The 50,594-nt window shown below is 37.2% G+C and carries 50 protein-coding genes; 30 read left to right on the top strand and 20 right to left on the bottom strand.

What is annotated here, in order from left to right; all coding sequences use genetic code 11:
* The 7 genes from F598_RS0113980 to F598_RS0113950 all read right to left on the bottom strand — a co-directional run.
* Nucleotides 1-294, bottom strand: a 294-nt coding sequence (locus F598_RS0113980) for a hypothetical protein (protein ID WP_019039697.1), incomplete at its 3' end; no start/stop codon positions are given.
* A 12-nt stretch (nucleotides 295-306) separates the two neighbouring features.
* The gene (locus F598_RS0113975) at nucleotides 307-645 is read right to left on the bottom strand and encodes a hypothetical protein (protein ID WP_019039696.1); all 339 of its coding nucleotides are present in this window, start codon (nucleotides 643-645) and stop codon (nucleotides 307-309) included.
* Between the two features lie 2 nt (nucleotides 646-647).
* Complete coding sequence (locus F598_RS14995; protein WP_019039695.1) at nucleotides 648-1,616, bottom strand: DUF6973 domain-containing protein; 969 nt, start codon at nucleotides 1,614-1,616, stop codon at nucleotides 648-650.
* Between the two features lie 131 nt (nucleotides 1,617-1,747).
* Entirely contained in the window at nucleotides 1,748-1,963 is a 216-nt protein-coding gene (locus F598_RS0113965) for a hypothetical protein (RefSeq protein WP_157595028.1), read from the bottom strand.
* 251 nt (nucleotides 1,964-2,214) lie between these two features.
* Entirely contained in the window at nucleotides 2,215-2,598 is a 384-nt protein-coding gene (locus tag F598_RS0113960; protein ID WP_019039693.1) for a hypothetical protein, read from the bottom strand.
* A gap of 12 nt (nucleotides 2,599-2,610) precedes the next feature.
* Nucleotides 2,611-3,948 (bottom strand): hypothetical protein, encoded by a 1,338-nt coding sequence (locus F598_RS0113955; protein WP_019039692.1) that lies wholly within the window; start codon nucleotides 3,946-3,948, stop codon nucleotides 2,611-2,613.
* A gap of 89 nt (nucleotides 3,949-4,037) precedes the next feature.
* Nucleotides 4,038-4,325, bottom strand: a complete 288-nt coding sequence (locus F598_RS0113950) for a hypothetical protein (RefSeq protein WP_019039691.1) — start codon at nucleotides 4,323-4,325, stop codon at nucleotides 4,038-4,040.
* Nucleotides 4,326-4,720: 395 nt separating this feature from the next.
* On the opposite strand from F598_RS0113950, the gene lipB reads away from it, so the two are divergent.
* The gene (gene lipB / locus F598_RS0113945; protein ID WP_019039690.1) at nucleotides 4,721-5,425 is read left to right on the top strand and encodes a lipoyl(octanoyl) transferase LipB; all 705 of its coding nucleotides are present in this window, start codon (nucleotides 4,721-4,723) and stop codon (nucleotides 5,423-5,425) included.
* On the opposite strand, the gene F598_RS0113940 is transcribed toward lipB, so the two are convergent.
* Nucleotides 5,422-7,875 (bottom strand): hypothetical protein, encoded by a 2,454-nt coding sequence (locus F598_RS0113940; protein WP_019039689.1) that lies wholly within the window; start codon nucleotides 7,873-7,875, stop codon nucleotides 5,422-5,424. The two genes, lipB and F598_RS0113940, sit on opposite strands and share 4 nt — an antisense overlap.
* 67 nt (nucleotides 7,876-7,942) lie before the next feature.
* Entirely contained in the window at nucleotides 7,943-8,542 is a 600-nt protein-coding gene (locus F598_RS0113935; protein WP_019039688.1) for a ribonuclease HII, read from the bottom strand.
* A 116-nt stretch (nucleotides 8,543-8,658) separates the two neighbouring features.
* Between F598_RS0113935 and F598_RS0113930 the strand changes: the two genes are divergently transcribed.
* The 3 genes from F598_RS0113930 (at nucleotide 8,659) to F598_RS0113920 (ending at nucleotide 12,433) form a co-directional block, all read left to right on the top strand.
* A complete protein-coding gene (locus F598_RS0113930) occupies nucleotides 8,659-10,587 on the top strand; it encodes a putative porin (RefSeq protein WP_019039687.1) in 1,929 nt (642 codons plus the stop codon).
* A 102-nt stretch (nucleotides 10,588-10,689) separates the two neighbouring features.
* Nucleotides 10,690-11,937, top strand: coding sequence for a glycosyltransferase (locus F598_RS0113925; RefSeq protein ID WP_026302741.1), 1,248 nt, complete (start codon nucleotides 10,690-10,692; stop codon nucleotides 11,935-11,937).
* 22 nt (nucleotides 11,938-11,959) lie between these two features.
* Nucleotides 11,960-12,433: a hypothetical protein gene (locus F598_RS0113920; protein WP_019039685.1), complete on the top strand. Its 474-nt coding sequence runs from the start codon at nucleotides 11,960-11,962 to the stop codon at nucleotides 12,431-12,433.
* Here F598_RS0113920 and F598_RS0113915 read toward each other — a convergent pair whose 3' ends face one another.
* Together F598_RS0113915 and F598_RS0113910 are read right to left on the bottom strand one after the other, a co-directional pair.
* The gene (locus F598_RS0113915; protein ID WP_033408726.1) at nucleotides 12,434-13,588 is read right to left on the bottom strand and encodes a glycosyltransferase; all 1,155 of its coding nucleotides are present in this window, start codon (nucleotides 13,586-13,588) and stop codon (nucleotides 12,434-12,436) included.
* Between the two features lie 5 nt (nucleotides 13,589-13,593).
* Entirely contained in the window at nucleotides 13,594-14,535 is a 942-nt protein-coding gene (locus tag F598_RS0113910; protein WP_157595026.1) for a lysylphosphatidylglycerol synthase domain-containing protein, read from the bottom strand.
* 28 nt (nucleotides 14,536-14,563) lie between these two features.
* Here F598_RS0113910 and ruvC point away from each other — a divergent pair, with 28 nt between their 5' ends.
* Nucleotides 14,564-15,118, top strand: coding sequence for a crossover junction endodeoxyribonuclease RuvC (ruvC, locus tag F598_RS0113905; RefSeq protein WP_026302740.1), 555 nt, complete (start codon nucleotides 14,564-14,566; stop codon nucleotides 15,116-15,118).
* Between the two features lie 354 nt (nucleotides 15,119-15,472).
* Here the strand turns inward: ruvC and F598_RS0113900 are convergent, their stop codons facing one another.
* From F598_RS0113900 to hemW, 4 genes are all read right to left on the bottom strand, one after another.
* Entirely contained in the window at nucleotides 15,473-17,245 is a 1,773-nt protein-coding gene (locus tag F598_RS0113900) for a MutS-related protein (RefSeq protein WP_019039681.1), read from the bottom strand.
* 65 nt (nucleotides 17,246-17,310) lie between these two features.
* Complete coding sequence (locus F598_RS0113895) at nucleotides 17,311-17,679, bottom strand: MmcQ/YjbR family DNA-binding protein (RefSeq protein ID WP_019039680.1); 369 nt, start codon at nucleotides 17,677-17,679, stop codon at nucleotides 17,311-17,313.
* Nucleotides 17,680-17,690: 11 nt separating this feature from the next.
* Complete coding sequence (locus F598_RS0113890) at nucleotides 17,691-18,560, bottom strand: pirin family protein (protein WP_019039679.1); 870 nt, start codon at nucleotides 18,558-18,560, stop codon at nucleotides 17,691-17,693.
* A 3-nt stretch (nucleotides 18,561-18,563) separates the two neighbouring features.
* Nucleotides 18,564-19,694, bottom strand: coding sequence for a radical SAM family heme chaperone HemW (gene hemW, locus F598_RS0113885; protein ID WP_019039678.1), 1,131 nt, complete (start codon nucleotides 19,692-19,694; stop codon nucleotides 18,564-18,566).
* Nucleotides 19,695-19,772: 78 nt separating this feature from the next.
* On the opposite strand from hemW, the gene F598_RS0113880 reads away from it, so the two are divergent.
* The 6 genes from F598_RS0113880 to F598_RS0113855 all read left to right on the top strand — a co-directional run bounded on the left by F598_RS0113880 (nucleotide 19,773) and on the right by F598_RS0113855 (nucleotide 24,105).
* Complete coding sequence (locus tag F598_RS0113880; RefSeq protein ID WP_019039677.1) at nucleotides 19,773-20,273, top strand: DUF456 domain-containing protein; 501 nt, start codon at nucleotides 19,773-19,775, stop codon at nucleotides 20,271-20,273.
* A gap of 43 nt (nucleotides 20,274-20,316) precedes the next feature.
* Nucleotides 20,317-20,991: a TIGR04283 family arsenosugar biosynthesis glycosyltransferase gene (locus F598_RS0113875; protein WP_019039676.1), complete on the top strand. Its 675-nt coding sequence runs from the start codon at nucleotides 20,317-20,319 to the stop codon at nucleotides 20,989-20,991.
* Between the two features lie 121 nt (nucleotides 20,992-21,112).
* Nucleotides 21,113-21,940: an OmpA/MotB family protein gene (locus F598_RS0113870; RefSeq protein WP_019039675.1), complete on the top strand. Its 828-nt coding sequence runs from the start codon at nucleotides 21,113-21,115 to the stop codon at nucleotides 21,938-21,940.
* 135 nt (nucleotides 21,941-22,075) lie between these two features.
* Nucleotides 22,076-22,864, top strand: a complete 789-nt coding sequence (locus tag F598_RS0113865) for an SDR family NAD(P)-dependent oxidoreductase (protein ID WP_019039674.1) — start codon at nucleotides 22,076-22,078, stop codon at nucleotides 22,862-22,864.
* A 9-nt stretch (nucleotides 22,865-22,873) separates the two neighbouring features.
* A complete protein-coding gene (locus F598_RS0113860; protein ID WP_019039673.1) occupies nucleotides 22,874-23,548 on the top strand; it encodes a haloacid dehalogenase type II in 675 nt (224 codons plus the stop codon).
* A gap of 137 nt (nucleotides 23,549-23,685) precedes the next feature.
* Nucleotides 23,686-24,105 carry a DUF2141 domain-containing protein gene (locus F598_RS0113855; protein WP_019039672.1) on the top strand — a complete coding sequence of 140 codons (420 nt, stop codon included), beginning with the start codon at nucleotides 23,686-23,688 and terminating at the stop codon, nucleotides 24,103-24,105.
* Nucleotides 24,106-24,129: 24 nt separating this feature from the next.
* Here the strand turns inward: F598_RS0113855 and F598_RS0113850 are convergent, their stop codons facing one another.
* Entirely contained in the window at nucleotides 24,130-24,918 is a 789-nt protein-coding gene (locus F598_RS0113850) for an Fpg/Nei family DNA glycosylase (protein WP_019039671.1), read from the bottom strand.
* Nucleotides 24,919-25,054: 136 nt separating this feature from the next.
* On the opposite strand from F598_RS0113850, the gene F598_RS15390 reads away from it, so the two are divergent.
* Both F598_RS15390 and F598_RS0113840 read left to right on the top strand, forming a co-directional pair.
* The gene (locus tag F598_RS15390; RefSeq protein ID WP_019039670.1) at nucleotides 25,055-25,231 is read left to right on the top strand and encodes a hypothetical protein; all 177 of its coding nucleotides are present in this window, start codon (nucleotides 25,055-25,057) and stop codon (nucleotides 25,229-25,231) included.
* Between the two features lie 87 nt (nucleotides 25,232-25,318).
* The gene (locus F598_RS0113840; protein WP_019039669.1) at nucleotides 25,319-26,023 is read left to right on the top strand and encodes a S41 family peptidase; all 705 of its coding nucleotides are present in this window, start codon (nucleotides 25,319-25,321) and stop codon (nucleotides 26,021-26,023) included.
* A gap of 136 nt (nucleotides 26,024-26,159) precedes the next feature.
* Here the strand turns inward: F598_RS0113840 and F598_RS0113835 are convergent, their stop codons facing one another.
* On the bottom strand, nucleotides 26,160-27,689 hold the full coding sequence (locus F598_RS0113835) for a DUF4458 domain-containing protein (protein WP_019039668.1): 1,530 nt from the start codon (nucleotides 27,687-27,689) through the stop codon (nucleotides 26,160-26,162).
* Between the two features lie 584 nt (nucleotides 27,690-28,273).
* Between F598_RS0113835 and F598_RS0113830 the strand changes: the two genes are divergently transcribed.
* The 12 genes from F598_RS0113830 to F598_RS0113775 all read left to right on the top strand — a co-directional run bounded on the left by F598_RS0113830 (nucleotide 28,274) and on the right by F598_RS0113775 (nucleotide 44,107).
* Nucleotides 28,274-28,486: a hypothetical protein gene (locus F598_RS0113830; RefSeq protein ID WP_019039667.1), complete on the top strand. Its 213-nt coding sequence runs from the start codon at nucleotides 28,274-28,276 to the stop codon at nucleotides 28,484-28,486.
* 3 nt (nucleotides 28,487-28,489) lie between these two features.
* Nucleotides 28,490-28,957: a hypothetical protein gene (locus tag F598_RS0113825; RefSeq protein ID WP_019039666.1), complete on the top strand. Its 468-nt coding sequence runs from the start codon at nucleotides 28,490-28,492 to the stop codon at nucleotides 28,955-28,957.
* A gap of 317 nt (nucleotides 28,958-29,274) precedes the next feature.
* Nucleotides 29,275-30,915 (top strand): TldD/PmbA family protein, encoded by a 1,641-nt coding sequence (locus tag F598_RS0113820; RefSeq protein WP_019039665.1) that lies wholly within the window; start codon nucleotides 29,275-29,277, stop codon nucleotides 30,913-30,915.
* Between the two features lie 28 nt (nucleotides 30,916-30,943).
* Nucleotides 30,944-32,257 (top strand): TldD/PmbA family protein, encoded by a 1,314-nt coding sequence (locus F598_RS0113815; protein WP_019039664.1) that lies wholly within the window; start codon nucleotides 30,944-30,946, stop codon nucleotides 32,255-32,257.
* A gap of 184 nt (nucleotides 32,258-32,441) precedes the next feature.
* Nucleotides 32,442-33,074 (top strand): DUF4159 domain-containing protein, encoded by a 633-nt coding sequence (locus tag F598_RS0113810; RefSeq protein WP_019039663.1) that lies wholly within the window; start codon nucleotides 32,442-32,444, stop codon nucleotides 33,072-33,074.
* Between the two features lie 10 nt (nucleotides 33,075-33,084).
* Nucleotides 33,085-34,089, top strand: a complete 1,005-nt coding sequence (locus F598_RS0113805) for an AAA family ATPase (protein ID WP_019039662.1) — start codon at nucleotides 33,085-33,087, stop codon at nucleotides 34,087-34,089.
* A 4-nt stretch (nucleotides 34,090-34,093) separates the two neighbouring features.
* Nucleotides 34,094-34,990 (top strand): DUF58 domain-containing protein, encoded by an 897-nt coding sequence (locus tag F598_RS0113800; protein WP_019039661.1) that lies wholly within the window; start codon nucleotides 34,094-34,096, stop codon nucleotides 34,988-34,990.
* Nucleotide 34,991: 1 nt separating this feature from the next.
* A complete protein-coding gene (locus F598_RS0113795; RefSeq protein ID WP_019039660.1) occupies nucleotides 34,992-36,239 on the top strand; it encodes a BatA domain-containing protein in 1,248 nt (415 codons plus the stop codon).
* Nucleotides 36,236-38,461: a hypothetical protein gene (locus F598_RS0113790; RefSeq protein ID WP_019039659.1), complete on the top strand. Its 2,226-nt coding sequence runs from the start codon at nucleotides 36,236-36,238 to the stop codon at nucleotides 38,459-38,461. The genes F598_RS0113795 and F598_RS0113790 overlap by 4 nt, the downstream gene beginning before the upstream one ends.
* Nucleotides 38,458-40,200, top strand: a complete 1,743-nt coding sequence (locus F598_RS0113785) for a hypothetical protein (protein WP_019039658.1) — start codon at nucleotides 38,458-38,460, stop codon at nucleotides 40,198-40,200. The genes F598_RS0113790 and F598_RS0113785 overlap by 4 nt, the downstream gene beginning before the upstream one ends.
* A 132-nt stretch (nucleotides 40,201-40,332) precedes the next feature.
* Nucleotides 40,333-42,744, top strand: coding sequence for a zinc-dependent metalloprotease (locus F598_RS0113780; RefSeq protein ID WP_019039657.1), 2,412 nt, complete (start codon nucleotides 40,333-40,335; stop codon nucleotides 42,742-42,744).
* A gap of 28 nt (nucleotides 42,745-42,772) precedes the next feature.
* Complete coding sequence (locus F598_RS0113775; protein ID WP_019039656.1) at nucleotides 42,773-44,107, top strand: M24 family metallopeptidase; 1,335 nt, start codon at nucleotides 42,773-42,775, stop codon at nucleotides 44,105-44,107.
* Between the two features lie 39 nt (nucleotides 44,108-44,146).
* Here F598_RS0113775 and F598_RS14675 read toward each other — a convergent pair whose 3' ends face one another.
* Nucleotides 44,147-44,917, bottom strand: coding sequence for a pentapeptide repeat-containing protein (locus tag F598_RS14675; protein ID WP_033408715.1), 771 nt, complete (start codon nucleotides 44,915-44,917; stop codon nucleotides 44,147-44,149).
* A gap of 294 nt (nucleotides 44,918-45,211) precedes the next feature.
* Here F598_RS14675 and F598_RS0113765 point away from each other — a divergent pair, with 294 nt between their 5' ends.
* Both F598_RS0113765 and F598_RS0113760 read left to right on the top strand, forming a co-directional pair.
* The gene (locus F598_RS0113765) at nucleotides 45,212-45,811 is read left to right on the top strand and encodes a hypothetical protein (RefSeq protein ID WP_157595024.1); all 600 of its coding nucleotides are present in this window, start codon (nucleotides 45,212-45,214) and stop codon (nucleotides 45,809-45,811) included.
* Nucleotides 45,812-45,872: 61 nt separating this feature from the next.
* Nucleotides 45,873-46,298 carry a nucleoside deaminase gene (locus F598_RS0113760; RefSeq protein WP_019039653.1) on the top strand — a complete coding sequence of 142 codons (426 nt, stop codon included), beginning with the start codon at nucleotides 45,873-45,875 and terminating at the stop codon, nucleotides 46,296-46,298.
* Here F598_RS0113760 and F598_RS0113755 read toward each other — a convergent pair.
* Nucleotides 46,295-46,561, bottom strand: coding sequence for a hypothetical protein (locus F598_RS0113755; RefSeq protein ID WP_019039652.1), 267 nt, complete (start codon nucleotides 46,559-46,561; stop codon nucleotides 46,295-46,297). The two genes, F598_RS0113760 and F598_RS0113755, sit on opposite strands and share 4 nt — an antisense overlap.
* Before the next feature lie 83 nt (nucleotides 46,562-46,644).
* The gene (locus tag F598_RS0113750; protein WP_019039651.1) at nucleotides 46,645-47,208 is read right to left on the bottom strand and encodes a DUF6642 family protein; all 564 of its coding nucleotides are present in this window, start codon (nucleotides 47,206-47,208) and stop codon (nucleotides 46,645-46,647) included.
* A gap of 230 nt (nucleotides 47,209-47,438) precedes the next feature.
* On the opposite strand from F598_RS0113750, the gene F598_RS0113745 reads away from it, so the two are divergent.
* The 3 genes from F598_RS0113745 to F598_RS14990 all read left to right on the top strand — a co-directional run bounded on the left by F598_RS0113745 (nucleotide 47,439) and on the right by F598_RS14990 (nucleotide 50,482).
* A complete protein-coding gene (locus F598_RS0113745) occupies nucleotides 47,439-47,975 on the top strand; it encodes a 1-acyl-sn-glycerol-3-phosphate acyltransferase (protein WP_019039650.1) in 537 nt (178 codons plus the stop codon).
* A 189-nt stretch (nucleotides 47,976-48,164) separates the two neighbouring features.
* Nucleotides 48,165-49,955 (top strand): tyrosine-type recombinase/integrase, encoded by a 1,791-nt coding sequence (locus tag F598_RS15750; protein ID WP_019039648.1) that lies wholly within the window; start codon nucleotides 48,165-48,167, stop codon nucleotides 49,953-49,955.
* An 86-nt stretch (nucleotides 49,956-50,041) separates the two neighbouring features.
* On the top strand, nucleotides 50,042-50,482 hold the full coding sequence (locus F598_RS14990; protein ID WP_019039647.1) for a hypothetical protein: 441 nt from the start codon (nucleotides 50,042-50,044) through the stop codon (nucleotides 50,480-50,482).
* Nucleotides 50,483-50,594 lie beyond the last annotated feature (112 nt).

The following is a 50,594-nucleotide window of genomic DNA, read 5'->3' as shown; positions in this document are numbered from 1 at the left end:
ATTAGAAATCCACTCATCGCTCATTTGTCTTATTCCATTTGGCAATGTTGTTAATCCACCTGTACCATGAAATTTGCTTTCTACTATCACGTATTTTCCAGTGACAGGGTTTTTAAATATATGGTCTATACCTGTGTTGTCGCCTATCGGGTCTATGGTCGTGTGTCTATTTACATGTACTACTTCGTAGCCTTTCTCAACAAAATCAATATCGGTGCAAATTTCGCCAAAATTTCCTTTTCTAGCATTAGTAGCGTTTGCAATTACGTTTTTCCACTGGTTTTTTAAGTTCAATTGTGTTTTTATTTAATAATAATTGATGGTGATTGTAATATTCAATTCTCCTTCTGCTCTTGAAGGGCTCAAAAAGAAATTGAATTCACCGCCATAAAAATCGGATGAAATCTTTTTCGGTAAGGATTTATTTGTAATTATCATCGTAGAATCATTTTCAACCTTACTTAGATATATCGTATCTGAGATATAACCCTCTAAAAAAATACTAGCATTTGACACAGTACTGTTATCAGGACACTTTAATGAAAACTTGTGAGCCTTGCTAAAATCATTCACTTTCCAAGATTTTTCAATTTTACCACCACAAGATGATAAAATCATTATAAAAAATATGAACTTAAATTTCATTATTACAAATTTGTTGGTATTAGTTGAGAATTTGATGTTGCTTCAGGATTCGTATGTGATAAATATCTTAATTCACCTCTATCCGATGCAAATTTTATTTTCATCATTAACATAAAAATAGATTGATTTCCTATATTCCTACCAACCTGGTTATTAAATAAATCCATTTCCTTTTCTTTATAATGATAAGGGTATTCAAACGGTTTTTCTTCATGAGCACTAGCAAGTTGCTCCATTAAACTCTCACCAAGTTTAGCTGCACCTAAAGCATTCCATAGCGCATGACGATAAGCATCGCCCTTACCGTTGTACTGTACCATAGGTGTATCCTCAAAATAAATTTCAGCATAAAAAAATGCTAAATACGCACTATGCAAATAATCCAATTGCTGAAATCGGGAGAGATCATTAAAGATTGAAAGTTCAGTTTGGCTCATGTCGTTCCTATAATCTTGTTCAAAAACTAAAATTTCAGCAGACTCTTCTCTAAAATCATAATCACTCAAGTGATCCTCAAAATCCACTTCAACTACGCCTTCGCTACCCACTTCTTCTATAGTTTCTACAACAGCATGAATAAAGTTTTGAGCTTCTATAGTTGAATTTTCATTTAAAAAATCGATCATTTGCTGAAACAGTTCATCTCCATAAGGTCCCATCGCCTGCACTTGAGTAGGTAGTAAGTTTTGATCTAGCAAAGAGTTTAACTGAGACACCAACATTATATTAATTGGAAAAACATTGATTGGCACCTCATCATTCTCCTCTACACAGCCATCGTTCCCATCACACTCACACGGATCCTGAACATCATTGAAGCATTCTTCTCGCGCTGCGACACAGCCGTTCTTGAGAAGTTTTGAACCTTTTTCTATTATAATCCTAAGATTTAAGCTATGGGATTTTAAGAAATGTTCTGGTCTGTTTTTTATTCTGACCCGCCTGACTGCATCAGGCAGGTAGGTTTTCATTTAAGTTGACTTAATGTTTGAGATACTTAGCTTTATGTTTACAACTGACCTGATTTTATGTCTTTGGTGAGAAGATTTGGCTGTGGGGTTTAAAGAAAAAACCACCTTGATGAAGGTGGTTTTATGTAATTCTAATGCAGTTTTCGCTTTTTCAAGTCCACATCAATGACTTCCTTATTTTCATGATAAATAAGCAATCTATTTTCATAAAAATCTAATTTACCTACTTCGATTATTTTATATTCAAAAATACTATCATTGTTTATCGTTGGCTCACCTAGCTTATCTCTTACTTCGTCAGTGGTATAAGAAGTAAGCAACTTACTTTCCACTAAATCTTCAAGCATCAAGTATCTTTTTGAAGGCTGATCTATCCATACTTGCTGATTAAAATCTAATTGAGGTGTATAACCGTAATAGATAAATACTGAGCTTAAAAAAAGAATCAAATAAATTAAAATTGAAGTTTATGTTGTAAATAGAATACGTTTAGCCTTTGTTTTAAATTTGAATCGATTTTTAGTAAAGAACTTAACAAGTAGATAAATAAATACTATAAATATTGGTCCTGAAATAATGAATAATAGTTTCATAGAATTCACTTGGGTTGCCTTATTTGAATTAAGTAACTATTATTCAGAACAAGTGAATCATATTTAAAGACTCCATACTCTGCTTTGTAAATCGTATTTTCAGAAAAAAGTTGAATTTCCACTTCAAGACAATTATCTTTAATTTTAATAGAATTAAATTTTAAAGCATTTACTTTTTTATCTGACACAAGCTTGATACTAAACATTTTTTTAAAATTAAATGAAAACTTACAATCTGAACTATCTATTAAATGAATAACTCTCCTGTTTTCAAAAAACACTTTTAATTTATCATCATTAAATAAATCTTTAAGTATTTGTTCTTTAATTGAACACGTTTCGTTAAAACACAAAAAAACCAATATCAATGTAATTATAAGTTTTGTCATAACTCTATATTGTTAGTTTTTTAAGATAATTAGCGCATTATCTCTCCAAACTGTTTGTCCATAAACATCAGTTTCAAAAAGCAGTCCAGATTCTTCGCTGTTCCATTCTCCATCTCGATATTCGCTGTAATGAACAAATTCATTTAAAATCGTTACACCAACTAAAAAGGAAAAAGAATCAGCTAATAACGAACCAGCATTTGTATTCTCTAAGTCATTAACTAAGTCCTGGTCAATCAATAGCGTATTAGGGTTATTTCCTTGAAATAGACCATATGTATTCTCAGAACAACTACTACAAAAATTATCTAATTGAACTATTTCTATGATAGGACCCTTACCCCACTCTAATTGATTTTTAATTTCTTCTGAAGATAGGTCTCCATGCTCTTCAATTTTATTGATTATAAATTGATTGTCGCTAATTAATGGTAGTTGGTTTTTCAAATATTCTGTAAGCTTTGGGTAGGTTGCTTCATAATTGCTCCCTTCTGGATATTTTACGAAAGGGAAGGCTGATATTAAAATATTATTTATAAAGGCCTCAAAAATTGCCTCAAAATCCACTTCTACAGTGCCCTCGCTACCCACTTCTTCTATGGTTTCTGCGACAGCATGAATAAAGTTTTGAGCTTCTATAGTTGAATTTTCATTTAAAAAATCGATCATTTGCTGAAACAGTTCATCTCCATAAGGTCCCATCGTCTGGAGTTGAGTAGGTAGTAAGTTTTGATCTAGCAAAGAGTTTAACTGAGACACCAACATTATATTAATTGGAAAAACATTGATTGGCACCTCATCATTCTCCTCTACACAGCCACCGTTCCCATCACACTCACATGGATCCTGAACATCATTGAAGCATTCTTCTGGCGCTGCGACACAGCCGTTCTTGAGGAGATTTTTAGTAGACTTTTTATCTGGTACTATCGTAATATAAATTGGGTGGGTACAACCCCCTGGAGCATGAGAACTGCAACAAGTACAAGGTAGGAATATGATAGCTATTGGGGATGCAGGACCGCTAAAATTTCCTCCGGGTCCTCCAGTTCCTGGTACACTACCTCCGTCTCCAGGACCGTCTCCACCATCAGTTGAGCCGCCTCCTCCAGAGTTTGAGCCTGAACCGTCTTGGCTTCCGTCGCACTTACCCGTTTCTTCATAGTTAACTAAAGTTCCATTACTCAATTCTAAATTGATTAAATATTCACCCTCGGTATTGTAAAACACCATAAAGCCCGTGTAAGATGGCATATCGGTTTGAAGGTTATTTGTCAATAGCCAAGCATTTTCTATTCTAAACTCCTGGATGTAGGAGTAATGTTCGCCTGTACTCAATTCTTTTACCACAAGGTTAAAAATACTTGTATAACCGCTCAGATTTTGATGATTATCAAACCTTAATTGAAAGGAATAGTTAGATAATCCTTGAGAGTTAGTCAGTTTTTAATGTTATCTAGTTCTACAGTGGTTAAAATTAGGTCCTCACTCCCAGATTTATTTACATTAGACCCACTGCTATGGATAGCAAAATCTAGTTGAGTTTTTCCCCCCTGCCTCAAGAAATTCATCACCTCGGGGATATCTTTGCTAGATACGTTACTGAGTTTTTGTTTTTTAGGCTCTAATTCTGAAATCAAGTGTTCATGAGTATCTTCGTTCTGACAGCTGAGTACAGAAAGAAACATTACAATAAATAATATTGCTTTTATGGATAAAGTTTTCATTTTAAATAGGTGTTTTTGTTAGTTATATAGCTTTCTGGAAATAAAACTCGCAACTAAGTAAACCCATAAATAAAACTTAGGCTTTCACAAATCCTAACAGTTTTTGCTCTGTGTGTGTAAAATCACTTTGTAAATTATTAACATAGCAAATGTAAAACTTTAAGATTTAAACCCGTTACGGTTTGACCGTACACTTGTTACGGTTTTCCACTATAATATGTTAAATTTTAGTTGTTTATGTTTAAATCCAGAATTTACATGAAAGGTTATAAAGAGTAGCTTCCATATGTTCATAAGTTAATCCAATCCTCAAACTGTTAAGGAAAAGAGGGGAAATGCAAATTAAAATCGGGATCTAATGGATAACCCCTACCTTTGCATCAGAATAAAATGTTATGAATAAAGCCATCAAAGTCCTGGAGCTGGGACAACGCGATTATAAGGATACCTGGGATTTTCAGGAAGAATTATTTCAAAAAGTGCTCAACATCAAAGTACAGAACCGCAGGGAATCTACCGATTTACCTACTGAAAATCATCTGATTTTTGTAGAACACCCCCATGTCTATACCTTAGGGAAAAGCGGTGACCTGGCTAACCTATTACTGGACGAAAAACAACTGGCCGAGAAAGGCGCCACCTTCTACAAGATTAATCGTGGTGGCGATATTACTTATCATGGCCCGGGACAAATTGTTGGCTACCCGATTTTAGATCTCGAAAACTTCTTTACCGATATTCATAAATACCTTCGTTTTTTGGAGGAAATGGTCATTCTTACCTTAGATGAATACGGACTCAAAGCCGAGCGTAGTGAGGGCGAAACCGGAGTTTGGCTGGATGTAGGCACGCCGTTTGCCAGAAAAATCTGTGCGATGGGCGTAAGAGCATCCCGCTGGGTCACCATGCATGGCTTCGCTTTGAATGTCAACGCAGACTTAGGCTATTTCGACAACATTGTTCCTTGCGGAATTAAGGATAAAGCTGTGACTTCTCTCAATGTAGAATTGGGCAAAAAAGAAATTCCCGTGGAGGAAGTCAAGCAGAAACTCAAATATCATTTCTCCGAATTATTTGAAGCCAAGTTGACGGAATCCTAAAGTTTTTTATTATAAATCAACACCCCGTTGTCTTCTCCCTTCACGATAAAGTTGATCTCATTAGGCACAGTCAAATCTAAGTCGATTTGGGAATTACCAAACACTGGAAATCCTGGCACTAACTCTGCCTGCTCGTCAAAAAGATATACTTTACTCGCTTGTTGATCTACAATACTGAAGTAAGTTCGATTGGCCTGCTCATGAATTTGAGGTGGGAGATACAAACCATAATCCAAGGTTTTACTCAGACCATTTACTCTTAGGCTGTTTTCAGAAAAGGTAACCACATGCTTTGTGCTTACGCTTACGTAATGATCTTGAGATAATTCTAAATCGGTGGTTTGAACCATTCCATTTTCTGCAATTTCGATCAAATCACCATCTGAATTGGTACCCACAAAGCTATTATTGTTCAACCCCCAGGTGTTTCCAGAAGGCTTGACGTTTTGCTTAGGCTTCACCCGAACGGTTCCTGTTCGGTTTAAAATGTTAAGCCCTTTCTTATTTTCTACCAATATATAATCTTTACGTCCGATGCGAATATGCTGAGGTGTTCTTTCGATATTCCCATTTGAATTATAATCAAACCCTTTAACCAGCTTACCCTCCTTGTCAAACATCAAAATTTCATCATTCTGAACCACGACAAATCTATATTTCCCATTATTATCATAGTCGAAAATAGCTAAGCCTTCTGTAATAAAATCATTGAAATCTAAAGGAAAAGGAGAAACATCCTTACCATTTTTATCGATGACATATAATTTGCTCTGTGTGGTGAACGCCATCTGTAATCTTGTATTTCTATAAATATCAAAGGTGAGTATGTCCCCAATAATTCGACTGTCCAAGGCTCGATTCCAGATGGTTTTTCCGTCTTTTCCTATTAAGTGTAACTGGTTTTGTTCATCCTGAACCACAATATCTTTTTGTCGGGTTCTCCAGTTAATAAAGAATGAAGGGTCTGAAGTTATGGTATTTTCAAGCTTTATTCTTTTCACCTCAATGGCTTCATTGGAATTGGCTGACGGCTTTATTTTGGAAATAATCCCGTTAACAAATGCAAAATCATCTTCATAAGTGGCCTGCATGATAAGTGACCCGTAGCCTTGTGTATTAAAGGTTTTGAGATTAGTCACAAAATCTTGTACAGCAGATTTTTCCAATTGATTCAGAATAGCCTGCAGCTGTCCGCCCCAGGTCATATGTGCAGAACCACTCATTTTATTTAGGGCAGCTTCAAAAGTTGAGGATTCACTCAATACAGAGCGATTATTGATGTTGACCAAAAGGTCCTCTAATACTTTCTCATCTTTGGCAAATAAAAAGTGACTGTCATAAACCGTGAACACAGAAAACTTATGATTGGACAAAAGCGGAGAGAAATTCGCAAATACATTTTCAGCATCAATGCTGTAGATCGTTTGATTTCTAAATTTGGTTTCTGCTAAAGTCTTAGTGGATAAAGAATCCAGAGTATTAGTTACCTTAGAACTTACTATATCGTAAACCAAAGCCCCATTTTCTAATTCTATCACTCCTACTTCATTAGCATCCTTAAAGATTGACTTAAAAGAAGAATTGGCCTTGAAATCTTCTTCTGCACGGTTGTCTTGAAGGGTTTCAAAATTTGAAAACGATAAGCTTAAAAAACCAGTAGCGTTCAATGGAGTTACTTCGTGTAGTCTCAGCTCAGCTGCGTCTACTCCTTTAAATAATCTTAGTTTTTGAGAGGTGTCCGAGCTTAAAATGGCTCCAGACCATCGAAGGTTTCCCTCTGAAAATTCCAGGTCTAAACTCATCCACTCTCCTAAATCTTTTACAGACCGGGTGTTTAAATCGTTAAATTCATTTTTATAGAGATAGTCAGCTTCCTTTAAATTAATAAATAAGGAAGTTTCTCCAGTGGCAGCTTTATGGGCTCTATAGAAGGTGTCTTCAAACCTAAATTGGTTATTGTAAGCTCTAATGACGTTTTCAATAATCAACTTGGATTCTGAAGCTATACGAACCTTTTCTATACGTGTAGAATAAAATGTAGACTGATCCAGCTGAAACTCGGCTATAACTTTCCCGGCATAGTCGATTTTTTTTTGTCTTTGGAGTTGGATAGAATCCAGCTCTAAAAACTTATCTTCAATAATTAAAGAGGTGGCTAATTCTCTTTCTCCAATTGGGGTAACAGTCAAAATGGCTTCTGCATCGTTTTGAAAGTAATTTACGAACTTGAAATTGTCCCGAATGGTTTCAATAATGGGTAGTGAAGCATTATTTTTAAATAAATCTGAACCTTTTAAGACTTCTAATGTATGAGATAAATCTTCAGTTTCTAAAACCAAAATCGACTTAGAGGGTATAAAATCGATAAGTTTTCCTTGAGTAGAATCAGATTCAAATTGGCAAGACACCAAGCCTATGGATATAAAAACAAGAATAAAAAACTGACGCATAAATTGAGGATTTCAAAAACACAAAATTAAGTTGAAAATATAAAACTGAGCTGAAATAGCTTAGGGTTTATAGATTTAATTCCAATTGGTTTGGAAGCAGTCTAAAACTTTTTCTGTGGTACTTGGTAACCCCGTACTTTCTGATGGCTGCACGGTGGGCTTTGGTAGGATAACCTTTATTCTTAGCCCATTCATACATCGGATACTCCTGGTCTATCTTCTTCATAAATGCATCCCTGGCAGTCTTGGCGATTATTGAAGCAGCGGCTATGCTCAAAAACTTCGAGTCTCCTTTAACGATGCACTCGTGTTTTAAATTCTGATAGGGTTTAAACTTATTTCCATCTACCAAAATAAATTCTGGTCTAGAGGTGAGCTGATCTATAGATTGGTGCATTGCCAAAATGGAAGCGTTAAGGATGTTAATCTCATCGATGGTTTCCATTTCTACATGTGAAACCCCATAGCTTAAAGATTCTTTTTTTAAAATAACTTCCAGAAGTTCTCGTTTTTTTGAAGTAAGAAGTTTTGAATCATTGAGTATGTCATTATGAAAGTCGGCTGGCAAAATGACGGCAGCGGCAGTTACTGGTCCAGCTAAGCAGCCACGCCCGGCTTCGTCTGTTCCGCATTCTAAATATTTATTTTGAAAATTAAGTTGAAGCATAATTGAATTCAAAAATATAAAATCTGTAAACTAAAAATGATACTTTTGTCCACGTATTATAATCGCTAATGAAGTTCTTAAGTTACCTCTTTTTTATTTTACTATTCTCCTCACTAATGCAGGCTCAAGACCTAAGACTACAAGAAAGCAAGCAACCCCAGGAAGGACAGAATAATCAGCGTGGAGAAACAACAACATCAGTTAAAGATGATCGTGAAAAACCACACATTTCCAAATATAAAATCATTAGCATAGAAAATGATACCACTTATGTGGATACTACGTTGACGATAAGAAAAGATTACGCCTTTAATTACTTACGAAAAGATGCATTTGAGCTTTTACCCTTCTCTAACGTGGGTAGACCATATACTGAAATGGGATATAGCTTCGACGATTTAAATGCTCTACCTCGATTTGGTGCCAGAGCTAAACATTTTAATTATTTGGAAGTTAAAGATATTCCTTATTATGAAGTCCCAACACCTCTCACAGAGCTTTATTTTAGAACTGTTTTTGAGCAGGGACAAAATCTGGATGCCAGTTTTGCAACCAACCTAAAACCCAACCTCAACCTATCCATTGCCTACAAAGGCTTGAGGTCACTTGGTAATTATCAGCGTGAATTGACCAGTACAGGAAACCTGAGGCTTGGTTTAAATTTCAGAACCTACAACAATCGCTATTTCATCAGGTCACACTTTGCCGCTCAGGATATTCTGAACCAGGAAAATGGTGGGTTAACCGATCTTTCCAACCAGCAATACATCAATGAGATTGAAGAAATTCAAAACAGAGCCACTGCAGAGGTAAGACTGGTAGACGCAGAGAACAAACTGGATGCGAAACGTTTTTATGCCAATCAATATTACAATATAAGACCTGGCAATGATTCTACTCAAAACGGACAAATACGATTAAACCACATCCTGGATGTTACAGATAAGGAATATGTTTTTACTCAAGGTACGTCCACTCCTCAATTTTTCGGCTCTACTTTTGAAAATACAAATTTAGAAGATGAAGTCGAGTACCAAAATGTTGCTAATACCATGATCTTATCCTATTCCCAAGCCTATTTAGGCCGAATCGGGTTTTTGGCTAAACATAATAGTATTAATTACGGTTATAATTCCATTGTGATCTTTGATGACCAGACGATCCCTAATCGACTGCAAACAGATATCATCAGTTTAGGCGGGACCTATCAAAAAACGTATAAAGGCTTTAAACTTGAAGGTCGAGCACTCTATAATATCTCCGGCGATTACAGCGGTGGTTATGAAATTCATGGAACGGCCAGCACTAGGGTCTCAGACTCACTTCAGTTTTCTGCTAAGGTCGATTTAAGTTCTTCAGCCCCTAATTTTAACTGGATCCTCAATCAAAGTGCTTATGAAAACTACAACTGGTATAATCCAGAATTTGATAACGTTAACACTCAGCGTTTAAACATAGAGGCTAACTCTAAAAAATATGGAAAAGCCAGTGCTTCCCTTACACAGGTTGACAATCATGCCTATTTTGGATATACTTCTACAGCAGAGGGTGCAGAGGTAGACAGTCTAATTACCCCTTTACAAACCAACTTACAAGTTAGATATCTTAAGGTTAAAGCTGAAAAAGATTTTAAATATGGAAATTTAAATCTTGCCAATACGGTGATGTACCAGAATGTGCTAGAGGGAGAGTCGGTCTTTCCTGTCCCAGAATTTGTGACCAGACATTCTCTTTTTTATGACAATTACCTATTTAGAAGAGCTTTATATCTACAAACAGGATTTACTTTTAATTATTTCACGAGTTTTATGGCAAAGGCCTATGATCCTATTCTATCTGAATTTGCTGTACAAGACTTCCAGGAACTCGACGGTTTTTATACCGCTGATTTTTTTGTGAATGCCAAAATAAGAGAAGCAAGGATTTACTTTAAACTTGAAAATTTCACAACTATTTTTCAAGGTAATTCCAATTTTGCAGCCCCAAGGTTACCTTACAGGGATTTTGCGATTCGTTTCGGGCTGGTCTGGAACTTCTTTTTATAGAATTTTACTTCTTAGCTCATAGCATCGTAGGCAATATTTTCATAATGATGGGCTAAATAAAGAAAGAATACCGATTTTCGCATGGAACCAAACCTTGAATTTATGAGTAACTATAAATTGCTTATTATTGGATTTGTCTGGCCAGAACCTAAGTCCTCTGCGGCTGGAGGTCGAATGATGCAGCTCATCGATTTATTTCTAAAGAAGAAATTTAAAATTACATATGCTTCCCCTGCCAAATTTTCTGAACATGCTGAAAATCTTGAAGACTTAGGTATTGCTCAAAAACAGATTCAGGTTAACAATTCAGAATTTGATGAATTCCTTAAGGAAGAACAACCCACGCATGTCCTTTTTGATAGATTCATGATGGAAGAGCAGTTTGGTTGGCGAGTTTCAGAACATTGCCCTAATGCGATTAGAATACTTGACACCGAAGACCTTCATTTTCTTAGAAAAGCCAGACAACAGGCTTATAAAGACAATCAAAGTTTCAAAAAAAGTTACCTTTATTCTGACATTGCAAAGCGTGAAATCGCTTCTATTTTACGTTCCGACTTAAGTTTGATCATTTCAAAATCAGAAATGAAATTGCTGGCAGATCAGTTTAGAGTATCAAAAAACCTTTTGTTATACTTCCCCTTTCTCTTGAAACCTCTGAAAGATGATGATATAAAAAGTCTCCCCAACTTTGAAGAACGCGAGCATTTTGTGAGTATAGGGAATTTTTTACATGCGCCCAACTGGGACAAAACTCTATTTCTTAAAGAAGAAATCTGGCCAAGAATAAAAAAAGAACTTCCAGACGCAGAGCTTCACATTTATGGTGCCTATACCTCTCAGAAAGTAGAGCAACTTCACAATATTGAACAAGGGTTTATCATAAAAGGAAAAGCGCACGATGCCATTGAAACTATAAGTAAGTCAAAAGTCTTACTGGGGCCGCTTCGCTTCGGCGCTGGATTAAAAGGAAAATTCATAGATGCCATGCAAGCCGGCACCCCATCGATTACAACAACTATTGGTGCAGAAGGTTTGTGCGGAGATTTACCCTGGTGTGGAGAAATAGCGAACACCGCCGAAGACATAGCTCAACAAGCCATTTTTCTTTATAAAATGCCAAAGCGCTGGAAGATCGCTCAGCGTAACGGATTTACCATAATCAACAAGCGCTTTCAACGCAGGGTCTTCGTCGCAAATTTCTTTAAACGGCTGAATCGTTTAGAAGAACATCTAATGGAACATCGGCAACATAATTTTATAGGTCAAATTTTAATGCATCATTCTACACAAAGTACAAAATACATGTCTCTATGGATAGAATCTAAAAACAAAGACGCTCCAAAATAAAGCATTTGATTACATTTACTCTATGAATCGGTGGCTAGCTATACTTTTGTTTACCATAACACTTGCTTCGTGTCAGGATTTTGATCTCAAAAAGCAATCTGCTAATGAGATTCTAGAACAAGAAATCAAATCCATCAATTGGAATGAAGTTGACTTTTATCCCACTTTTACAACCTGTGGAATCATCACCTCTAAACAGGAAAGCAAAAGCTGCTTCGAAAACCAGATCAAAAAAACTATACGAGATCGTTTAGAGAAGGTAGAACTTATCACTTCTGTACAAACCAAAGATACTTTGATTGTAAAGCTGTTTATTTCTTCAAATGGTGATACTCGTATTGACGGTTTTAAAATTCAAGACGAGCTTAGGGATAAGAATCCAGAGATAAAAAATTGGCTAAGAGAGGCTATTTCAGAATTACCAGAAATTTTTCCCGCTCAAAAACGAAGTATACCCGTTTCACTTCATGCTCAAATCCCCATTCTAATAAAATAGTTACTTAGTATACTTGCGCCCTTTCCACTCGAATTTTCCAAATAGACTAGAAAACGCAAAAAAAGAAGTGAGAAAGGGGTATACAAGGCTAACTTTAAAAAAATCAGTCCAGCAAAATCCTAAATTTTGAAGCTTAGCAATTTTACTCAGACTCCAAGCGTCAACAAGGAATTTTAGTACAAAAGCATTAATAAGGAAAGTAAGAAAGACAGTATCAAAAAAGGCGAAAAACAGACCTAGAATAAGAGATAACTGCATAAACGCCACTAAAAGACCACAAGACTTTAAGTAGAGACTTTTCATGGCTGCAGATTTCTTGGCCCATCGCACCCGCTGATGCCACAAGCTCTGAAAAGAAGCAACTGGTTGAGTCCAAACTACCGCACGAGAGTCATATAAAAATTCTATTTTAGAATTGAAGAGTCTAAATTTTTCTAATGTAAAAACATCATCTCCGCTAGCAATGCTTTCTTTTCCTTCATGAACATTAGCTTCTAAATAGGTCGATTTTTTATAACACAGATTAGCACCGTTACAGATTACGTATTGTTCTCTTGCAAAACTTCCATAGCCAAATAACTGAAGCCCTAGCATGTCTAAGTGTTGATACTGAGATAAAAGGCTATGGCCAGGGGCAACAACTACTCCAGCAGCTATCAAATCTGCTTTACCATCTTGTAACTTGACATCATAACATTTCAACCAATGTTTGGGTAAAAAAACATCAGCATCGGTGGTGATGATATAGTCGTAGGAGGCTAATGAAATCGCTTTATGAATAGCTTTTTTCTTAGGCGATAAATTAGGTTTCGGACCCACTTTTTCACCTTTTAAAAGAAGGTTTGATAACAGAAAAGTTTTAATTGTAGGGTGCCTAGCTTGAAAGTTTCTAACTGTGGCCCAGGAATTATCTTGAGAATCATCATCCACCACAATCACTTCAAACAGATGATTTGGATAAGACAATTCTGAAATAGATTTGAGAAGTCCGGGTAAGTGCTCAGACTCATTTCGCATAGGAATCACAACAGAGAAAGAGGTTCTAGCTTCGCTGGATTTTATTGGATGATTTTGAGTTGGTTGAGGCAGTGCAAAAGTTAGCCAAGCAATCCAACTTAAATACATCCCCAAAACCAGGTAGAATACCACTATCATGAGCATCAGTTAAGTTGTAGGTTCGCTTGTTTATGCTTTGGTTTTAAAAGCAAAATATTTCCAATGATCGCTGGTATCCCAAAATTGAACACCCACATTATAGCCATTGAGGTAATTATAACTTCTGGAGGAAGGAAGTTTTCCAAAAGGATTAATCCTAATCCTGCTTTTAAACCAGCATCCAAAATTAAAAAAGTGGGAATAAAAGAACTGATGAAGTAAATCGAAAAAATTACAGGCATGATTTCTAAGTAACTTAAATTAGGTTGAAATAGCCACAGAAAAAAATATAGCTGATGACTAAAACACAGATACCTTAAGTAGGAATAGCCTAATACCAGAGAGTTTCTTGGTTTAGATAGGTTTGAAAGTGAAATCACATAATTTTTGATTTTATTCTTCCAATCCTTTTCAAAATTTGAAAAAACAATCAAGATCCAAATTAGGAGCAGAACTCCAAGCACCATCCCAATGCTTAGCTGTAGATTCGACTCCAGTTCCATATACACAAAACATAAACCCAAAATACCAAAACAACATGTCGCAAGCAGTTGGTAAAGTTGACCTGTAAGTGTCATTTTCAATATTTTGGTCCTATATAACTTGGGATAAAAACTAGCTTTGGCTCCAAACTCCCCTATTTTATTGGGAGTAATAATACTAATAGCGTGAGCTTTCAGACTTTCTGAAAAAGCTCCCAAGAAAGAGACGGTTAACAGTTCATAAAGCAAAGTTTTCCACTTTAAGGCTTCTAAAAACCAATTCAGAAGTGAGAGTCCAATACCAAGGATTAGGAAATTAATAAGCTGAGAGGACTGAAAAAGAAGATTCCATTGAGCAGAACTTATCTCCTGAAAGGCAAGAAAAATTGCGATTCCACTAAGACTTACTCCTAAAAGTTTGATGAGCAAGACCGGGAATTGATTAGTTTTGTAAGGTATCTTCATTGCTACAAAATAACAAAATAATAAGCTATTGGCGACAGAAAGAATTATTTTAGGCATTGACCCAGGAACCACCATTATGGGATTTGGAGTGATTGAGGTCGTAAATAAAAAGATGAAGTTTGTTCAATTGAATGAGTTAATGCTCAAGAAATACGATGATCATTATACCAAACTCAAGCTTATTTTTGAACGTACCATAAATCTTATCGACACTTATCACCCAGATGAAATAGCCATTGAGGCTCCTTTTTTTGGAAAAAATGTGCAGTCTATGCTAAAGCTTGGCCGGGCTCAGGGAGTGGCGATGGCTGCAGGCCTCTCCAGGGAAATCCCGATCACAGAATATCTGCCTAAAAAAATAAAGATGGCGATTACAGGCAATGGAAATGCCAGTAAAGAACAAGTCGCTAAAATGCTGCAACAAATGTTGAAAATTAAAGAGCTGCCAAAAAATTTGGATTCAACCGACGGTCTTGCCGCTGCGGTTTGTCATTTTTATAATAGTGGAAAAACCGATGTTGGCGCTTCTTATTCAGGCTGGGACGCCTTTGTCAAAAAGAATGAAAAACGAGTGAAGAAGTAGAGTGGTCGGTAGTCGGTAGTCAGTAGTCAGTTGTCGAAATTATAATTCCAGTCTTAAACATCAGAGAAATAACTACTTCATAAAAGTAATTTTATTAGTTTATCTTTTAGACTTAGCATATTAGCTATTCCAAAGCCTTATAAACTTTATTTATTGTTGATTATAATATGCTTAACCTAAGGGGAATGAATAGTTCTCGACTGCTCTCGAACTTGAAACGTTAGGAGTTCTCAAATCATTTTAATTCTAAAAGCTTGAGAAATACAGTTCTTTGTTTAGGTTCGAGCGGAGTCGAGAACAAACTTAGAGTCCGTTAAAAATTCAGAGAATAATCTTACTTAAAGGAATGAAATACTACTCCACAATATCCATTTTCTTCAACAAAAATGAGGCATTCATATTTTTACATATGCCTTCTTTAAGGGTGTAGTCGAAGTTAAGTTCATCATCGATGATTTCGGCATCAAAATAATAGTTTTGAACTTGAGGTAACTCCTCTGCGACCTTACATAAACTCAAATCGTGAGTGGCTATGATCCCGATGGCGTTAGCTTTGACTAATCGTTCGACAAATTTTCTGGATCCAATCGCTTTATCGGTCGAATTGGTTCCTTTTAGAATTTCATCCAGAACGATAAAATATTTATCGGTTTGGATTTGGTCAACAATATATTTGAGGCGAGTGAGTTCTGCAAAGAAATAAGAGGCTTCATCGGCTAGAGAATCTACAGTTCGCATACTGGTAATGAGCATGGTAGGCACATATTCACAAGAAGTCGCACACACCGGCAAACCCACATTGGACATTACAATTTGAAGGGAAACTGTCCTTAAAAAAGTACTCTTCCCAGCCATATTAGCTCCAGTGATGATAAAAAATTCGTTGTCTTTGATCTCAAAATCATTTCTAACGGCGTCATTTGGGGGTATTAAGGGATGAACTGCTCCCTTTGTTTTGGTAAAGCTCCCTTCTTGCTTTATCACTGGAAAGACATAGTCAGGATGATTGAAATGAAAATTCGCCAAACTGTTATAAGCATCGACTTCTGCAATGACTTCAAACCAATTTTGAACCTGACTGGCATGTGCCTGAATCCATTTTTCTATCTTCAAGGATTGAGTAAGATCTCGAAGCATAAAGCCATTCAATACGATGCCCAGCAGAATGTTATTACGCTGATCTAAACCATCAATATGCTTGGATAATCGCTTTAAAATCTCACTCGCTTTTGTTGCATCAGATTGGATTTGAGATTGAAATGATCTTAACAATTCTGACTTAAGCTCAGCGTCCTCTATCATCTTCAATAATTTGAAATACTGCTGAAAGGTACTCTGCGCCTGACTCACATGGCTGGAAAGTTGATTGATACGCTTTAGGAAAGCTCCAGTGATGCCCAACCCAATCACAAACCAAAGTAATAATTGAGCTCCGGTGATAAAATTGAAGAAGTAGACAGAAATCATAACAACAGACAAGACAGAAAAAACAAGGGGAAACCAGGACATCCACCTTGGCACAAAAGCTGAATAAGAGTTTACCCAATTGACGATACTACTGGCTTTAACGTCAGTATCAACCAGCTTAGCATCTGCAGCGAAGTTCTGTCTTAGTTCTATTTTCTCCGCCAATTCTTTGATGGCTTGCTGTTTAGCATCAATCTTATCGATTGAATTTGATGTCAGCTTTTTAGCTAAGTTATCCTGACCTTCTTTTAGAGCAGTTCTATTCAAATACTGAAAGAATGAATGCTGGCCAAAAATATCAATGTCCTGGCTAAATTCATGTTCCGGATTTTTATAAATTTCACCTGTGGGAAGTTCTGAAAACTCTCGTTTTAATACCTTAAGTTCAGTTTCATTAAGCTTAAGAAGTGCTTTCAATTTTGCTTTATTGTATTGGATTTTAGAATGTCTGGTCACTAAAATGAGAAAGATGACAATACCAAGGATGATAGAACCAATCACGACTCTGGTGGAGGACCAGAAAAAGTATACAGAAAAGGCGATGGCGAGAAAAACTAGTAACCGAAGCATACTCGACCAGAATAATTGAGTTTTAACCGCCTTTAAATCTAAAGTGTATCGCGTTATAGAGTCAGAATAAATAGATCCTGGTGTTGACATAAATTAAAAATTGAATTGCAAAAATAGAAGTATTGATCTTTTAAAGTCGATCTAAAAAAGAAAGTTTAAGGAAGTAAAGTCTCCCTTTTTGATTTTGGAAGTTTACTTACTACCAATTCATAGCTATGATTGATAAGGTGTTGGATAAATTTTGTTGTAAGTTGAGGACCATCTACCACTACGGTGTTCCAGTGCTTTTTACTCATGTGATAACCGGGAAAGACCTCATCAGGATATTTTTCTCGGTAGTCTATAGCTTTTTTAGGGTCACACTTTAAATTAAGGCTGTGGTCTCCTTCCTCCCATTTCTTTAAGGAGGTTAAGGCAAAAAGTTTACCCATCACTTTAAATGTTAAGGTATGTTGATCAAAAGGAAAATCTTCTGTGGCTCCTGGCTTACTTAAACAATAGTCTCGTAGATCTTCAATATTCATCGATGGCTTTATTAATTTGGTAAGGGAACAAAGTCGGTTTCTCCTGGAACTTTATCAAATTCTTGGTTCTTCCACATGTCTCGAGCCTTCTGGATTTTAGCTTTGCTGCTCGATACGAAATTCCAGTGGATGTGGCGTTCCTCGGGAAAGGGCTTCCCTCCAAAAATATAAACCGTAGTGTTTGCTTTCATTGTGAAGCTACAAAGCGAAGCATCTTTGGCAATCAAAATTTGTTTAGGATCATAACTATGGGCTTCGTTTTTAACCTGACCCTCCAAAATGTAGAGGGCGCTTTCGCCGTGTAAGTCTTTTCCTATATCGACAGTTGCTGCTTCTTTGCACTTAAGTTCGATAAAATATAATTCACTATGAACAGGAACAGGAGAAGATTTACCAAACGCCTGACCTGCAATGAGCCTGATTTCAACACCATTATCGATCCAGAAAGGAATATCATTTTTTTCCACATGTGTAAATTGAGGAGACATATCTTCCAGGGATTCAGGCAAGGCTACCCAAATTTGCAACCCATGAAGTGTCTTGTCCTTACTACGTAGTCGCTGAGGTGTTCGTTCAGAATGAACTATTCCACGACCTGCGGTCATCCAGTTGACAGCTCCTGGTTCTATCTCTACTTCTGTTCCCAAGCTATCTCTATGAACGATACCTCCTTCAAATAAAAAAGTAAGCGTAGATAAACCAATATGTGGATGCGGAGGAACATCGAGGTTTTCTTTTGCAGTCATTTTTGCTGGTCCCATGTGGTCGATAAATGCAAATGGACCTACCATGCGTTTTTGACGAAATGGTAGCAATCTTCCCACCATAAAGTTGCCTATATCTGCAGCACGTTCTTCGATGATTAAATCTATGTTGGACATTTTTTATTTTAAATTTAGCATAAATAATTCAGAGGCGATACCGTCCGACAAAAATTTGCCATCGCCTGTGACTTTCAGAACATCCCCTTCAAGTTTTAGTAACCCCTGTTGTTGGAATTGCTGAATATGATCCATGAGGTAAGCTGCATAAGTCAATCCAAATTCTTTTTCAACAACCTTTACATCCACTCCCCAAATAGTTCTAAGACGCGTCATAATGTATTCATTGTATCGGTCTGTTGTAGACAATTGTTCATAGTCCGCTGGAAGTTCACCGGCTTGAAGTGCTTTGATGTATTTAGGATTGTTATTTACATTCCAGCTTCTTGTTCTATTGACAAAGCTATGAGCTGAAGGACCAATCCCAAGATAGTACTTACCGGTCCAATAGGCGGTATTATTTTTGGAATAATACCCAGATTTTCCAAAATTAGAAAACTCGTAATTTTCAAAGCCTTCATTCTGCATAGTCTCAACTAGAATATCAAAGTGTTTTTTGGCTAGGTCGTCATCTACTGGAGGAATGATTTCTTTATCTATGAAATGCTTTAGGGCTGTGTTGGGCTCCACCGTCAAAGCATAACTGGAAATATGTGGAACTTCAAGTTCAAGAGCTTTTGCCAAATTGGCTTTCCAGCGTTCTTCACTCATACCTGGGATACCATAAATCAAATCGATTGAAATATTATCAAAGAATTGTTTGGCGAGTAAAATTGAAGTTTCAGCTTCTTCAGCATTATGAGCCCTATTCATCAGTTTTAAATCTTCCCCAAAAAACGACTGGATACCTATACTTAATCTATTGACCCTTGTTCTTGAGAGCATCTTGAGATACTTTAGATCCAGATCATCCGGATTAGCTTCAAGGGTAATTTCGGGATGCTTTACAACAGTGTAGGAATCGTAAATGGTTTTGAAAATCAAATTCAACTCTTCTTCAGATAACAGGCTAGGGGTTCCTCCTCCAAAATAAATATTCTCAACATCGTGAGGTAACTCCTCCTTTCGCAGGATGAGCTCTTTGCAAATGGCCTTCACTAAGTCATCTTTGTACTTTAGAGACGTAGAAAAATGAAAATCACAGTAATGGCAAGCCTGCTTGCAAAAAGGGATATGGATGTAAAGTGAACTCATCAAATTTATTTGCACAAAAATAAGATTTACTTCCCCGAATTCTTTATGTTTAGTATCAATTTTGGATAATTACAACATATGAGTATTCTTCTTGTAAGTATAGGTTTTATCTGCTGTCTGGTTGGTATCGTGGGTAGTTTTTTGCCTGTCATGCCTGGTTTACCAATTTCGTGGATAGGTATCTTGATTTTATATTTTGTTCCTGAAGTCGGCTTGAGTAGCCAGCTCCTTTGGATCACTCTAGGAGTAACTCTGTTGATCTTTGCATTGGAATATCTTATCCCTTTATTCGGCATCAAAAAATTTGGAGGCAGTAAGTATGGGGTGTATGGAGCAGGAATCGGCCTTGTTGTAGGGTTATTTACCCCGATACCTTTAAGTGCGTTGATATTTCCATTTCTCGGGGCTTATATTGCAGAACTCACCTTCTCCAAGATGGAAAGCAAGCAAGCCTCAAGGGCTGCGTTTGGGTCATTTATTGGATTTTTAGCGTCTACATTTATTGAAGTTCTGGCTGCCATTATATTTACATGTATATATACTTATCAGGTTCTTCAGTTTAGAACGCTATTATTTTGATATTGTGTAGAGGTAGCTTTAATGCTTTACAATACATTGCTTTATGCTTATTAGTATTATTATACCAGCGTTAAATGAAGAAAAGGTTATTGCTGAAGTCCTTGAGCATACTTTATGGCTTCAGGGCCATTCTGAAATTATTGTTGTAGATGGCGGAAGTCAGGACCAAACTCTAGAGCTAGCTAAATCCTTTGAAAAAGTCAATGTGCTTCAGTCCTCCAAAGGGAGAGCTGCTCAGATGAATTATGGAGCCTCAAAAGCCACAGGAGATATTTTCCTCTTTCTGCATGCCGACACTTATTTGCCGAAGACCTATTACAATGATGTAAATAAGTTATTGCAAAATACAGAAATTGTTGCGGGAAGTTTCAAACTTAAAATGGACAATCCACATCCTATTTTTAAATTCTACCAGTGGTGTAGTCAATTTAATTTAGAGTTTTTCACCTATGGAGATCACGGCATGTTTATGAAAGCTGAGGCTTTTAAAACAATTGGTGGTTTTAAACCTATTCCCTTTATGGAAGATGTTGAAATTCAGAAGCGTTTGCGCCAGCTTGGAAAGCTTAAAAAGACAAAATCCTATGTCACTACCTCCAGCAGAAGGTTTCAGAAAAATGGAGTGATCACTCAGCTCATTATAGATACGCTGCTGGTTCTAGGATTTAAACTGGGTATTTCACCAAATCGCTTAAAACGCTTTTATCCAGACCATTAAAGGATTATGATTCATAAAAATTAGATGTAACTTATCATCTTTTAACAAAATCCTAAGTGGAAAACTAACAATATGTTAGAGCAAAATTCCGTTATTTACATCAACAAAATAAAATTAAACCATGAAAACCAAAAAAATAGTATTAAGCTTAAGTGCAGCAGTTCTTATGACTAGCTGTGTTTCTAAGAAGAAGTATACAGAACTAGAAAACAATTTGGATGAAACCAAATCTGAATTGATGCAAACCCGAACAGAGAAGCAAGAGCTGGAAGATCAGATGAATCAAATTGAAATGCGAGTAGAGCGTTACAATAACAAGATTGCTTCACTCCAGACCGAAAAAGAGGGTATGATGGTAAGTGTTCCCGGAGAAAGCTTAGTGCTTTCTGAAAAGAATAAAGAAGCTATGAGAAAAACATTAGAAAATGTTCCCGCAGCTAAACTTGCAGGAGCAACTTCATTGAAGGATTCTTTAAACATTGCGATTTCTCATAACATCTCCAAAAAGATGTCGAATTCTGGTGAAGACTTGAATGTTTCTATCGAAGAAACCATGGTAAAAATCAATATCGATGATAATCTACTGTTTGGAGACAGCAGCTTCCGAGTAGGTAGTAATGCAGATGATATTTTATCAAGGATTGCTGAGGTAGTCAAGTCTGAACCGTCTTTAGAAGTTTTAGTAGAAGGACATACCGATAGCAGAACGCTAAAGAAAGATAGTTACATCGTTGACAATTGGGATTTAAGTGCACGCAGAAGTGCAGCCATAGTGAGACGATTGGAAACTAAATTCGATGTTCCATCAGAACAATTAATTGTTGCAGGTAGATCCAGTTACGATCCTATCGCACCAAATGATAGTAAAGAAAATATGGCCAAAAACAGAAGAACGCAGATTGTGATTATGCCAAATCTGGATAAGTTTTTCGCTATGCTTGAAGAATAAATAATACTAAATTGTTTGAAAGATTTGCCCTGATAGATATTTTCTATCAGGGCTTTTTCTTATTATGCAACCTTAAACAAAGTCAGGTATACTGACTAAATTTATAACTTTAATGAGGATTAAAAATTTCGAAAGATGAACCTAAAAGGAAAAAAGACACTCATCACTGGAGGCAGCGCTGGTATTGGAAAAGAACTAATCAGACAATTGATCAATCATGGCTTAAAAGATTTTGCCGTCATAGGTAGATCTCAGAATAAACTGGACGCTTTGCAAAAGGAGTTTAAGGATGTCAACTTTATTCTTGTGGCTGGAGATGTTTCAAAAGTGAAAGATATTGATCGATTGATAGATGAGGTACGTTCTCATTGGGACGGTATAGATCTGCTGATCAACAACGCTGGAGTAGTGAGTGCTGCCCCCCTTCAGAAACTATCAGATGAGGATATCATCAACCAAATTAACATCAATCTTACGGGTGTAATTTTACTCACCAAAAAAGCATTACCACTATTGAAAGAACGTGGTGATGCAGGGATTATAAATATTTCATCGGGCCTGGGACTTATCGCCAAACCTTTTTATTCGGTATATGCAGCCACAAAAGCTGGGTTAAAGCATTTTTCTGAAGCTATGCGCAGAGAACTAATTTTTGAAAACATTCATGTCATGACGGTTTATCCAACAGCAACAGATACCAACATGCTGAAAAATGTCGATATGGAACATATGGATAGCGTGAAACTTGTGGCTGAAAGAGCAATAGAAGGCTTTCTTAAAAACAAGATTGACGTGATTTTAGGGGGAGAAAAGCGATTACAGGATGTAGAAACTAATAAAAACAGTCCTCTAGAAATAGACAGTCATATTAAAGATAATTACGATGCTTACAAGAACAGATCTGAAAATCATCGTGCGATGTAGCCAACGACAATGAAAAATACTCCACAGCTTTTAGTTTTTGATGTGAATGAAACCCTTTTAGACCTTTCTCCTCTTAAAGAAAAGGTAAATAAATTGCTGGGGGCCACTTCAGCTTTTGAAGTTTGGTTCTCAAAACTGATTCAGTTTGCAATGGTCGAAACTACCACTGGCACGTATTCAGATTTCGGAGACATTGGAGCGTCCACATTACATATGACTGCTCAGGGATTTTCTAAACGGCTTTCAGAGCATGACATAAAAACAACGCTTTCTGTTATTACAAAACTTCAACCGCACTCAGATGTTATCAAAGGATTAGAGCTACTGAAAAAAGAAGGATTCAAATTGGTTGCACTCTCCAATAGCGGTAAAAAGACCTTAAATATGCAGATGAAACATTCTGGGTTGGAATCTTTATTCGATAAGATTTACAGCGTTGAAGAGGTTAAAAAATTTAAACCTCATCCAGATCCTTATCAGTACCTTTTACAAAAAGAAGATTGCTCACCCAAAAATGCCATGATGATTGCAGCTCATGCTTGGGACATAATGGGTGCTAAACACGCAGGATTGCAAACAGCATTTATAAGTCGGCCAGGGAAGCTTTTATATTTAAACACGACTCAGCCAGATCTAGTTTGTGATGATTTTGATGAACTGGTCAAACATTTAGCAACCCATTAAAATTTAAATCTGGAGTCAGGTTAGGTCTGGTCGTTTTAGAATGATAAAATTCACTTAACACATTGACAAATAATCAATAAACAAAGCCCTAAAATTTTTTTTATCAGTAGCTTAGAAAAAATTAAAGAAAAAAGCTTATGAAAACGACTTTATTTACTCTCGCAATTATGCTGTATTCAGTATTTTGCTTAGCTCAGGGTGCCAAGCTATCAGTTACTATAGAAGGAATAGAAAAACAAGAAGGGACCATTTATATTTCTCTACATCAAAGTGAAAGCACCTTTCCAGATAATGCTGATGAAAGTGTAATCAACCAAACCTCAAATTCCTTTGACAATCAGGCTACCTTCAATTTTGAAGGACTCAATGAAGGAGAGTATGCGGTTTCTTTTTTTCAGGATTTAAATGGAAACAAAGAGTTGGATACCAATATTTTTGGATTTCCACAAGAACCAGTAGGAGCATCCAACATGAAATCGCTCGCAAGACCAAAATTCTCTAAATGTAAATTTGAGATCAAAGGCGACCAGTCTAAAAAGGTACAGTTCATGGATTAGTTAATGAATCCAATTCTGCATGTATCAATCGCCTAATACTTGCCATTTTGGAGAGAAATAGGTAGTCCTTCCTCCTACTTTAATTTTTTCAATCTCAGCCCCGGTATGAAAACACGTGGCGCCTTCTTTCCTAAAGTGCATCATAAAATGTTCTGGGAAGTCGCTATAGTGTGCATCGTTTTCGATGGCGACTTCGATTACATTTTTCATCGCCTTAAACACTGCCTCTATTTCGATGCTCGTCATTTGCTCTAGTCTTTTGGATGGATGAATTTTAGCCTGATATAGAATTTCGTCTGCCATCCAGTTGCCTACACCTGCGGCGACACTTTGATCCATTATTATTTTTTTGATATCTGTTTTTCTGCCTTCTATAGAACGCATAAAATCCTCCAGACTAAGTTCTCTAGCATCATCACTGAGACGATGTTCAGCTTTAAACTCTTCAATAGAATCCGTTAGATTCCACCAGCCAAACTTTCTTTTGTTTTCGAAGGCAAAATGGAACCCATTATCAAAACTAAGAACAAGGTGACCAAATTTCGGTCGTTCATTAGGGTCTTTATAGTAATTGGGCCTACCCGTCATTCCAAAATGCAATACCAGCACTTTTTCACCACTGGTTTCTATAAAGAGATACTTACCGATACGATGAGTCGATGTTAAGGTTTGATCGATCAAATGCGTTTCAAAGTCTTTTAAAGGCTGCTTTAGTAATCGCGTATCTCTACAATCTATCGAAGTAATTCGTTTATGAAGTGATGTAGCATCGATGTAGGTCTTGTATCCGTGGACTTCAGGTAGTTCTGGCATCGCTTTTTATTTAAATATACAATTATCAAAAAAAGACTAGCAGAAGATTATAGAAATTTTAAAAACTGGCCTTATCTCTTATAGTTTAATTTTTAAAAAAATGCATTTTAGTAGAACTAACTAATTCTATACTATTATGAAATTAAGACTTACCTCTTATCTACTATTCATTTTTATTTTATTCTCATGTAGTGATGATGACTCTAATGGAACAACTTCTCGAGACACAATTTCTAACACTGCAGAAGATTATTTAAATGAGATTTTAAACCTGATGGAAATGAATTCCATCAACAAAAATGAAATTGATTGATCCGATTTCAGACAACAAGTATTTGAAAGGGCTGGAAATGCCCAGACCATCAAGGACACCTATCCGGCCATTAGCAGAGCTTTACGTTTGCTTGATGATGACCATAGTTCTTATAGAGGAGCAGATGGAACTAACTTATTTGAAGGCTCAATACGTTGTGGTTTCCAAAGTATTGGTGAAGTTTCCACTCCTGAGACTGTTGGATATGTGAGAGTTAATTCCTTTTCAGGCTCGGCGAATAGTTCGGATGCTATTTCATTTGCACAGGATATTCAAAACCAGATCATAAGTCAGGATAATTCAAATACCCAAGGCTGGATCATTGACCTTAGAGGAAATGGCGGAGGTAATATGTGGCCTATGTTAGCGGGTGTAGGTCCTGTATTGGGCGAAGGAATTGCTGGCTATTTTATAAATGCAGATGAAATTGAGAATTCATGGGGTTATCAAAATGATGCCTCTCTTTTAAATGACGATCCTGTAACACAACTTAATGATTTTTATACACTAAATTCTCAAAATCCAAAAGTGGCTGTATTATTAGACGACGGTGTCGCCAGTTCTGGAGAAGTTATAGCTATCAGTTTTATAGGAAGAGAAAACACAAGAAGTTTTGGTTCACCCACTTGTGGCATATCGACATCGAATGGGAGATTCACACTAAGTGATGGCACTGTATTGAATTTAACAAACGCTTTTTTAGCGGATAGAAACAAAAACAAATATGGAATTCCAGTTGAGCCTGATGAAGATTTAACTGATGAAGATTTGATTCAGAGTGCAGTCGATTAGATTTTAAATTAAGGAACTAAAGTTCATAGGTCATTTGTAAAAAAAAGAAGGCTGCTCATAAGAGCAGCCTTCGATCTTGAGAGACCTTTTATATAATAGTCCCTTCAAAGGTTAGGTTGGTTTATTTGGCTAATTTTTATGGACAATTTTCATACAAACTTGATGTATTTCCTGTTGGCGTAAAATTGGTTTGAAAATTGTTACCATAAACTGTTCTGATATCCACACCATCTACGACCCATTTCCAGTCTTTGGTGGTGATCAATCCATTCTCTATTTCTACACCATCTTTGATAAATGTAGAAGGAGCAAACATATTACCGATGGTTAAGTCGTAATTTGGACCTCCATTCACGTTCAGGTTAGCATCAAATGGGTTTAAGAGATAGAATACGAAATCATTTGGCGCACTCTCTATCACTACGTTTTTAACGATGCCACTTCCAACTGTTCCATTACATTTGGTATTGACAAAATTTCCATTTGGACTAAAAGCCTGGTTAGTGTTAGGATAGACTTCTACCATGGTATTTCCTGAAATTTCCTGAACACTTGAAGCGTCACCAGAAATCACATAGCCAGTACCTGGTAACCAGAATTTAAAGGCATGACTATAGCCTCCACCTCTTGCAACTGGCTCAAATCTAAAGTTTAAATGACCCGTATTAATATCTGTTGATGTAGTTGTTTCTATAATTAAGTCATTGAAGTCACAATCGTTTTGACCTTCATCGTCATTTAGATCTTCCCACGCGATATTGTAGGTATTACTAAACACATCAAAATCTCCATCACAATCTTCATTTAAGTGTAAGTATCCATCTTCAGCATTGATTTCATCTACACGATCCAGAGGCATTGTTCCTTCAAACAACACTCCATTGACATAAAGCTCTATGAAATACGACTGATCTTCAGTTGGAATACTAGGATCGTAAGGGAATTTTAAACAAAGTAGTTCGTTGGCGTCATCATCACTGTTGTAATCACCATCAGCAGAACCTGTCCAGATAAGATCATCTTCACTGGTTTCATTTTCATTTGGATAAATAAAAGCCTCTAGACTGGCTACTTCATGTCCGGTGTCTGGTTCACAGAAGTTAGCGAATACACAAAGATTTTTGATTTGCTTGATATCCACATTCCAGAATATGAATCCGAATTGAGGTGGAGTAAACTCTTCAATACATAGAACCTCCATATCGTATTCCAATTTGCTGTAGTTTTCTACAGTGACATCAAACGGAAGTGGCTGACTTACAAAAGGCCCGAATTCACTATCGGCTGTAGGAGTAGCGTATAAAGGATTATCGTCTGAGTCGTACAGTTGGAAACTAGTTACTTGGTAAGTTCCAGGATCGAGTTCAATCAATTCAGTTTTATAGCTGTCGCCCCAGGCTTGCATATCTATGGTATACATTTCACCAGCAAGCTCTAGCACAGCATAGGATGCCAGGGCCATGTCACATTCTTCACCATCCTTAGCATCTGAAGCACCCTTAACATTAAGTCCGTTCATTTTTACATCATCAACACGATGACCAGCCAAGATAAATTCAACTCCTCCTTGTTCCTCTGGTGCTGCTTCTTCATCCTGACAGGAATACATAAACACTAGGGCAAAGCCTAGAAACAGGTAATTTAAATTTTTTAATAAATTTTTCATGATTAATAAGTTTTGGGTTAAGTGGTTTGGTTTTTTAAAATAAAGTGTCTTTTTTACTGGTGATCGTATTCTTGCTGTCATAACTCTTATTTTGTGATAAATTTAAGATTCACATGGTATTTTAACTAATAATTTAACAAATAAAATTAAAATCAAAAGCAATTATTATAAACATAACTTGCTTATTAGCAGTTATATATGATATTAAAGAATTTTCTTTAGCATTTTATATGAAGTTTTAGTCTATATTATTGTTAATATAAAGTGAATTTTATTGCCATATCTTTTTTAATGCTGTGATTTTAACAGTTTTTAAATTTAATAAACTGATAATAAGAAGATTAAAACAGGATATATCGATTATATACCGATTTGAATCTGGAGCGAAAAATTTTATCCATGATTTATTTTAAGTTTACCTTCACACCTGGTTAAGGCAGAATGTGAAACACAGTAAAATCTTGAATTTAAGGGAGAGCTGTCTCTTAAAATATGAAAAAGAAATAAGCACTTTAAAGGCAAGCATAATGTGTTTTAGGTATCTGATTAAAAATTGATATCTTCTATTTCAAATAATTAATGCCATGAAAAACAAGACAGGATTTCTGTTAGATTTTGGCGAGATGATCTTACTTCTGGCTATCGTATTTTTTTCCGGCTGTATATTTATGAGTGATATTGAAAACAACCTTATTATACTAGGGTTGTCGCTTTTTTCAGCAGGAATTATAGTGATTAAAAAAAGAATTAAAATGCCTACCCGTGACCCTAAGTTTAGAGAAAAGAAAGACTTTTAAATAGTGAAAAAGATAAAAAGAGCGAAGCTAATTTCTTATGTGGTCACTATAACCTTAGCCCTGGTAATCTTAATGAATTTTAGTTTGCCTGGTAAGGCTTTGACCGAAGAGATAATTAGTATTGATAAGAATAAACAGACCTACTACAATGCCGGGGGAAACTTTCATTATGTGCACTCGATTAAAACAACTAATCATAAGTTTCCGGTTTCAGAAGTGTTTGCAATATCTCATATTGACAAAAATGTATCTTTCACAACCTCCCTGATTTTTGATGAGATAAACGATTACAGCTCTCCCACTTATAAAAACTCCAGCCATTATTCCTTAAGAATAGCTTCTGGATTCATCCTCCCGCTCATTGTTATTTTGGTCCTTTTAGTAAGTCTTAAACTTAAAAAAAGAATGGACACGCTAGTCTTTGTACTTCAGGCTGTATTGGTCGCTGACTTGATATTTCTATTACTTTGAGGTTTAAAAAGTCATTTTATCTAGGAAATACCTGTAGCAGTTGATAAGGTTTTTAGTCACCATAGATAAAACACTCAGATTTACAGAAGCTGACTACCTTGAAGAAGAACCATTTAGTCTAATTAAATATGAGTCATAAAATTATCAATATCTTAAATATTGAATCCATATGTTAATATAATAAAAAAATAATCATTATTTTAGGCTCATATTAAGAGTAATGACAATGAAATATTCATAAAACATGAAATGCACATTGTGATTCATTGCTTTTTGAAAGTTAACAACGATTCAATCACAAAAACACAAGATTTTTTATGAAAAGAAGAAAATTTGTTCAATTAAGTGGTCTTGGAGCAGGAGCTTTAATGATGCCCTCCCTGATGATTGGAAATAACATTTCGGCAGATCAACTCATGATGCCAGGAATGGATATCCTCACAAAGCGAAAGCTTTCTGATGTTGCACTTAACACTGCTAGATCTCTTGGCTCTACGTATGCAGATGCAAGAATAGGTCGTTACCTCAACCAGTATGTATTTACGAGAGAAGACAAAGTACAAAATGTCGTCAATACGGAATCCTTTGGTATAGGAATTCGGGTAATCGCTGATGGTACCTGGGGATTTGCCTCTACCAATAGTGTTACCGAAGACGGTATCAAAAAAGCAACACAACAAGCGGTTGCAATCGCCAAGGCCAACTCAAAAATTCAAAAAGAACCCGTTAAACTTGCTCCTGTTGAATCTCACGGAGAAGTGTCCTGGAAAACTCCAATCAAAAAGGATTTTAAAGATGTCCCTGTCTCAGAAAAAGTGGATTTACTGCTAAGTGCTAATGCAGCAGCTATGAACAATGGCGCTAATTTTGTAAATTCTGCCCTATTTATGGTCAATGAGCAAAAATACTTTGCTTCGACGGAGGGATCTTATATCGATCAGGACATTCATAGGATCTGGCCAACATTTGGGGTTACTGCTATCGATCGCGGTGCTGGTAAGTTTAAAAGCAGACAAGCCATGAGCGCCCCTATGGGTATGGGTTATGAATATATGGACGGTTTAGAATCAGAAAAACTAGAAGGCCCGTCAGGCTTGAGGCTATATCGTAATAGTTATGACATCGTTGAAGATGCAACTTTGGCTGCAAAACAAGCCAAAGAAATGCTAACGGCTAAATCTGTGCAGCCAGGCAAGTATGATCTGGTCTTAGAGCCAAATCATTTAGGATTGACCATTCACGAATCTGTGGGTCATCCGCTTGAACTAGACCGAGTCTTAGGCTATGAAGCTAATTATGCGGGTACCAGTTTTGCTACCTTAGATAAATGGAAATCTGGTGACTTTAAATATGGTAGTGATATCGTAAATCTTGTAGCCGATAAAACCCAACCAGGTTCTTTGGGAGCTGTTGGTTACGATGATGAAGGAGTCAAAACTAAAAAGTGGGATCTTGTTAGAAACGGAGTTTTGACCAATTACCAAGCCATCCGGGATCAGGTTCATATGATTAACCAAAATGAATCCCATGGATGCTGCTACGCGCAGAGTTGGAATGATGTTCAATTTCAGCGTATGCCAAACGTATCCTTAGAGCCTGGAAAAGAAAAGTATTCTATAAACGACATGATTAAAGATGTTGAAAAAGGAATTTATATCGCTGGAAGAGGATCTTATTCTATTGATCAGCAACGTTATAACTTTCAATTTGGCGGAACTGTGTTTTATGAAATTAAAGATGGCGAAATTGTGGGCATGTTAGATGATGTCGCTTATCAATCCAACACCCAGGAATTCTGGAATTCGTGTACCAAAATTTGCGATGAAAATGATTATAGAATGTTCGGTTCATTCTTCGACGGCAAAGGACAGCCTTCTCAAGTCAGTGCTGTGTCTCACGGAAGTTCTACATCCAGGTTTAACGGTGTGAATGTGATCAATACCGGCAGAAGTGTTTAATCAAAATTTACTTTAAAAGCATTTAAAAATGGCAATATATACTAAAGAAGAAGCTAAGCAAATCATGGAAAGGGCATTGAGTTTTTCCACCGCAGATGCTTGTGTAATCAATATGGGAGGTAGCGAGAGTGGAAACATTCGCTATGCCCGAAATACCGTGTCTACCTCAGGTCATCGCTCGAATCAAACCTTAGCTGTGGAAGCTAGTTTTGGAAAAAAATCTGGAACAGCTACCATAGATGAATTTGATGATGAATCACTTAAAAGCGTTGTGCAAAGGGCTGAAGAACTCGCAAAACTATCTCCAGAAAACCCAGAGTTTATGCCCCCTCTTGGGCCTCAAACTTACGATGAATCTGTTAGTTTTGTAGAGGCAACAGCAAATATCCAACCAGAATTTAGAGCAGAAGTTGCGGCCAAAAGCATCAACCCTGCCTCAAAGCAAGACGTGACTGCTGCAGGATTTCTGGATGACTCTTACGGATTCAGTGCTATGATGAATTCCAATGGTCTATTTGCTTACAATAAATCGACTAATGTTGACTTTACTGTGACTATGAGAACTAATGACGGCACAGGTTCTGGATGGGTTACTCGTGACTATAATGACGTCAATAAATTTAACCCCGAAGAAGCTGCAAAAGTCGCTATTGATAAAGCAGTCATGTCTAAGGAAGCAAGAGCAATTGAGCCAGGTAAGTATACTGTGATTTTAGAGCCTGCGGCCTCTGTAGATTTACTGCGTAATATGTCTGGTGCCTTTAATGCACGGACGGCAGATGAAGGGCGAAGCTTTATGTCTAAGGACGATGGCACCAAAATGGGAGAAAAAATTGTAGATGAGCGCGTCAATGTATGGAGTGACCCATTACATCCAGATGTCCCCACTTCCACCTGGAATGGAGAAGGCATGCCGCTCAAAAAAATGAAATGGATTGAGAATGGAGTAGTCAAAAACTTAGCTTATAGCAGATATTGGGCAGATCAAAAAGGAGTGGACCCTGTTCCCTTTCCTTCCAATTTTATTATGCAGGGAGGCGATGCTACTCGAGATGAATTGATCAAAAGTACCAAAAGAGGCATTCTCATTACCAGGTTATGGTACATCAGGAGTGTAGATCCACAGACTTTGTTATACACAGGACTTACTCGTGATGGTACATTTTACATCGAAAACGGAAAGATAAGATACCCGGTGAAAAACTTTAGATTTAATGAAAGTCCAATCATCATGCTCAATAACCTTGAAGCACTTGGCGAGCAAGTCAGGATTAACGGAAATTTAATCCCTTACATGAAAGTTAGAGACTTTACATTTACTAGTCTTTCAGACGCTGTCTAAAAGGAATCAACTTTAAATAACTGATTGTGATATCTTTCGTTGCAATCAGTTTTTTTTTATAAAATTAGTGAAGAAGTCATAAATTGAAACTGTGTTCTGGTTTTACTTTTCCGCCAGAAAAGAGTCCTAAATTCAAACTCCAGTAATTAAAACACAGTCTATTTGTGAGTTAAGATCAAAATTAATGACTACAAGCTTAAATAATAGTTTTTTCTTTACAAGACTACAATACGAATCTGGAGATTGGGATGTCGACCAACGCATGCCCTCTAATTTATTGAACTCACTTGTAGAGTATACTACTTTAGAAGTGAACACTTTAGAAAATATAGTGCCTTTAAGCAGTGAAGAAATTTTTAAGTGTCCCTTCTGTTATATTTCCGGGCATAAATTGGTAGAATTCACAAGTAAAGAAGAGTCAAATTTCGAGCAATACATTAAAAACGGCGGTTTTGTGTTTGCAGACGATTGCAATCATGATATCGATGGGCTATTTGCAAAATCATTCGAACGACAGATGGAAAAAATTTTCGGACCTGAAGCTCTAGTGAAACTATCAAACAACCATGAACTTTATAAAGTGTTTTTCGAATTCGACGATGGACCTCCAACAACTTCTCAGGAACTTAATGGCTGGGGGGATGATCTGGTTCACGATTATTTAAAAGCTATCATTATTGATGGAAGAATTGGCGTTTTATACAGCAATAAAGATTACGGTTGTGAATGGGATTACGATTTCAGAAATAAGCGATTTTATAAAATAGACAATACCAGATTTGGAGTTAACATTGTCATGTATGCTCTAACCTCATAAACTCTAAGAAATGAATAAATCCCTCTCAAATTTGGAACTAGAAGTAAATGATTTAACCGAGAAGTTAAATGATCTAAAAGCTGAAATTTCCAAGGTTATTGTGGGTCAGACAGACACAATCGATCAATTACTTATCACCTTTTTAGCAGGTGGTCATGCTTTACTGGAAGGAGTACCAGGTTTGGCTAAAACCTTAATGATACGGACGCTTTCACAAGCCATTTCCTTAAAATTCAATCGAATTCAGTTTACTCCGGATTTGATGCCTTCTGATATTATTGGCACAGAAATCCTTGAAGAAGATCACACCACGGGAAAGAAGTTCTTTGAATTTAACAAAGGTCCCATCTTTGCAAACATTATACTTGCCGATGAAATAAATCGTACTCCACCAAAAACACAGGCGGCTTTACTTGAAGCCATGCAAGAGTTTGAAGTCACTTATTCAGGTAAAACCTACTCCTTAGATCGTCCTTTTTTTATTCTAGCGACTCAAAATCCGATTGAGCAATCTGGAACCTTTCCTTTACCAGAAGCTCAACAGGATAGGTTTTTATTCTATATAAAAATTGGATATCCCACTGAAAGTGAAGAAAATAAAATTTTAACCGATACCACAGGAACCAAAGGTGAAAAAATTAAGCCAGTGCTTGGTGGTGCTGAAATATTAAGATTACAGCAACTGGTGAGAGAGGTGCCAATTAGTGATGAGTTAATCTCCTTTGTCAATACTTTGATACGAGCTACTCGCCCAGAAAGCACTACTCATGAATACGTCAAAGAATGGGTGAGCTGGGGAGCTGGCCCAAGAGCTGGTCAGGCCTTAATCCTTACTGCAAAAGCAAGAGCACTACTCCATGGAAGATTAGCGGTAACTCCAGAAGACCTTAAACATTGTGCTTATCCCGTGCTTCGGCATAGAGTCATTGTTAACTTTAAGGCAGAAGCTGAAGGTATCTATGCTGATGATGTCACATCAGAATTACTAAGCTCTATAACGCCAGTTAAATCTTAATAAAGTGAAAAAGGATTACAGACAATTATTGAAGCCAGAAATCATCAATAGTATAAGTGGTTTGTCACTTATATCAAGACTGGTGGTAGATGGTCACTTGTCTGGACATCATCACAGCCGAAGGCTGGGATCTGGCATGGAGTTTAGCCAATACCGAGGCTATGAAGTTGGAGATGATCTTCGTCTCCTGGATTGGAAAATGTTAGCCCGTTCTGGAAGATATTATATTAAGCAGTCTGAAGTCGAAACACACATTTCAGTTAAATTTGTTATAGATGCCAGCCAATCGATGCAGCACGAAGAACAGGGACTCAGCAAAATTGATTTTGCTAGGGTGATGACAGCATCTTTAGCCTGGCTTGCACATTCTCAGGGTGATGCCGTAGGCTTATATGCTTTGAATAATTACAAGTTGCGGTACCTTCAACCAAAGGTTCAGAAGAAACACTTTAATAGATTATTACAAGAACTTATCAATATTGAAACCGAAGGCAAATGGCCAGCTAATTTTAAAGACATTGAAAAAATCCACAACAGGAACCATAAAGAATTGATATTCTTTATTACAGATCTTCACGAAGAAACGGAAGAACTTAGCAGTGTAATTACAAAATTAAAAACTTCAAAAAATGAAGTTGTCGTTCTTCATATTCTGGGAAAAAATGAATTGGATTTCAATTATGAAGGTGCTTTGATATTTGAAGATCTTGAAAGTGGCGTCACCATGGAGATCGAAGCTGAGAAGGCACGAACATCGTACCTTAAAACAATGACAAAGGCCATCGATTTAATGAAACAACACATATTGAATAATGCAATACATTATCAATTGATCAACCTTAACGACCCTTTGGAAAAGCCACTTCAAATGCTCCTTAAGACCCGACAAAAATTAATCTAGTATGTTTTTTCTCAACCCTTCTTTTTTGTGGGCATTAATAGGACTTGGCGTCCCCTTAGCCATTCATATCTGGAGTAAAAAACAGGAAAAACACATTAAAGTTGGAAGCATAAAATATTTACAGGAATCGGATGCTCAAAAAAGCAGAAGCCTTAAGATCAATGAGATCGCCCTCCTCCTACTTAGGATGCTACTGATTGCTCTTCTGGTTTTTATATTATCGAAACCGCGGTTACCTGGAGAGAAAGATTCATCTTCTTTAACCTATATCGTGGAAGCTTCATTACTGGACTCTCCAAATCTGAAAAAGCTTGTGGATAGTCTAAATCAAAAAAAAGAAGTCCGTTTATTAGAAAACAACTTTCCGATTTATACAGAAGATTATGAAAGTTCTGATTTAAAAAGTGATTTAGACTACTGGCAACTAGGCAGAGCTATGCAAAACCTTAACACCGACAGTATAATTGTGTTTACCAATGCATTTCTAAAACACATTAAGGGAAAGCGGCCAGCACTTCAAAACCATATCAACTGGGTACCAATTGGTCAAGTTCAACCTACAACAACTTTGGTTGGGATAATCAAACGAGGAGTTGAAAATGAATTGATTTCGGTTTCTAGCACTTCAAATAGTTTAAAATTTATAAAAAGGAAGAAAGAAGTAAACAGTACAATGACCGATTCACTTCCTAGCATAGAAGCTGATACTATACGTATAAACTTAGTTGCTGAAGGAAAATTAAATCAAGAAGGCCGTTATCTAAAAATGGTCTTTTCGGCTATAGCAAACTACCTCAACCATCCTATTGAAATCAACTCCGTTAATAAAAAAGAGATTTTAAAATCAAACTCGCCAGAGCTGCTCATCTGGCTAAGTCAAGATCCGGTTCCGGAGACTACAGCAAAAGTGTTGAGGTTTAAGGAGGATGCTTTGGCCTCATCATTAATCATGAAGGGGGAAAACGATCAGGATTACATTTTAACCTCCGCTCTAAATTCAGAAAATATTGTAAATGAGCGGTTAGGCATAGAATTAATAGATATACTAAAACCCTACTCAAGTCTGGAACAGGCCGCAATGCCACTAGATGAACGAGTGATGGGTATGGATCAACTACAAACCCGTCTAAAAAAACGATCAAGCCTAGAATTAAATCAAAACGGACAGGATTTTTCCGAATATTTATGGATTGGTTTTTTTATATTACTTTGTTCTGAACGTTTATTATCAAAGCATAGAAAACAATGAATTCAACCGGGAAAACGCTTTTGATACAATTTAAAAAACAATGGCAGCTACTGCTATGGTTGGAGGTTGTCTTATTTGCTATTGGGTTCTTTTTATTGATAGGCTTCCTCTCTGGCAATTGGCTGTGGAGTGGCCTTTTTGGTATCATTATAAGTGTAGCTGTTCTTTTGGTTAAAAAACCCTGGAAGATCGACTTACAAAAAGTAAGTAAACATATAGATCATAACTCAAATCAGTTAGAATTCTCTACAGGGCTGTTACTCCATCAGGCTGAGGAACTCAGCGGTGTTGCTCAGCTTCAGCAGCAAAAGATTTCAAAAATCTTAAGTACCGAAATAAAAAACATCAAACCCAAACATCATTTAGGAGCAGCTTTACTTACCGCCATTTTATTAGCTGGTGTTGGCTACTTAGGCTTTTATACCGGGGTGACTAATAATTCTGGTCTTAAACCAACAAAAGATCCTAATAGTGGATCGATAAATTTTATACCCACAGATTCTTCTGCCATAGAAGTAGATAAGCCAGTTCTGAATTCACAAGAGGTTACAATTACTTATCCTCCCTACACCAATCTTCCGAAAAAGACCGCTTCCAGGATGAACATTAAAGCTGTTGAAGGCTCTACAGTGAGCTGGAATCTGAATTTTAATGGACCAATAGATTCAGTCAGTTTAGAAAGTACAGGAGGAGTCAAACCTTTACAGAAGAAGGGATCTTTATACAAGGGAAGTACAGTTTTAGAAAACTCTGGATTTTACAATTTCAAATTTAAAGATTCCACAGGAAGAACCTACATCTCAGATTTGTATGCTATTGAAGTGTTGACAGATCAATCTCCTGTAATTCGCATTCAGGATTTAAAACAGTTTACCTCATTTGATTTTAATGAAGATAAAAACCTCAATCTTAATAGCATAATCACCGATGATTTTGGGATAAATAAGGCCTACATTATTGCTACTGTGAGTAAAGGTAGCGGAGAATCTGTAAAATTCAGGGAAGAACAACTACAATTCGACACCAGGATTGTGAAAGGTAAAAAGGAACTCAGATTAAAAAAGTTGATTCATTTAGACAGTATGAATATGGGGCCTGGTGATGAGCTATACTTTTATGTAGAGGCTAAAGACAATAGGTTTCCTAAGGCGAATAGATCTAGGAGTCAAACTTATTTTGCTGTGATAAAAGACACAACAGATTATGGGATGGGTGTAGAAACTGGTATGGGCGTGGACCTCATGCCCGATTATTTTAGAAGCCAGCGACAGCTGATCATAGACACTAAAAAACTAATAAGCCAGCGAGGAAAGATACCGACTCAGAAATTTAACTCCACTAGTAATGAATTAGGATTCGATCAAAAATCATTACGACTTAAATACGGACAGTTTATGGGAGATGAAGCTGAGGGCAGCATCAGTCAAACAGAATCTTCCACCATGGGTGAAGATCACGATCATGGTGAAGATCCGCTGGAAGGTTATACCCACGACCACGATAGCGAAAATGAACATAACCTGGTTGAGGAAACTCACGACCACGACCACGATCATGATGATGAAACCGCTGGAGGTGAGAACAGTATAGAAAACTATATGCACAACCATGGTGACCCAGAATCTGCAACTTTATTTACTGATAACCTCAAGGCTAAATTAAGACGGGCTTTAAATATCATGTGGGATGCTGAATTGCACTTACGGCTTAATGAGCCAGAACAGTCTTTGCCTTATCAATATGAAGCTCTGGAATTGATTCAGGACATCAAAAACAGTGCAAGAATTTACGTTCACCGCATTGGGTTTGATCCCCCTCCAATTAAGGAGGAGGCAAGATTAAGTGGTGACCTTGAAAACGTGAATACCATGCGTAAACAGGAAACGATAGAGACTACAGATAATTTTACTTACATCAAAACAAGTATAAAGAGACTCGAAATCCTGAAGCGCTCCGATCTCAAAATCAGTGAAGCGGACAGGTCTCTTTTTCAAAAAGCAAGAGAAGAACTCTCACAACAGGCTATAGAAAATCCAGGGCGTTACCTGACCACACTTCAAGAGCTTAAGAAACTGACAGAGCTTCAAAACATAAAAGTTGAATTAGTGAGGGAGGTCCAAAAAGGCTTGTTAAAAAGTATACCTCAGCAAACCCCAGAACCTCAAAAGACTTCTCAATTCTATGGAGAGCTCGATGTAACTATTATGAAAGCTCTGGAATGAATACAAGTCTTACTTTCTTAAATTCATCTTGGTTTTGGCCGGCTCTTGTCGGCTGGCTGATTTTAATGTTGGTGTTTTTCTGGAAAGAATGGAAGACTTCCGGCCGTCATCGCCTGGTTTTAAAAATGCTACTTGCAGGCATTGCACTCACCTCTCTTCTGCTGGTTATTCTAGAACCAGCTTTGGAAAAGCCTGCAAAAGATAAAGTGATTATCCTTATAACAGAACACTTTGATCAGGATCAACTGGATAGCCTACAAAAAAAACATAAAGAAGCAATGCTCATAGACTACAGGCAAGAACAAGACTTGCTGAATTTAAAGGAGGCCAGTCAAATTTTTGTTTTAGGCAGTGGTCTTGCTGACTATGATTTGCATCTACTTGAAAACCTCCACGTGGACTTCTTACCAGGTCAATTCACTCCAGGAATTATAAAACTCAATTATAATAAGCAAAACCAAACAGGGGATATATTAAACATACGTGGTGAATTTGTCAGACCTACATCGGGTAGAAAGCTTTTTTTAGAAGATGCCGCGGGAAATGCCTTAGACTCTGTAAAATTATCTCCAGGACAAAGCCAACAATTTTCTTTATCAACCCCCCTAAAGGTGCAAGGAGACTACATTTACAAACTTTCAGAAAAGGATTCTACAGGTCAACTAATCAAGTCTGATCCACTGCCTTTAAGTGCTTACACTTCAAAACCTTTAGACATTCTGATTTTTGCATATCAACCTACTTTTGAAATTAAATATTTAAAAAATTTCCTCGCCGAACAGGAACATGCTCTAGCGGTTAAATCCCGCATCACAAGAAACAGATTTAAATATGAATATTTCAATAGGCCAAAGAAAAATATATCCAGGTTTAACTCAGCGATGCTTGAGGATTTTGATTTATTAATCATTGATAAGGCAAGTTTGAAATCGATTTCAGCATCTCAACAAATTACTCTCCTGAGGTCGATAGAAAACGATGGGCTCGGGCTTCTGATGTTGGGAAATACAGAAGATTCTGGTTTAAATCCAGGGCTTAAGGATATATTATTTGAAACCGACAGAACAAGTGAAGTTACATTGAATCATTTACCAGAGGAAAGCTTTAGCAAGGAGGCCTTTAAATTGCAGCCCAAATTTGGTTTAAAAGAAATTCACAAATCAGATTCTGATATCATTAGTGCCTATTATCGCAAAGGTAAAGGTCGAATAGGAACAACAGTGCTAACCCAAACCTGGCAACTGAAACTGGAAGGAAAAGAAGAGGCCTATCAACAGGTTTGGTCTGAACTGCTGGAGCAACTCAGCAAAAGGGAGTCGCAAACTATCATTTGGACTGCAATGCAGCAGTTTGCATTTATAGATGAGCCGTTTAAGTTTGAGCTACAAACCAGTATTAAAGACCCTAAAGTATGGACCGAAGAGAAGTACCAGGTCCCCTTACGTCAGGATTTATATATTCCTGAACGTTGGAAAACCAGAATTTACCCTAAAACTTTAGGGTGGCATGAGTTGAAAGCTGAACAAGATTCACTTTCTGTTTTTAAGTATTATGTCCATCAAAACCAAGACTGGAAAAATATAATAGCCTATCAGAACCGAGAAAACAACAAAAGGTTTTTTTCTGAACAACAGGTAGAAAAAAATCAGGAAACCAACTTAGCAGCCATCCATCCGATTTGGTTTTTTATAGTGTTCCTTTTGGCTATAGGCGGCTTGTGGTTTGAGCCAAAATTATAAAAGCATTCAATTTTATATTGAATTCATTTAGGGTCTTAAGTTTAAGTCTTATTTTACAGCTGAAAAATCTGATAATTATTTAAAGCCCTTAATATTTGAAGTTACTTTTTATAACTCTATAATTCTTAAATTATGAATAAGCTGATTTACCTTTCTTTACTATTGATCACTTTAACAGGCTATTCTCAGTCTTTTGAGACCCTAAAGGAAAAAGAAGACCTTAAAAAGTATGAAGGTTATTTTGATTTTTGGTACTCTGAAGAGGAAGACAAGATTTACCTGAAGGTAGATCAACTCGATCAGGAATTTATTTATGTGCATTCCCTTACCAGCGGCTTAGGCTCCAACGATATTGGTTTAGATCGAGGGCAACTTGGCGGAACGGCGATCGTTAAATTTCAAAGGGCAGGAAATAAGCTTTTACTGATGCAACCCAATCAGGATTATAGAGCCAATACAGACAATGAACTGGAACGCCGAAGCGTTGAGCAGGCCTTCGCCAAGTCGGTGTTATTTGGTTTTGAAATAAAAGAAGAACAAGAAGGGACCTTTCTAATCGATTTTACTCCATTCTTGATGCAAGATACCCATGGGGTTTCCAGGCGATTGAAGCAACAACAGCAAGGCAGTTACAGCATAGACCAAAGTAAAAGTGCTCTAGCCATGCAACGAACCAAAGCTTTTCCTAAGAATACAGAATTTGAAGCCTTGCTCACCTTCACTGGAACTGCACAAGGCAGAAACATCAGGTCGGTAGCACCCGATGCTTCCAACTTAACGGTGACTCAGCACCACAGTTTTGTAAAATTACCAGAAGAGGGTTTTTCACCAAGAAAATTTGATCCTAACAGCGGTTCCATTTTTATAAGTTTTCAGGATTACGCCACACCCATTTACGAACCCTTAGCCAAGCGTTTCAGCATTCGTCATCGGTTAGAAAAAAAGAATCCTGAAGCCAAAGTTAGTGAGGCCAAAGAGCCAATTGTCTATTATTTGGATCCCGGCACTCCAGAACCCGTCAAATCGGCTTTACTGGAAGGGGCTAAGTGGTGGAACCAGGCCTACGAAGCTATTGGATACAAGGATGCCTTTCAGGTGAAGGTACTGCCTAAAGAGGCAGATCCTATGGATTTACGTTATAACATGATTCAATGGGTACACAGGTCTACTCGTGGCTGGAGTTATGGTGCCAGTGTCGTTGATCCAAGAACCGGGGAAATATTAAAAGGTCACGTTAGTTTAGGGAGTCTAAGAATTCGCCAGGATTATATGATTGCTCAGGCCCTTATGAATCGACCTTTTGCCACTTCAGATGATAATTACGAGCCTATGCTAGAGATGGCACTAGCAAGAATACGACAGCTTTCGGCTCATGAAGTAGGACACACGCTAGGCTTTGCCCATAATTTTGCCGCTAGTAGCGATGAAGATGCCAGCGTGATGGATTACCCCCATCCTAATTTAAAATTTAAAGGAAATCAGATTGATTTCTCTAAGGCTTATGATACTGGAATTGGCGAATGGGATAAAATTACGGTGGCTTACAGTTACGGTAATCCAAAACCTAACCAAACTGAAGAGGAGTATCTAAAGTCGGTTTTAAAACAGGCTGAAAGTTCTAATTTGCAGTTTATAAGCGATAGAGATGCAAGAGCCCAGGGAGGCGCTCATGCTTACGCTCACCTTTGGGATAATGGTGAAAGTGCCACCAAAGAATTAAACCGAATTCTGGAGCTACGGCAAACCGCTATCAATAATTTTTCTGAAGATAACATCAAAACAGGACAAGCTTATTCCGTACTTGAAGATGTATTTGTTCCTCTTTATTTTTATCATCGTTATCAAACTGAAGCAGCTAGCAAAGTGATAGGCGGATTAGATTATAATTATGCGACCAAGGGAGGTGATTTAAAATTGGTCAGTACGGTTTCTAAAACAGATCAAACTAAAGCCTTGAAGGCGGTCCTAAAAACTTTGGATGCTGAAACACTAGCCATTCCTGAACGAATTTTGAAATTATTTCCTCCACGCGCATTCGGCTACTCGAGAAGTCGAGAATCGTTTAAAAGCAATGCCAGTGTAAGTTTTGACGCTTTGGGAGCAGCTGCTACAGCTAGTGATATGACTTTAGGCCTATTGCTCCATCCAGAACGTGCCAACCGATTGATTCAGCAGCAAGCGTTGGACGCTTCAGCCCTAAGTTTAGAGGACATTTTAAAAGCGCTGGTTGAAAGCACGTTTGAAAACGTACCTAAAAGCGACTACCTAACCGAAATACAGCATACTATTAACTATAACGTGCTGAAGCATCTAATGAATCTCTCGGCTTCAAACCAGAGCATTCCTCAGGTAAAAGCTCTGGCTAACCAAGCCTTGAAACAGCTGAAAGACAGCTATCAGGGGGAGGGCTCGGCAATGGGTTTAGAAGTAGTGTATCGCATTGATAAATTTATGGATGAACCAGAAAAATTTGAGGTATTCCCTTCTCCTTCTATTCCAGACGGGAGCCCTATTGGAAGCTTTCAATGTTTACATGAAAATTAAATCATAAAGTCCAATCAAATACATAAATATGAAATTTATTAGCCCTTTACTAATCCTTGTTCTCTGTTTCATCACTGGATGTCAGAATACAGGAGAGCCAAAAGAATCGACGACTTCTAGCATCGACCCTGAAGCCTACTGGGGCGAGAATCCATGGCCAGAAATCAGAAAACAACGTATTAATGAACTGCTGCCTCAAGCCCTAAAAGCTGCGGAGGTCGATTGCTGGATTGTGATTTGCAGAGAAAATAATAATGATCCTATCGCCGATCATATTGGAGGAGAAAATGCGGGAGGCACGGCGGCCTTTTTATTTTATAATGACGACACAGGCTTTCATTCCAGAGTGTTCTCCCCTTCGGGAGAAGCTACGGCTTTGGCTGACTTAAAAATTCATGATACTGTTGTACCGGTGGAACGCGGAACTTCGGCGGTAAAAAAAGCTGCTGAATTTATTAAAGCGCAAAGCTTTAAGTCCATTGCTATCAATTCGTCTTCTACCAATTCTATAGCCGATGGCCTATCCTACTCTCAGCGAATGGATCTGGAGGAAAAGCTAGGCGAAGCTTCAAAGCTTCTGGTACCTTCTACGGAGCTGGTCTATCAATGGCTCTCCGTAAAACTTCCGGCAGAAGTGGACATACTTAGAAAAGCCGCTCAGCTGACGGCAGATTGGCAGATTGAAGCTTATAAGCAAGTAGTTCCAGGACAGAGTACCGATGCTGACATTGCCAGGTTTTTAAAGCAAAAAATGGCAACCTATGGTGTCAAAGACGGCTGGTCACCAGACCAAAACCCCAATGTCAATTCTGGGGCCGATCGAGGGCATTCTCATGCTACCGATAAGGTGATTATGCCTGGAGATGTGATACAAATTGACTTTGGAATCAAGGTTTACGACCGCTGGGTGAGCGATATACAGCGATTTGCTTACGTTTTAAAAGATGGAGAAACCGAAGCCCCTGAAGACATTGCCTACTATTGGGAGAGTGCTAAGGCTGGAAACCGAGCAGCACTCCAAGCCATGAAACCTGGAGTAAAGGGTGTGGATGTGGACAGAGCACAACGTGTACTCATGGAAAAAGCAGAATCTGACTACGTGATGTGGAGCACTGGCCATCCTGTAGGCTATGTAGCTCACGACGTCGGTCCCAATCTAGGTGGATCTCAGGCTTCTCACGTGAGGCCAGCAGCCCAAAAGGTAATCAAAGAAGGAATGACCTTTGCTTTTGATGGATTTCATGCCTGGACCTTGGAAGATGGCGGGGTGAAAACTATTTCTGTAGAAGAGATGGCTGTTGTGAAAGAAGATGGTGCAGCGTATTTAATCAGCCCTCAGGAAGACTTGATCTTAATCCCGTAACCTTCAATCTACAAGTCGAAATAGTCTTGATGACTAGTTCTAATTTCTGTTTTTTAGCAGGTAAGAATTAAAACTCTGGCCTTCAATCTTGGTATATTTAAAGTCTTCGTCACCATTAAAATTGACATTGTCCAAATTTAGTGGTTCTGAAAATTCTGAATATTTGAAATTGGCTAAGTCTCCAAAAGTAGCACCTTCAAAAGTGACTCCCTTTGGAAAATTAGCATATTTGAAATTAGCCTCCTCGGCGAAGCTGGCTGATGAAAAATTAGGTTGGTCTTTAAATTTGGAATACTTAAAATTTGCTTCTTCTTCGAAAACAGAATTACTAAAATCTGGACCATTAGAGAAATTAGCATATTTGAAATTGGCCTCTTCATCAAAAGTGCTTTCAGAAAATGCCGCTTCGTCATTGAATTTGGAATACTTAAACTCCGTATCTTCATTAAACACACAGTTTTTGAAGCTTACGTCTTCATTAAAATGGGCTATATACACTGCATCATTATCATTATAATAGGCTAAGACTTCCCCCTCGAAAGTACAATTGATAAATTCAATGTTCACATTTACTTTACTTTCAAATTTATCATCATCACCAAACCAGCCAAACCAGCTATCCCCTTCTTTAACTTGTTCTCGTGTCTCTACCGACGTAAAGTCTAATGTATACTCAATAGTCATATTTTCATATCGTACGTCTTCCCCCCTATTAATCTGATCTATAATTTCATCGGCAGTAATGGATTGAGCCTTGGATTGAAACAGGACTGATAATACTAATAAAGAAGTAAGCATTAAATGTTTCATGAGTTTAAATTTTAGATTGGATTAATAAATGCTCTAAATTATAATAAATTGATTTTAAGTTAAATATAATCATTTTCTTAAAAGACCTGAGCCTATGATATCAATTCTACTATAAAATTTTAAACCCCATGTCACTAAGTTTGTTTGCGAATCTCACTTCAATAAACAAAGTAATCATCTTTAAGGACCATCTGACTTTGGACCTGGTTTATGGATTAAGGTCTTTGAGAATAGTTTTCCTTTTAAAAAAACTTTTAACTTTAGAATCCTAACATATAACTATACCTTGTCTCCATGATGTTAAAGCGATATATCCTCCTATTTTTAGTTATAAGCTGCTGCTTATCCTGTGCTAGTGATGAAAAGAAAAGGCCTTCTGCTTCTGATTTAGAATATTATAAAATTGAGAAGTTAAAGGGTGCATTTCCACTTCCCAGAAGCTTTGTTGGAGTTTCCAGAGAGGAATTATCTTCTTATTCCTCTAGATTTAATGTTGAAGCCGTCCAGGAATTTCTTAAAGCCTCTGAAAACTTACCGCAGGCTCATTTTAGCCAGGTTTTTGCCCCTAACGGATTTGTAAGCGTTTTGCCAGCTGTGCAAAGGATCCCAATCAGAAAAGAGTTTTCTACCATGTTTGTCAACCTCATTGAAACCCAGGCTTATGGAGTTAAGACCGGAATTTTAAGCTATGATATTGTACAGAATAAGTTTTTGAGTGTGGGCCAGAGCAAAGCTTTTAAACTTAAAATACGGGCAAGCATTGAGGATGCTGACGTTTACACAACGCATTACCTCATCACGACTCCTCATGAATCCTTAATTGTGATTGAACATTCTAAAGATGAAGCTGATTTGCAGGATGCAATTGCTACTTATATGATTAAGAATAGTTAGACAGCGATTGAATTGAAAACCGATCTATTCTTAGTAGATTTAAAACTTAAATTAGGTTAACATGAATTCTAAAGATCGGGAGTACTGGATACAAAAAGCCATTGAACAAGCAAAATTGAATGAAACGCCTTTTGGAGCCATTATTGTGGATCCGGAAGGGAGACATGTTGGTGCTTATAATACAACATCTAAAGACGGACCCGCTGCTCATGCCGAAATCAACGTCATTCAACTTATGAGTCAATTAGATGTTGAAGATCCCAGAGCACTAACGCTCTATTCCACAGTAGAACCCTGTCCTATGTGCATGAGTGCCATAGTGTGGGCTGGCATTGGCCAGGTGGTCTTTGGAGCGTCAATAGACGATGCCGCTAATTTCGGGAAGCAGCTGCACATCAGTAGCAAACAAATCGCAGAACTTGCCTGGTACCCTATCCAAGTAGAAGGAGGTGTGCTTAAAGATGAGTGTAAACGACTCTTTACTTAATGTTTCGCTTTTAGTTCCTCAAGGTAGTTTCTCCATACCTCTTCGGCAGATTTCATGTTTTCATTGCGATGTGGATGGTGTTTGGAGCGCTGTTCCATCGTCACGCAAATTTGCTTAGCATGATTGACTGTAATTTCATCATTGGCTATTAATTGTTTCACTTTCTCGACGCTTTCTTCTGCAGTTTGCCTGTCTTTAAATCCCAAACCCTCTACAGTGGTTTCTGGATTATCGTCGGTGTATAAATTTTCTGATTTTTCCATGATATATAAAATTATAATTTATTAATACAAGCACTTTAGGTTTAAACCTTGCTAGTTCTCAATTTCTGGCTAGAAACCTTAACTTAATAATACAATCTAAAGTCTAACAATTTACAAAGTTTATAATGCTTTTGAAACATCTGCTCCACCACTTCCCTCAACTCGTCATTCTCGTTAAATAAACTGAAGAACACGCGATCTATCGTAAAGGCACTACTTATGCTTTGGGATGGAAATCCATAACCCGAAATTGCTCTGGCTCCAGTGACGTCCAAAAAATACTGACATTCTTCATCGGTAAGGTCCAGGACTTTCCTGTTTGCAAAATGAATCACCTTCCCTTTCATTTGCCCCTCAAACAGCTCGGCGATCTCTTCTATACTGTAATAATAGCCATTGATTAATATGTTGTTGGCTTCCCCAGGAAGCACCAGGTAAATAATTTCATAATCCTGAAAATGATGATCATCGTAGAGAAGAAAATTCAGGTTTTCCTCTAAGTCTTCTATAGTATCGCAGGCTTTATATATGCTTGCAATTCCCTGTGCTAAAGCTATATCCTCCAGAATCTTTATTACTTCTGAATCCTGTTCACTTTCGGCATCAGGAACTGCTTCAAGGCAGTAGATAAAATTTTCTGTCTCCATAGATAGCTGCATTTAAGCCTATGTAAACTTATAAGTTTTTTGGAAGATAAAGGTGATGGTTGATAGTCTTGATATTCCTTTAATAGATGTCTAAATCATCACTATTTATGAGGTAAAATCTTAGATAGGGTTGATAGAGTTCAACACCCATCAGGTCATAAGTAAGTTTGAAATTCCATCAAAAAAAGTTGGTTTTAGCTATCTTGTGGGCTCCAAATAAAAAGGTGTAAATGCGGATCATAAAATTTATTTTTCTGAAACTTATGGGCTGGAACGTGCAGGGGCATATGTCAAAAGACGTTAAAAAAACAGTTGTAATCGTCCTTCCGCATACGAGCTGGCATGATTTCTACATCGGAGCCTTCACTCGTAAAATCATAGATCTTCCCATACAGTATGTCGCCAAAAAGGAGCTTTTTGACTCCCCATTTGGCTGGTATTTTAAATGGATGGGAGGCGAACCGATAGAGCGTTCTTCCAGTCAGAATAAAGTAGAACAGATCGTCGACCTTTTTTCTTCTAAGGAAGAATTTAGATTAGCTATAGCTCCGGAGGGAACCCGTAAAAAAGTAACCTCCTGGAAAACCGGATTTTATTATATCGCCTACCAGGCCCAGGTGCCCATCACTTGTGTGGCCTTCGATTATTCTACAAAGACCGTAAAAATAGCAGAGCCTTTTTATACTACCGGAAATTATGAAGTAGACCTGAAGGAGCTCCAAAACTTTTATAAGGGAGTAGTGGGTAGAGTTCCAGAATTCACTTAGTATTAAATTCAAAAAGAGGTATAAACCCGTTTGCTAAGATGTAGCTCATGCTAGTAATCTTTTCAATATCAATACAATTTCTTGCTTTGTAAGCAAAAAATAATTTCAAAAACAGTCCTACCAAAATCATTATTTTTATATCTTAGTGTTATAAACTACCACGTGGTGATGTCGATTTAAATGGGACTCATGGTGGCGGAGCCTTATCCAATGGTGATTCGTTTAGAAAAAATATGGCATAGAGAAGCTTTTAGAATTGCGGCATTCTTTAACTATGATGCAGAATTGATTGCTAAGTTTAAAGCTATTGGGGCCACTTATAGCAAAACGCATAACTGCTGGTACGTCGATTATTCTAAAAAACACTATAAACTCATAAAAGAACAATTTAAAAATCACACTTTAGTTACCTCCTCTAGCACTTTATCTGAACCTAAACAGGCAAGCGTTGAAAATCAACGTCAAGATTTGCCCATAACGCCAAAGCAGCGTGCACGACCAGAAATTAGCTCATCAAAAGCGATTTCTTCGGTACATAAATCTCATCGCCCTGAGATTGACCCTAGGTTAAAATTGAAAGTTTTGGATGATGTTGGAAAGTACTGGGTTTTAAAACTCAATTATATTTCAACTTATGTCAAGGCTTTGAAAAAGGTTAAAGGAGTCTTTTGGAATAGCTCCCACAAAGTCTACATGGTGTATCGACATCCAAAAGTCAAGCAGAAGGTAGAAGCTATTTTTGGAGTTGCCTTATTTAATGATAGCTATTATAATTCTAAAGAATTTAAAAGGCCTTTGAAAGTTGAATTATTTAGTTACAAAGCTGATGAGAGGTATCTGGTTGTAAAATTTACAGATGATTTTAGGCTTGTAGATAATTTAAGACGGATGGCTTATAGCAAGTACAGTAAACCTTTGAATGCCTACTTACTTCCAGCTACCCCTAAAAATTTGGAAGCTTTGAAGTTGTTTTTAAGCGAACTCAATTGTAACATCTCTATCAATGTTCCTGCATCCTATTTTAAAGCCTCTAAACAGATCAACCACAAATCTCATAGCCTAGGTACGACTAAAACTCAGCTTTTGGATACAGTACCCAAAAAAGCAAGAGCCTTTGTTGATGAGCTGATAGATATGCTCATGGCTATGAATTATAGTGTTTCCACGCTGAAGTCCTATACGGGTGCTTTCATTAATTTTTTGAGACACCATGCTTACGAGGATCCTTCATTAATTGAGAGAAAGCAAGTGATAAAATACCTGAGCCAGCTTTCTGAATTGGGATTGAAGTCCTCTAGTGGTCACATGATTGTGAATGCGCTTAAGTTTTACTACAAACATGTCCTGGAGTGGGATAACACTCAGCAGTGGACTATCCCCAGGCCAAAAAAAGAAAAGACCTTACCAAAGGTGCTTACGGTAGAGGAATGCAGACGTATATTTGATGCCGTGAAACAGCCAAAACACAAACTGATACTGCTTCTAGCCTATGGAGCTGGTTTACGGGTGAGTGAAGTATGCCAACTGCGATGGAGAGATATCGACTTTGGTGCTTTTAAAATTACAGTGCTGTCTGGTAAAGGCAAAAAGGACCGACAGGTCATGTTGCCTCATTCTATTCTAGAGTTTATGCATACCTATCGAAACATGTACAAAACAGATACCTATGTTTTTGAAGGACAAGTGAAGGGACAGCCTTACTCTACTTCGAGTTGTGGAGCTATAATGCGAAAGGCAGTTAGCGATGCTAATATCGGAAAAAAAGTCGGTATTCATGCCTTACGGCATAGTTTTGCGACGCATTTGCTAGAGTCTGGTACCGATATTCGTTTTATACAAAAATTTCTTGGCCATAGCAGTATTAAGACTACCACCATCTATACGCATGTAAGCCAGCGAAGTGTAAAGCATATTGAGAGTCCGTTGGATAAAATGACGTCTTTAAAATCTAAATCTGATTCTACTAACTCCTCCAAATGAAGTATATTTACTTAAATAAAATAAAAAAGTTACTATATCCTGAGGATATATACTAGTTGTAGCACATTTGAGAAAAACCTGAGTAAATGACAAAAATTAGAGTAGAACGAAATTCTGAATGGAATAATAAAGCTCGTGCAATCGGAATTTATATTGACGGAGAAAAAGTCGGAATAATAAATGATGGAGAAACTAAAGAGTATGAAGTTGAAAATGGAAAACACGAAGTTTTTGCGAAAATTGATTGGTGTAGAAGTCCAAAAATAAAATTGCATCTAACCGAAAATAAAACGAAATCATTAAAGTTGAGCGGATTTAAATACGGAAAATGGATTTTACCAACTTTACTTGGAATAATGTTATTGTATTTTTTAGGAAAATACGCCCTTAATACTGACTTGAACTTCTTGATTTGGATTGTAGTAATCGGATTTTTGTATCCAATATATCACATAACATTTGGAAAAAACAGATACTTAATATTAGCTGAAAAGAAAAATAAAAACGTGCTACAACAGAGTGTATAGCTCATTGCGACTGAATTTTCTACCGAAAATTCCACGCAATGTCCTATCTTTCAGCCACGGCTGAAAGACTTGCGCCAGTTTGTTCGCAACGAAGCCATACACACGAACGTTG

The sequence above is a fragment of the Psychroflexus tropicus DSM 15496 genome (genome assembly GCF_000378765.1).
In the GTDB taxonomy this organism is placed as follows: domain Bacteria; phylum Bacteroidota; class Bacteroidia; order Flavobacteriales; family Flavobacteriaceae; genus Psychroflexus; species Psychroflexus tropicus.
This window is presented reverse-complemented; position numbering and strand designations above follow the sequence as displayed.

Excerpts from the sequence above, each read along its gene's own strand:
- F598_RS14675 (WP_033408715.1), bottom strand. The coding sequence starts at position 44,917 with ATGAAACATTTAATGCTTACTTCTTTATTAGTATTATCAGTCCTGTTT.
- F598_RS0113975 (WP_019039696.1), bottom strand. The coding sequence starts at position 645 with ATGAAATTTAAGTTCATATTTTTTATAATGATTTTATCATCTTGTGGT.
- F598_RS0113780 (WP_019039657.1), top strand. The coding sequence starts at position 40,333 with ATGAATAAGCTGATTTACCTTTCTTTACTATTGATCACTTTAACAGGC.
- F598_RS0113930 (WP_019039687.1), top strand. The coding sequence starts at position 8,659 with ATGCAGGCTCAAGACCTAAGACTACAAGAAAGCAAGCAACCCCAGGAA.
- F598_RS0113805 (WP_019039662.1), top strand. The coding sequence starts at position 33,085 with ATGAATAAATCCCTCTCAAATTTGGAACTAGAAGTAAATGATTTAACC.
- F598_RS0113760 (WP_019039653.1), top strand. The coding sequence starts at position 45,873 with ATGAATTCTAAAGATCGGGAGTACTGGATACAAAAAGCCATTGAACAA.
- F598_RS0113820 (WP_019039665.1), top strand. The coding sequence starts at position 29,275 with ATGAAAAGAAGAAAATTTGTTCAATTAAGTGGTCTTGGAGCAGGAGCT.
- F598_RS0113755 (WP_019039652.1), bottom strand. The coding sequence starts at position 46,561 with ATGGAAAAATCAGAAAATTTATACACCGACGATAATCCAGAAACCACT.
- F598_RS0113965 (WP_157595028.1), bottom strand. The coding sequence starts at position 1,963 with ATGCTTGAAGATTTAGTGGAAAGTAAGTTGCTTACTTCTTATACCACT.
- F598_RS0113775 (WP_019039656.1), top strand. The coding sequence starts at position 42,773 with ATGAAATTTATTAGCCCTTTACTAATCCTTGTTCTCTGTTTCATCACT.
- F598_RS0113835 (WP_019039668.1), bottom strand. The coding sequence starts at position 27,689 with ATGAAAAATTTATTAAAAAATTTAAATTACCTGTTTCTAGGCTTTGCC.
- F598_RS0113935 (WP_019039688.1), bottom strand. The coding sequence starts at position 8,542 with ATGCTTCAACTTAATTTTCAAAATAAATATTTAGAATGCGGAACAGAC.
- lipB (WP_019039690.1), top strand. The coding sequence starts at position 4,721 with ATGAATAAAGCCATCAAAGTCCTGGAGCTGGGACAACGCGATTATAAG.
- F598_RS0113915 (WP_033408726.1), bottom strand. The coding sequence starts at position 13,588 with ATGATAGTGGTATTCTACCTGGTTTTGGGGATGTATTTAAGTTGGATT.
- F598_RS0113785 (WP_019039658.1), top strand. The coding sequence starts at position 38,458 with ATGAATACAAGTCTTACTTTCTTAAATTCATCTTGGTTTTGGCCGGCT.
- F598_RS14990 (WP_019039647.1), top strand. The coding sequence starts at position 50,042 with ATGACAAAAATTAGAGTAGAACGAAATTCTGAATGGAATAATAAAGCT.
- F598_RS0113950 (WP_019039691.1), bottom strand. The coding sequence starts at position 4,325 with ATGAAAACTTTATCCATAAAAGCAATATTATTTATTGTAATGTTTCTT.
- F598_RS0113910 (WP_157595026.1), bottom strand. The coding sequence starts at position 14,535 with ATGAAGATACCTTACAAAACTAATCAATTCCCGGTCTTGCTCATCAAA.
- F598_RS15390 (WP_019039670.1), top strand. The coding sequence starts at position 25,055 with ATGAAATTAAGACTTACCTCTTATCTACTATTCATTTTTATTTTATTC.
- F598_RS0113815 (WP_019039664.1), top strand. The coding sequence starts at position 30,944 with ATGGCAATATATACTAAAGAAGAAGCTAAGCAAATCATGGAAAGGGCA.
- F598_RS0113810 (WP_019039663.1), top strand. The coding sequence starts at position 32,442 with ATGACTACAAGCTTAAATAATAGTTTTTTCTTTACAAGACTACAATAC.
- F598_RS0113865 (WP_019039674.1), top strand. The coding sequence starts at position 22,076 with ATGAACCTAAAAGGAAAAAAGACACTCATCACTGGAGGCAGCGCTGGT.
- F598_RS0113830 (WP_019039667.1), top strand. The coding sequence starts at position 28,274 with ATGAAAAACAAGACAGGATTTCTGTTAGATTTTGGCGAGATGATCTTA.
- F598_RS0113795 (WP_019039660.1), top strand. The coding sequence starts at position 34,992 with ATGTTTTTTCTCAACCCTTCTTTTTTGTGGGCATTAATAGGACTTGGC.
- F598_RS0113880 (WP_019039677.1), top strand. The coding sequence starts at position 19,773 with ATGAGTATTCTTCTTGTAAGTATAGGTTTTATCTGCTGTCTGGTTGGT.
- F598_RS0113890 (WP_019039679.1), bottom strand. The coding sequence starts at position 18,560 with ATGTCCAACATAGATTTAATCATCGAAGAACGTGCTGCAGATATAGGC.
- F598_RS0113850 (WP_019039671.1), bottom strand. The coding sequence starts at position 24,918 with ATGCCAGAACTACCTGAAGTCCACGGATACAAGACCTACATCGATGCT.
- F598_RS0113855 (WP_019039672.1), top strand. The coding sequence starts at position 23,686 with ATGAAAACGACTTTATTTACTCTCGCAATTATGCTGTATTCAGTATTT.
- F598_RS0113790 (WP_019039659.1), top strand. The coding sequence starts at position 36,236 with ATGAATTCAACCGGGAAAACGCTTTTGATACAATTTAAAAAACAATGG.
- F598_RS0113750 (WP_019039651.1), bottom strand. The coding sequence starts at position 47,208 with ATGGAGACAGAAAATTTTATCTACTGCCTTGAAGCAGTTCCTGATGCC.
- F598_RS0113745 (WP_019039650.1), top strand. The coding sequence starts at position 47,439 with ATGCGGATCATAAAATTTATTTTTCTGAAACTTATGGGCTGGAACGTG.
- F598_RS0113875 (WP_019039676.1), top strand. The coding sequence starts at position 20,317 with ATGCTTATTAGTATTATTATACCAGCGTTAAATGAAGAAAAGGTTATT.
- F598_RS0113765 (WP_157595024.1), top strand. The coding sequence starts at position 45,212 with ATGATGTTAAAGCGATATATCCTCCTATTTTTAGTTATAAGCTGCTGC.
- F598_RS0113925 (WP_026302741.1), top strand. The coding sequence starts at position 10,690 with ATGAGTAACTATAAATTGCTTATTATTGGATTTGTCTGGCCAGAACCT.
- F598_RS0113960 (WP_019039693.1), bottom strand. The coding sequence starts at position 2,598 with ATGACAAAACTTATAATTACATTGATATTGGTTTTTTTGTGTTTTAAC.
- F598_RS0113895 (WP_019039680.1), bottom strand. The coding sequence starts at position 17,679 with ATGAATATTGAAGATCTACGAGACTATTGTTTAAGTAAGCCAGGAGCC.
- F598_RS0113900 (WP_019039681.1), bottom strand. The coding sequence starts at position 17,245 with ATGTCAACACCAGGATCTATTTATTCTGACTCTATAACGCGATACACT.
- F598_RS0113940 (WP_019039689.1), bottom strand. The coding sequence starts at position 7,875 with ATGCGTCAGTTTTTTATTCTTGTTTTTATATCCATAGGCTTGGTGTCT.
- F598_RS0113860 (WP_019039673.1), top strand. The coding sequence starts at position 22,874 with ATGAAAAATACTCCACAGCTTTTAGTTTTTGATGTGAATGAAACCCTT.
- F598_RS14995 (WP_019039695.1), bottom strand. The coding sequence starts at position 1,616 with ATGAAAACCTACCTGCCTGATGCAGTCAGGCGGGTCAGAATAAAAAAC.
- F598_RS0113870 (WP_019039675.1), top strand. The coding sequence starts at position 21,113 with ATGAAAACCAAAAAAATAGTATTAAGCTTAAGTGCAGCAGTTCTTATG.
- hemW (WP_019039678.1), bottom strand. The coding sequence starts at position 19,694 with ATGAGTTCACTTTACATCCATATCCCTTTTTGCAAGCAGGCTTGCCAT.
- F598_RS0113920 (WP_019039685.1), top strand. The coding sequence starts at position 11,960 with ATGAATCGGTGGCTAGCTATACTTTTGTTTACCATAACACTTGCTTCG.
- F598_RS15750 (WP_019039648.1), top strand. The coding sequence starts at position 48,165 with ATGGTGGCGGAGCCTTATCCAATGGTGATTCGTTTAGAAAAAATATGG.